At 73.6% G+C, this 47,440-nt stretch carries 32 protein-coding genes; 12 read left to right on the top strand and 20 right to left on the bottom strand.

Features of this window, described 5'->3' with window-relative positions:
* Nucleotides 1-294: 294 nt before the first annotated feature.
* The 5 genes from VF746_02885 to VF746_02905 form a co-directional block, all read right to left on the bottom strand.
* Nucleotides 295-2,925: a tetratricopeptide repeat protein gene (locus VF746_02885; protein HEX8691363.1), complete on the bottom strand. Its 2,631-nt coding sequence runs from the start codon at nucleotides 2,923-2,925 to the stop codon at nucleotides 295-297.
* Between the two features lie 85 nt (nucleotides 2,926-3,010).
* Entirely contained in the window at nucleotides 3,011-3,607 is a 597-nt protein-coding gene (locus VF746_02890; protein ID HEX8691364.1) for a hypothetical protein, read from the bottom strand.
* A gap of 839 nt (nucleotides 3,608-4,446) precedes the next feature.
* On the bottom strand, nucleotides 4,447-4,716 hold the full coding sequence (locus VF746_02895) for a hypothetical protein (GenBank protein ID HEX8691365.1): 270 nt from the start codon (nucleotides 4,714-4,716) through the stop codon (nucleotides 4,447-4,449).
* A gap of 156 nt (nucleotides 4,717-4,872) precedes the next feature.
* On the bottom strand, nucleotides 4,873-5,931 hold the full coding sequence (locus VF746_02900; protein HEX8691366.1) for a hypothetical protein: 1,059 nt from the start codon (nucleotides 5,929-5,931) through the stop codon (nucleotides 4,873-4,875).
* Nucleotides 5,915-7,585: a GAF domain-containing sensor histidine kinase gene (locus VF746_02905; protein ID HEX8691367.1), complete on the bottom strand. Its 1,671-nt coding sequence runs from the start codon at nucleotides 7,583-7,585 to the stop codon at nucleotides 5,915-5,917. The genes VF746_02900 and VF746_02905 overlap by 17 nt, the downstream gene beginning before the upstream one ends.
* A gap of 976 nt (nucleotides 7,586-8,561) precedes the next feature.
* Here VF746_02905 and VF746_02910 point away from each other — a divergent pair.
* Nucleotides 8,562-8,741, top strand: coding sequence for a hypothetical protein (locus tag VF746_02910; protein HEX8691368.1), 180 nt, complete (start codon nucleotides 8,562-8,564; stop codon nucleotides 8,739-8,741).
* Nucleotides 8,742-8,752: 11 nt separating this feature from the next.
* On the opposite strand, the gene VF746_02915 is transcribed toward VF746_02910, so the two are convergent.
* Nucleotides 8,753-10,051 (bottom strand): hypothetical protein, encoded by a 1,299-nt coding sequence (locus VF746_02915; GenBank protein ID HEX8691369.1) that lies wholly within the window; start codon nucleotides 10,049-10,051, stop codon nucleotides 8,753-8,755.
* A 266-nt stretch (nucleotides 10,052-10,317) separates the two neighbouring features.
* Here VF746_02915 and VF746_02920 point away from each other — a divergent pair, with 266 nt between their 5' ends.
* Nucleotides 10,318-10,599, top strand: coding sequence for a DUF3006 domain-containing protein (locus VF746_02920; GenBank protein ID HEX8691370.1), 282 nt, complete (start codon nucleotides 10,318-10,320; stop codon nucleotides 10,597-10,599).
* 98 nt (nucleotides 10,600-10,697) lie between these two features.
* Here VF746_02920 and VF746_02925 read toward each other — a convergent pair whose 3' ends face one another.
* Complete coding sequence (locus VF746_02925; GenBank protein HEX8691371.1) at nucleotides 10,698-13,232, bottom strand: lamin tail domain-containing protein; 2,535 nt, start codon at nucleotides 13,230-13,232, stop codon at nucleotides 10,698-10,700.
* A gap of 417 nt (nucleotides 13,233-13,649) precedes the next feature.
* Between VF746_02925 and VF746_02930 the strand changes: the two genes are divergently transcribed.
* The 4 genes from VF746_02930 to VF746_02945 all read left to right on the top strand — a co-directional run bounded on the left by VF746_02930 (nucleotide 13,650) and on the right by VF746_02945 (nucleotide 20,102).
* Complete coding sequence (locus VF746_02930; protein ID HEX8691372.1) at nucleotides 13,650-14,042, top strand: BlaI/MecI/CopY family transcriptional regulator; 393 nt, start codon at nucleotides 13,650-13,652, stop codon at nucleotides 14,040-14,042.
* A 3-nt stretch (nucleotides 14,043-14,045) separates the two neighbouring features.
* Entirely contained in the window at nucleotides 14,046-15,797 is a 1,752-nt protein-coding gene (locus tag VF746_02935; protein HEX8691373.1) for a M56 family metallopeptidase, read from the top strand.
* 465 nt (nucleotides 15,798-16,262) lie between these two features.
* Nucleotides 16,263-18,890 (top strand): DUF5916 domain-containing protein, encoded by a 2,628-nt coding sequence (locus tag VF746_02940; GenBank protein ID HEX8691374.1) that lies wholly within the window; start codon nucleotides 16,263-16,265, stop codon nucleotides 18,888-18,890.
* Between the two features lie 264 nt (nucleotides 18,891-19,154).
* Nucleotides 19,155-20,102, top strand: coding sequence for a hypothetical protein (locus VF746_02945; protein ID HEX8691375.1), 948 nt, complete (start codon nucleotides 19,155-19,157; stop codon nucleotides 20,100-20,102).
* A gap of 126 nt (nucleotides 20,103-20,228) precedes the next feature.
* Here the strand turns inward: VF746_02945 and VF746_02950 are convergent, their stop codons facing one another.
* From VF746_02950 to VF746_02980, 7 genes are all read right to left on the bottom strand, one after another.
* Nucleotides 20,229-23,381, bottom strand: coding sequence for an efflux RND transporter permease subunit (locus VF746_02950; GenBank protein ID HEX8691376.1), 3,153 nt, complete (start codon nucleotides 23,379-23,381; stop codon nucleotides 20,229-20,231).
* Between the two features lie 312 nt (nucleotides 23,382-23,693).
* Nucleotides 23,694-24,860 (bottom strand): hypothetical protein, encoded by a 1,167-nt coding sequence (locus VF746_02955; GenBank protein HEX8691377.1) that lies wholly within the window; start codon nucleotides 24,858-24,860, stop codon nucleotides 23,694-23,696.
* Between the two features lie 211 nt (nucleotides 24,861-25,071).
* Nucleotides 25,072-25,281, bottom strand: coding sequence for a hypothetical protein (locus VF746_02960; GenBank protein ID HEX8691378.1), 210 nt, complete (start codon nucleotides 25,279-25,281; stop codon nucleotides 25,072-25,074).
* Between the two features lie 47 nt (nucleotides 25,282-25,328).
* A complete protein-coding gene (locus tag VF746_02965; protein HEX8691379.1) occupies nucleotides 25,329-25,838 on the bottom strand; it encodes a hypothetical protein in 510 nt (169 codons plus the stop codon).
* Nucleotides 25,805-26,794, bottom strand: coding sequence for a hypothetical protein (locus tag VF746_02970; protein HEX8691380.1), 990 nt, complete (start codon nucleotides 26,792-26,794; stop codon nucleotides 25,805-25,807). The genes VF746_02965 and VF746_02970 overlap by 34 nt, the downstream gene beginning before the upstream one ends.
* 209 nt (nucleotides 26,795-27,003) lie before the next feature.
* Nucleotides 27,004-30,231: an efflux RND transporter permease subunit gene (locus VF746_02975; GenBank protein HEX8691381.1), complete on the bottom strand. Its 3,228-nt coding sequence runs from the start codon at nucleotides 30,229-30,231 to the stop codon at nucleotides 27,004-27,006.
* 212 nt (nucleotides 30,232-30,443) lie between these two features.
* On the bottom strand, nucleotides 30,444-31,625 hold the full coding sequence (locus tag VF746_02980; protein ID HEX8691382.1) for an efflux RND transporter periplasmic adaptor subunit: 1,182 nt from the start codon (nucleotides 31,623-31,625) through the stop codon (nucleotides 30,444-30,446).
* A gap of 432 nt (nucleotides 31,626-32,057) precedes the next feature.
* Between VF746_02980 and VF746_02985 the strand changes: the two genes are divergently transcribed.
* The 5 genes from VF746_02985 (at nucleotide 32,058) to VF746_03005 (ending at nucleotide 38,737) form a co-directional block, all read left to right on the top strand.
* Nucleotides 32,058-32,792, top strand: coding sequence for a hypothetical protein (locus VF746_02985; GenBank protein ID HEX8691383.1), 735 nt, complete (start codon nucleotides 32,058-32,060; stop codon nucleotides 32,790-32,792).
* Complete coding sequence (locus VF746_02990; GenBank protein HEX8691384.1) at nucleotides 32,789-33,895, top strand: hypothetical protein; 1,107 nt, start codon at nucleotides 32,789-32,791, stop codon at nucleotides 33,893-33,895. The genes VF746_02985 and VF746_02990 overlap by 4 nt, the downstream gene beginning before the upstream one ends.
* A 189-nt stretch (nucleotides 33,896-34,084) precedes the next feature.
* The gene (locus VF746_02995; protein HEX8691385.1) at nucleotides 34,085-36,169 is read left to right on the top strand and encodes a carbon starvation CstA family protein; all 2,085 of its coding nucleotides are present in this window, start codon (nucleotides 34,085-34,087) and stop codon (nucleotides 36,167-36,169) included.
* Between the two features lies 1 nt (nucleotide 36,170).
* Nucleotides 36,171-36,842, top strand: a complete 672-nt coding sequence (locus tag VF746_03000) for a hypothetical protein (GenBank protein ID HEX8691386.1) — start codon at nucleotides 36,171-36,173, stop codon at nucleotides 36,840-36,842.
* Between the two features lie 95 nt (nucleotides 36,843-36,937).
* On the top strand, nucleotides 36,938-38,737 hold the full coding sequence (locus VF746_03005) for a VanW family protein (GenBank protein ID HEX8691387.1): 1,800 nt from the start codon (nucleotides 36,938-36,940) through the stop codon (nucleotides 38,735-38,737).
* Between the two features lie 73 nt (nucleotides 38,738-38,810).
* Here VF746_03005 and VF746_03010 read toward each other — a convergent pair whose 3' ends face one another.
* The gene (locus tag VF746_03010) at nucleotides 38,811-40,274 is read right to left on the bottom strand and encodes a 6-phosphofructokinase (protein HEX8691388.1); all 1,464 of its coding nucleotides are present in this window, start codon (nucleotides 40,272-40,274) and stop codon (nucleotides 38,811-38,813) included.
* Between the two features lie 231 nt (nucleotides 40,275-40,505).
* Here VF746_03010 and VF746_03015 point away from each other — a divergent pair, with 231 nt between their 5' ends.
* Complete coding sequence (locus VF746_03015; GenBank protein HEX8691389.1) at nucleotides 40,506-40,961, top strand: glycosyltransferase; 456 nt, start codon at nucleotides 40,506-40,508, stop codon at nucleotides 40,959-40,961.
* Between the two features lie 114 nt (nucleotides 40,962-41,075).
* Here VF746_03015 and VF746_03020 read toward each other — a convergent pair whose 3' ends face one another.
* From VF746_03020 to VF746_03040, 5 genes are all read right to left on the bottom strand, one after another.
* Complete coding sequence (locus VF746_03020; GenBank protein HEX8691390.1) at nucleotides 41,076-41,807, bottom strand: hypothetical protein; 732 nt, start codon at nucleotides 41,805-41,807, stop codon at nucleotides 41,076-41,078.
* 627 nt (nucleotides 41,808-42,434) lie between these two features.
* The gene (locus tag VF746_03025; protein HEX8691391.1) at nucleotides 42,435-44,186 is read right to left on the bottom strand and encodes a hypothetical protein; all 1,752 of its coding nucleotides are present in this window, start codon (nucleotides 44,184-44,186) and stop codon (nucleotides 42,435-42,437) included.
* A gap of 581 nt (nucleotides 44,187-44,767) precedes the next feature.
* Nucleotides 44,768-45,805: a hypothetical protein gene (locus tag VF746_03030; GenBank protein ID HEX8691392.1), complete on the bottom strand. Its 1,038-nt coding sequence runs from the start codon at nucleotides 45,803-45,805 to the stop codon at nucleotides 44,768-44,770.
* Nucleotides 45,802-46,347: a hypothetical protein gene (locus tag VF746_03035; protein HEX8691393.1), complete on the bottom strand. Its 546-nt coding sequence runs from the start codon at nucleotides 46,345-46,347 to the stop codon at nucleotides 45,802-45,804. Before VF746_03035 ends, VF746_03030 begins: the two co-directional genes overlap by 4 nt.
* Nucleotides 46,344-47,440 (bottom strand): hypothetical protein (locus VF746_03040; GenBank protein HEX8691394.1); only part of this gene is annotated, 1,097 nt, incomplete at its 5' end. The genes VF746_03040 and VF746_03035, both read right to left, overlap by 4 nt.

The following is a 47,440-nucleotide window of genomic DNA, read 5'->3' on the forward strand; positions in this document are numbered from 1 at the left end:
TGAAAAGGTCTCACACGGAGGGCACAGAGAACACAGAGGAACAGCGGAGAGATTGAAGTTCTCTCCGTGTCCTCCGTGTCCTCTGTGTGATGCCAATCTGTTTCTCGCGAACCAGAACAATGCTCGGAAACGTGGTATCACGCGGGTCTCGCCGCGCGAGGCAGGCATCGCCCTCATACGCGACCAAAAACTACAGGCCTCACGCAGAGTCAGCAGAGTCGACGGAGGAGAACCCTCTGCTGACTCTGCTGACTCTGCGTGAGACAGTCTTTTGCCAGGCTCAGGATCCGCCGCTCAGGCTGCGACCACCTCGATCCCTGCCTGGGCGGGCTCCTCCAGCACCTCCTTCACCACCTGCTCCAGCGGCAGCGCGCTGCCGCGGATCACCGCCGCGTGCAGCGCCGCGGGGGGCAGGCCCGCCTCCGCCTCGTCCGCGATCCCGGCGGCGATCACGCGGGTGGAGCTGTCCGTGGCGGGGTGCTCGCGCACCAGGGACACCAGCTCCAGCGCGCGCCCCGCGTCGCCCCCGCGCAGGCGGAGCCGCGCCAGCGTGGTGAGCGACTCCAGCACCACCGGCGTCTCCTCCATGCGCGCGGCCGTGGCCAGCGCCTCGCGCGCCAGGGCGTCGGCCCCGGCGTCGTCGTCCCGGGCCAGCGCCACGTGGGCCAGGCCGTTCAGCGCGAACGCCACCAGCCGGTCGTACCCCATCTCGCGCGAGATCTCCGCGCACTCGCGCAGGTACGGCTCGGCCCGGGCCGGGTCGCCCGCGTCGGTGGCGGCCACGCCCAGGTTCAGCAGCAGGTTGGCCTCGCCGCCCCGGTTGCCGGCCTCGCGCGCCACCGCCAGCCCCTCGGCGTAGAAGCCGTCGGCCACCGCGAAGTCGCCCCGCATCGACGCGATCACCCCCAGGTTGCAGAGCGGCGAGTAGGTGCCGCCGCGGTCGCCCGCCTCGCGCAGCGCGGCCAGCCCCTGGCGGAAGAGCCGCTCCGCCTCGCCGTAGTCGCCCAGCGCCGAGGCCACGTTCCCCAGGTGCGTGAGCACCTCGCCCTCGCCCCGGCGGTCGCCCGCCGCGCGGTACCCCGCCAGCGCCTCGTGGTGGAGGCGGCGCGCCTCGGAGTACTCGCCCTGGCTCTGGGCCACCACCCCCAGCTGGTCCAGCGCGAGCGCCAGCTCCGGTGCCGGCCCCGCCCGGCGGAAGTGGGCGGCCGCCGCCTCGAGCAGCTCGCGCGCCTGGGCGTACGCCCCCAGCCGCGCGCAGAACGCTCCCCGCCGCGCCCGGAGCCGCGCCAGCACGCCGGCGTGGGCGTCCTCGCCCTCCAGCGCCGCCGCGGCCGCCGCGAGCGCCGCCTCTCCCTCGCGCGCCCACCCGCGGGAGTGGTAGAAGAGGAAGAGCCCGTCCAGCGCCCGGTCCAGCTCGCCGGCCGCGCGCGCCTCCACCATCGCCTCCCACGCCCGGCGCACGTTCTCCAGGTCGGCCGCCACCGCCGCCAGCGCCTCGTCCTCGCCCCCGCCCGCCGCCGCGGCCGCCGCGTCCCGCAGCAGGCCGGCGTAGAAGGCCCGGTGCCGGGCCTCCGCGCGCCGGCGCTCCCCGTCGTCCAGCCGCAGCTTCTCCTCGGCGTAGCGGCGCAGCGCCTCGGGCACCTCGAAGCGCCCGGCGCCCGCGCGGCGCAGGAGCGAGCGGTCGTGCAGCGCGCCTAACAGCGGGAGCGCCGCGCCGGCCACGGCCTCCGCCGCCTCGCGGGTGAAGCCGCCCCGGAACACCGACGTCCCGAGCAGCGCCGCCCGCTCCGCCTCGGGAAGGAGCCGCCAGGAGCCCTCGAACACGGCGCGCAGGCTGCGGTGCCGCTCCGGGCGGTCGGCGGCCGGGCCCGCCAGGAAGTCGCGGTCGCCCTCGATCTCCCGCGCGATCTCGGCGCACGAGAGGAGCCGCACCCACGCCGAGGCCAGCTCCAGCGCCAGCGGCGAGCCCTCCACCAGCCGGCAGATGTGCGCCAGGTGGGGCCGGTCGTCCGCCGCCGGCCGCCAGCCGGGGCAGGCGCGCCGGGCCCCGGCCGCGAAGAGGCGCGCCGCGTCCGAGCGCTCCAGCGCGGCCGCCCCGTCGCCCTCCGGGGGCGAGAGCCCCTCCAGGGGGAGCACGGTCTCGGCGGAGAGCCCCAGCCGCTCGCGCGAGGTGGCCAGGAGCCTCACCCCGGGGGCGCCCTCCAGCACCGCCGCCAGCAGCCCGCCCGCGCCGGCCGTCACCTCCTCCAGGTTGTCCAGCACCAGCAGGAGCTCCTTGCCGCGCAGGTAGTCCAGCAGCCGCGCCCGCGGGTCCTCGCGCCCCGACACCCGCACCCCCAGCGCCTCGGCCAGCGCCGGGGCCAGCCGCTCGGGCGAGGCGACCCCCGCCAGCGCGGCGAAGCGCACCCCGTCGCGGAAGCGGCCGGCCGCCCCTCGCGCCGCCTCCAGCGCCAGCCGCGTCTTCCCGATCCCCCCGGGCCCGGTGACGGTGAGCAGGCGGCACCCGGGCGCGGCCAGGAGCCGGCCGGCCTCCTCCAGCTCGGCCGCGCGCCCCACGAACTCGGTGGCGTGGTGGGGGAGGAGCGCGGCGGCGGGGGGGACGGCCTCGTCCTCCCCGGCCGCCGCGGCGCCCACGCCGGCCGCCCCCTCGCGCCGGAGCGCGAAGGCCCACGACAGGACGAGCACCAGCGGCAGCCCGGCCAGCGCGACGTACAGGACCAGGGTGACGGTGTCCTTCGGCAGCTCCAGCGCGCCCGCCACCACGTCGGCGAGCTGGATGGCGCCCGCCGCGGCCACCGCGTACGCGGTGGCGGTGGCGTAGACGCGGCGCCGCTTGAGCTCGGAGTGCAGCGCGCGCAGCCTGCGGGGGAGGGGCCCCCGGGAGAGGGCCGCCGGCCGGACTGCGAGATCGGCGGAATCGGCCATGGTCGTGCGCGCGCGGATCGGGTTGTGTGGGAGGCGGGGCGGTCCCGCCTTCCCGGTTCGGAGTGCTACCGGCGGGTGAGCGGCCTCACCCCTGCGCCAGCGCGTAGCGGCTCAGCTCGGTGAGCGAGGCCCGGAACGTGACTCCGCCGGGGTCGTGGGTGCCGCCCACGTCGGTGCCCGGGCTCCCCATGCGCAGCCGGACCACGCGGCGCGACCTCCCCGGCGCGGGCGCGCTGCACCCGGTGGTGTTGAAGGTGATCGTCACCGGCGGGGCGAACGGCTCGGGAGCGCCGCCGCCGGAAACCTCCAGCACCAGGTGCGCGGAGTCCGCCGCCTGGGCCAGGCCGAAGACGTAGCGCTCTCCCTCCTTGAGCGTGTTGCGCGGAACGTGGAGGGAGTGCCCCGAGGGCAGGGTCACCGTTCCGCCGCCGGGACCGACGATCGTGTCCCGCGCCTCCTCGCGCGCCCTCGCTCCGCAGTGCGCGAGGTGCAGGGTCGCCAGCTCCACCGTCTCCACCGGGTGGTGGTAGCGGGCGCCGAGGGCCGCGAACACCAGGATGCTGTCGCCCCCCGTCAGGGCGGGCGGCGGGGGTGGCGCCGGGGGTGGCGACCCCGCGCAGGCGGGTGCCAGGAGCGTGGCCGCCGCGCAGAGCAGGACGGTGCACATCCGGGAGGTGGTCATCGGGGCCTCATGAACGGGTGAGGGGATCATGAACCGGCCGGGGGCGACCGCGGGGGTGGAGAGTGGCGGCAGGCGAACCTGCCGCCGCGCAAAACGAAAGGAATACCGCCTCAGGAAGCGTGCCGGGCGGCCCCACCCGGGGTAGTCCCCGGGACGGCTGCCCCGCGCTCCATCCAACGTGCTTCGGCACAGCCACTTGCGGCGTCTCCGCCGGCTGGCTCGCCGCATTCGGGTGGGTCGTGGAGCGGTCGGAGCACGAGGGAAGTGGGGCGGACCTGCCGCACTATCGATCCATGGATGTCCCGGTGGATCGGTTTTCGTACTTCATTAACACGGCTACGGTTACGCTACTTCTGCACCCTCTGGACACAAGAGGCTCCTCGCATGGGCCGAAAGTGAGCTGAAGGTCGGCCGCTCCCCGCAACTTTTCGGAAATATCAACAATCGCCCGCCGACCACGATGGGAGGCAGTCCTGCAGCGGACAGGGACTCACACGGAGTCGACGGGGCCGACCGAGAAGATCCCTCGGGCGTGGAAGTCTGGTGCGCCGATCCCGGCTCGGCTGCGGTTGCAGAGGACGACGGCGGGCGGCGTTCGAGGAGGCCGTGCCGAGCGCGATGAAGTTTCTCCGTCGACTCCGTTTACTCCGTGTGAGGCATGCAGTTACGGAGTTCGTTCCCGAACAATCCTCCGCAATTTTCACGATCCGCGGGAGGCCGGCGGAGACCGCCCCGATCTGGTGCGTCCGGTGCGTGCGATTCCACAAAAAGCGGCAGGCCCGGGACATCGGTCCCGGGCCTGCCGCGAAGGCAGCATGATCGGCGATCTGGCGGCGGGCTCAGTTCCCCCCGGTGCCGAGACCGCCCCGCGACGTGGTGTCGCTCTCGATGATGATCGTGCTGTCGCTGCCGAAGCCGGTGGTCGTCGACGTGGTCGTCGGGCCGCCGCCGCTGCCGCCCGTGTAGTTGCCGCCGGTGCCCAGCCCGCCTTCCATCCGCGGGCCGGACGGCCCGAGCGGCGCCACCGGGTTGCCCCCCGAATCCTGCCCGCAAGCCGCCAGAACGAGACCGACCGCCAGCGCCGGGATGAAACGCGTCCACCGGGTCATGCTGCCCTTCCTTCTGCTTGGGTTCCCGCGGGACCCAAGGGCGGGGGCAACAAGCATGCCGCGTCCGGCGCAGTCGGGAACAGACGAGGGGGCGGCGGCGGAGAGTCCCGAACCCGCCACGGCACGCACGGGTCCGGTGAAGAAACCTGCGCGCGCCTACGACCTCTGCGCCTCCAGCCCGTCGAGCCGCTCGCGGGCCCCGCGCGCCTCGGCCTCGGCGCCCCGGCCTTCCAGCACGCGGGCCGCCTCGCGCAGGCACTCGAGCGCCTCGGCGCGGCGGCGCTGGGCCAGGCGCAGCTCCGCCAGCTCGCGCAGGGCCGCCCCCCGCTCGCGGGCCAGCTCGGGGGCCGCCGCGATCTCCAGCGCGCGGGCCAGGTGCGCGTCCGCCGCCGCCAGGTCGCCCTCCAGCCGGGCCATCATCCCCCGGAAGCGCGCCGCGTCGGCCAGCGACACCCGGTCGCCCACCTGGCCGGCGGCCGCCTCGGCCAGGTCCAGCGCGCGCCGGGCCCGCTCGAGCTCGCCCACCTGGATCAGCGGCCCCGCCAGGTTGCCGTAGAGCATCCCCGCCGACGGCGCGTGCCCCAGCCGCTCGGCGATCTCCAGCCCGCGGGTGAAGTACACCTCGGCCTCCATCCACTCGTGCAGGTCGGCCGAGGCCTGCCCCAGGTTGTTGTAGGCCAGCATGGCGTTGGCCGTGCTCCCCGAGCGCACGAACGAGCCGATCCCCTCCAGGTAGCGGGCGCGCGCCTCGCGGTAGTCGCCGCGGACGTGGGCCGCCACGCCCAGGTTCTGGCAGGCGAGGCCCACCAGCTCGTCGTCGCCCAGGTCCAGCGCCAGCTCCAGGGCCCGCCCGTACAGCGCCGCCGCCTGGCCCAGGTCGCCCTCCCAGTGGAAGCGCACCAGCCCCAGCACGTTCAGCCCCCGCGCCACCGCGTACGGCAGGCCGTAGCGCTCGGCCAGCTCCACCGCCAGCTCGGCCAGCTCCTGCGCCTCCTCGAAGCGGCGCTGCGACAGGCGCATGCGGGCCTGCCCCCGGAGCGCGTCCACCGAGCGCTCGGCCAGCCCCTCGCGCAGCGCCGAGCGGAAGGTGGCCGCGTAGAGGTCGGCCGCGGCGTCCCAGTTCCCCGCGCGCTCCTCGGCGGTGGCCCGGCGCGCCACGTCCTCGGCCGCCCCGCCCACCGCGCCGGGGACGCTCGGCTCATTGATGATGGGCATCGCTCTTCGCCGGCAGGCGCAGGGTGAAGGTGGAGCCGAGCCCCGGGGCGCTCTCCACCAGCAGGTCGCCCCCCAGGAGCCGCGCCAGCTTGCGCGAGATCGGCAGCCCCAGCCCGGTGCCCCCGCGCGAGGTGGCCCCCACGATCTGCTCGAACTCGTGGAAGATCCGCTCCTGGTCCTCGGAAGCGATCCCCGGCCCGGTGTCGGCCACCCGGATCTCCACCCACGCCCCGCCGTCGTCCGCCGGGGGGCCCGCCCCGTCGCCCAGCGCCCCCACCGAGACCGTCACCCGCCCCTCGTCGGTGAACTTCACCGCGTTGGAGAGGAGGTTGATCAGGATCTGCCGCACCCGGTCGGCGTCGGTGAACACCGGCGGCAGCGGCGGCAGCGGCTCCACCTGCAGCGCGATCTCCTTCACCGCCGCCAGCGGCTCGATGGTGGCCATCGCCTCCTCGATGATGGAGCGCACCCGCGCCGGGGCCACCACCAGCTCCATCTTCCCCGCCTCCAGCTTGGAGAGGTCGAGCACGTCGTTCACCAGGAGCAGCAGGTTGCGCGTGGCCCGCTGCGCCTTCTCCAGGAACGGGCGGAACGGGGCCGGCAGCTCGCCCACCACCCCCTCCAGCAGCAGGCTCTGGTAGCCCAGGATGGCGTTGAGCGGCGTGCGCAGCTCGTGGCTCATCGAGGCGAAGAAGCGGTCCTTGGCCTCGGTGGTCCAGCGCAGCTCCTCGTTGGCGCGCTCCAGCTCGCGGGTGCGCTGCGCCAGCGCCCCGTGCAGCCGCGCGTTGCTGATGGCCACGGCCGCGTGCCCCGCCAGCGTGAGCGCCAGGCGGGTGTCGCGCGGCTCCAGCTCGTACGGCCGGCGGTAGCCGATCACCAGCGCCCCGAACGTCTCGCCGAAGAGAGAGAGCGGCACCCCGATCCCCGTGCGCATCCCCTCCGCCGCGTGGAACGGCTCCGGCACCGGCCCCCCCGCCGCCTGCAGGGTGAGCGGCTTGGCGGCCGCCGCCACCCGCGCCGCGAACGGGTCGTCCTCGGCCACCTCGCCCCTGAGCCCCACCGCCGCCACCGTGCGGATGCGCCCCTCGGCCAGCGTGTTCACGGTCACGTAGTGCGCGCCCAGCAGCGTGCGGGTGAAGCGCGCCACCAGGGTGAGCACCTCGTCGGGGTCCAGGGTGCGGTTGGCCGCCAGCCCCAGCACGTGCAGCGCCTCGCTCTCCTCCGCGCGCTGGCGCAGCGTGTCGCGCTCCTCCTCCACCTGGCGCAAGGCACGGTGGCGCCCGGCCACGCGCGCGAACGCCGCCGCCGCCGGGGCCCACCCCTCCGCCGCGCCGAGCGCCTCGCCCGGCCCCACCAGCACCAGCGCGCCCGCCTCCTCCGCCAGGGGGAGGAGGAGCGCGTCCGCGCCCGCGGCCCCGACGGCGTCGGCGGGGAAGTCGGGGGCGAGGGGGCGGAGCGTGGGGCCGGCCGCGTTCAGCGCCGCCGCGGCCAGCGCGGGCGAGACGCGCTCGCCCTCGGGCCAGGCGCCCGCGGGGGCGGCGTCGGCCCCCACCCAGACGGCCCGGCGCACGGCGGGGCACGACGCCAGCGCACGGACGGCGGCGGCCGGGTCGCTGCTCTCGTGGATGCGGATGGCGGCGTCCCGAGGATCCATGGCCGGGGCAGGGGAGGAGGGCGGCGCGGGAGGAGCCGCGCGCCTGGGCGTCTGCGAATCGGGTTGGAAAGTGATCCGAGGGAAGGTAGCACGCCGCCGCGCCGGGAACAATTGTCCTGGCGCCTTTGTGCGGCTGTGTGTCACGGCACGAGCTGCAGCGGAGTGGCTCGGGCATGTCCCTCCGCTGCGCTCCGGGCCGGGCTGCGCGCGCCGTAGGGCACGATACCGCCGTGCCCACCGCCGCCGGGCCACCGCCGCGACGATACCCCGTGTCGCGGCGGCGTCCCGGCCCTGCCGGGCGCGCATTCCTCATGCGAACCGCGAGGGACGAGGCCTCACGCGCAGTCAGCCAGTCAGCCGATCGGTTCTCTGCTGACTCTGCTGACTCTGCTGACTCTGCGTGAGAAAAAAAATCTGTTACCGGATCCGTGGGATCATCAGCCGGTACCGCCCGTCGGCGCCCGTGGTGGCGCCGGCGCGGAGCGCCTCGATGCGGACGAGCACGCCGGCTCTTCGGGAGCACCCGACGCGCCGGTCGCGCGCCCGGTGACCACGGCTGGCTCCTGCGCGGGCGCCGCGGCGGCGAGCGCCGGCAGCAGGGCCGGGAGCGTGCCGGACGAGGGTTCGTCTCATGGCTTCCTCCGGCTACCGGGTTGCCGGAATCTTTTCGGACAGATCAGGAGCCGGGAGGCATCCTCCTTTCCGGAATGGCGTGAGAGGGCGCGACCGGCGCGCTACGCACCGGCCTCGGGATTCGCGTGCGCGGACGCCGTTATCCCTCCCCCGGATAACGATTTACGACTGAGTTTGTGGACAGGGGGCCAGAGAGGTACTAGAATGGTGCAGAGGAGCCAACCAGGCGGGAAACGTGTGATTTATGGTGGATTGGATAGGACGCGGGCCCCCACAATCGGGGTACTTTCCGCCCGGAACGTGGACACCCCGCGTTCACATCCTGAATTTTACCGAGGCATCCATGAAGATCCGCTACGTCTTCGTCGCGATCGTGCTCGCGACTGCCGTCGCCGCCTGCAGCTCGTCCCCGACGTCTCCCGAACCCGCCCGCTCCAGCGAAAACCTCCCGGTCCTGCGCGACAACATCCCTGCCGACAGCACCGCCAACCGCGGCGGAGGTTGGGCCGGCAGCGGCGGCTGACGTCCCCCGGGTCAGCCGACCGCCGCGGGCTGTCGCGCGGCCAGCGCCTCGACGAACTGGTCGGCCAGTTCCGCCGCGGCGTCGAGCTCCGGGGCGGGCCGGGAGCCGATCGGCTGCGCAGGCGCCAGCCGGCCGACGCGCCGCTTCGCGGAGTCGAGCGCCGCCTCGGCCTCGAGCGCGACGCGGCCTTCCCGGTGCTCCGTAGCCAGCCATAGCGCCCGCTCCGCCCACTCGCAGGCACGCTCCCACTCGCCCAGGCTCATCGCCCCGTAGGTCAGACCGAGGAGCGTGGGCGCGGTCATCTCCTGCGCGACGCCCTGCTCGATCAACACCTGCGCGTCGGCGGCCGCCGTCTCGAACGCCCGCGGGTCGCCCGCGCCGCCGGCCGCGCGGGCCACGAGCGCCTGGAGCAGGGCGCGCATGGCCAGGTCTTCCACGTGCGGCACGAGCGAGGTGGCCACGCCAAGTGCGCCGGAGAAGTAGCCCTGGAGCGTCCAGTGGTACGCCACGTCGTACGCGAGGCGCAGCACCCCGGGGTGGCCGGCGCCATAGGCCCGGAACGCCTTCGCCGCGAAGTGATCCGCTTCGAAGCCGCCGCCCATCGCGGCCGTGACCACGAAGAGGTCGTGGTACGCCATCCCCAGCAGCTCCGGGTGGCCGTGGCGGCCGGCGGCGCGCAGGGCGCGCACGTGCGAGCGGCGGGCGGCGGGGTAGTTGCCGCGCTGCATGTGCAGGTTGCCCATGCCGGTGAAGCCCTGCGCGTACGCCCGCCAGTCCTTGGTCTGCCGCCCCTGGATGATGGCGCGGGTGTACCAGCTCTCGGCGCGGTCGAACTCGGAGTGGCGGCGGGCCAGGCGGCCCACGGCGTAGGCGAGCGCGGCCGAGTCGGGGACCACCAGGGCGGCGGCCTGGGCGAACTCGAGCGCGGTGGCCAGCGCGCCGCGCTGCTCGGCCCAGAGCGCCACCCGGCGGCAGGCGTTCACCACGCGCAGCACGTCGGCGGTGGCGGGCCGCTCCAGGAGGGAGACGATCACCGAGAGGGGAGCCAGCAGCTCGGGGTCGGGCCCGGCGCCCGCCAGCTCGTCGCGGCGCACCTGGGCGGCGCCGCCGGAGAAGAGGCCGCCGCGGCGCTCGGCCGGCGTCTCGGCCCACAGGCGCACGTTGCGGGCGGAGCGCCAGAGCACCAGCCCCAGCTCGCCGCCGACCTCGTCCAGGATGCCGAGGCCGTCCAGGCGGTCGGGGCCGCGCGTGAGCGCCGGCGGAACTCGCTGGCGACGGGACTTCCGCTTGCCGGTACGGGGAGGGCGCATCTCGGATATGGGCGGGAGCGGCATGCGGTGCGGGTTCCTCTGCGGAAAAAGGTCGGCGCATGTAAACGGCGTCGCCGTAAAAGTTCCTATGAGACGCGCGTTTGCGCCAGGGGTATGTTCCGTGGCGTGCCCGGGCAGGAGAAAGTCCGGTTCGGACCGGGCCCGCTGCGCGTGCACAAAGTCTGCCTCAGCATGGGCCGTCCGCGGCGCCACGGCGCCGGGGCCGCCCTCCACGCCGGTTCCACCCCGCACCCCGGGTGACGCGCATGCCTGGCCAGAATCGCACATGGGTGGTCGACTCGATCGAGGAGGGGGTCGCCGCGCTGGAGGAGGACGGCGCGCGGCTGGTGCGCCTTCCCGCCTGGCTCCTTCCCGACGGCGCGCGCGAGGGCGACGTGCTGGCGGTGTCGCGCGCCGCCGAAGGTGACGGCGCCGCCACGCTGCGGGTCACCATCGACCGCGCCGCCACCGAGGCCGCGCTCCGCCGCTCGCGCGAGCAGCTCGGGCGGATGGCGGGGCGCGACCCCGGCGGGGACGTCGTGCTGTAGGCGCCCGGCCGGGAATGCCGGGCAGACCCGGCCGGATCGCCTCACGCGGAGTCGACGGGATCTTCTCCATGATCTCCGCCGACTCCGTGCGAGACTCGTCACGGCAGCGGGTTGCAGGCGGCCTGGGTGGAGGCGCGGTCCGCCGGGCCCGACAGGCTGGACCCGCCCCGTCCGGGGGTGATGGTGTAGCCGCCGCCCGGCGTGCCCGGCGTGCGGATGGTGACGGTGCCGTTCTGGTCGGTGCGGAACCAGGGCCTGCCGTACTGGTTGAACAGGTCCTTCGTCTGCTGGTGCACGTGGCCGTAGTCGTTCGCCGCCTCCAGCGAGAAGGTCACCCAGTCGGGCGAGGTGAGCTGCACGAAGCGGCTGCGGACCCCGTTGCAGCTGCCGTGGTGGTTGCCCTTCAGCACGTTCACGCGCATCCCCGGGAACACGTTGTAGTCGGCGCCGGTGTCGAACCAGTCCTGCGCCTCGTGCTCGGCGTCGCCCGAGAACCACATGGTGAACGAGGCCGAGTCGGGGCCCACCAGCTTCACCGGCGTGGAGCGGTCGTTGGGCGAGCTCCCGCTCGGGTTCGGCCGCATGACGTGCAGCTTCGCCCCGCCGTTCAGGGTGATAGTGCAGAGGGCCGAGCCGTTGCCGCAGGGGTCGTCGGTGTCGCGGTAGACGAGCTGGCCGCGGGCCGCGCGGGCGTTGACGGAGTCGCGCAGCTGCGCCAGCGCGCCGTTGCTGTAGACGTCCTTGTTCTCGAAGAAGTACCGCACGGTGATGCCGCGCGAGGCGCGGAACAGCTCGCGCAGCCCGGCGTGGTGGTCGAAGTGCTGGTGCGAGAGGATCACCACGTCGATGGTGGCGCCGTTCAGCCCCAGCGAGTCGAGCAGCACGCCCATCCGCAGCGAGTCGGGCCCGCCGTCGATCATCACCCGGCTGGTGCCGTTGGTGATCAGGTTCGCGTCGCCCTGCCCGATGTCGAGCACGCGCACGACGAGCTCCGAGGCCGTCCCGCCGCCCCCGCTCGTCACCGTCAGCGCGGCCTCGCCGAAGACGCCGCCCTCCGCCGTGGCCCGGATCGTCGCCGTCCCCGCGGCCACGCCGGTGGCCAGCCCGCTCGCGCCCACGGTGGCGACCGACGGGTTCGAGCTGCTCCAGGTGAAGGCCGTGGCGACCACGCTGCCGCCCGCGTCGCGCGCGGTGGCGGCGAACTGCCGGGTGCCGCCGACGGCGACGCTCTCGGAGACGGGCGAGACGGTGACGCTCGCCACCTCGCCGGTGCCGCCGCCGGAGGGCGGGACGTAGCCGTCGTTCCGGGCGCCGGGCGTCCCCCTGTCTCCCGCGCCGAAGACGGTGGTCTGCGTGAGCCAGTTGGTCCCCGCCTGGTCCGCGTTGTCGGCGGACGGGTTCTTCACCCCCTTCGACGCGCCGGTGGGGACCGTCGACCAGGCGACCGAGTCCACCGTGGCGCCCGAGGGGTCGCGCAGCGCCACCCAGTCGGCGCTGTTGGCCAGGTTGAGCGAGGTGCCGTAGGCGTAGGCCGCGCTCACGCCGCCGTTCTGGGCGCTGCCGCCGTTGCGCGCCAGCACCGCGTAGCCGCCCGCGGGGACCACGACCGAGGAGGCGACGACGTGCCCGGCGTCGTTGTTGGAGGCGAGGGTCCAGCCCTGGAGGTCGGCGTCCGCCGTCCCCCAGTTGTGCACCTCGATCCACTCGCCGACGTCGTCCAGCACCGCGCTGGGGTTCTGCATCACCTCGTTGATCACCAGGCGGGCCACGGGCGGCTCCGCGGCGACGGTGAGCGCCGCCTCGCCGAAGGCGCCGCTGGCGGCGGTGGCGCGGACCTGCACCGTCCCCGCGGCCACCCCGGTCGCCAGCCCGCCCGCGCTCACGGTGGCGACCGCCGCGCTGGAGCTGCTCCAGGTAAACGTCGTCGATACGGGATCGCCCCAGGCGTCCACCGCGCTGGCGGTGAACTGCACGGTGCCGCCCACGCCCGTCGCGGCCGCCGCGGGCGAGACGGTGACGCCGGCGGCAGGGGCGACCGGGGCGACCCAGCCGTTGTTCTGCGCGCCGGGCGTCCCCCGGTCTCCCGAGCCGAAGACGGTGGTGGACGTCTGCCAGTTGGCGCCGCCCAGGTCGGCGTTGTCGGCCGCGGCGTCGCGCACGCCGCGGGTGGCGCCGGCGGGGACGGACGACCAGGCGACGGAGTCGACCGTGACGCCGGACGCGTTGCGCAGCGCCAGCCAGTCGGCGGTGTTGGCCAGGTTCATCCCCGTGCCGTACTGGTACTGGGCCGTCACGCCGCCGTTGGTCTTGCGCGTGCCGTTGCGGGCCAGCACCGCGTAGCCGCCCGCGGCCACGGGGACGCTGGTGGAGATGGTGAGCGGGGCGTCGTTGTTGGAGGCGATGGTCCACCCCTGGAGGTTCACCGCGGTGCTTCCCCAGTTGTAGACCTCGAACCACTCGCCGCGGTCGTCGGTGACCGCGGAGGGGTCGGCCATGACCTCGTTGATGACCAGCTTGGGGGTGGAGAGCGGCTGGAAGACGGCGAGGGGGTGGTCGCCGGGCGCCAGCGGGGCGCGCTCGGCGCACCCGGCCAGCAGCACCGCGCCCAGCAGGGCCAGTCCGCGGATCCGCATCTCAGCTCCTCGGTCACTCGGAAACGGCAAAAGCCCGCGGGCGGCGGGCGGGGCGATCGGGCGCGCGTGCGGCAACCGCCACGCCAGGCGGGAAGCGTGCAACGGCGCGGAAGGGGTTGAAAACAAAGGAGGTTACGCACTGTTCTGGTGCGGCGCCCCGCACCACCCTGGCGCGTCCCGAATGGGAGGGAACGTTGGGGAAAGTGCGAAAGTGCGAAAGTGAGGTGTGGAGCAGGAAATCCGAGATGTTCGTCACTGCGGCCTTCGTGGGCCCATACTCTCGCACTCTCGCACTTTCGCACTCTCGCACTCGCGGTTTGGAACAAGATGCTTGACACCACCCCTCCCCCGGCCCCACATTCGACTCTGCTAAACAATTAGCAGCCGGATTGCCGGCTGCCCACCCGGAGCCCGGTCATGCCCAAGTCCCCCAATCTGGCGAACCTCAGCCGCCGCGAGCGGCAGATCATGGACGTGGTGTACCGCCTGGGGCAGGCGTCGGTGGGCGACGTGCTGGAGCGCCTCCCCGACCCGCCCAGCTACTCGGCGGTGCGCGCGCTGATGCGCATCCTGGAAGAGAAGGGGCACCTGAAACACGAGCAGGACGGGCCCCGTTACGTGTACCTCCCGACGGTGCCGGCCGACGCCGCACAGCAGTCGGCGCTCTCGCACCTGGTGCGCACCTTCTTCGGCGGGAGCACCGAGGCCGCGGTGGCGGCGCTGCTGGAGCTGCCGGAGCACGGCATGTCGGGCGACGAGCTGGAGCGCCTGTCGCGCCTGATCGAGGACGCCCGCAAACAGGGACGGTAAGCCATGTCGACGGCCCTGGCCGCCGGCGCCGCGGACCCCATGCTCGGCGCCGCCGCCCTCCTCGTCCTGAAGTCCACGCTCCTCCTGGGCGCCGCGGCGCTGGGCGCACGGGCGCTCCGCCGCGCCTCCGCGGCCGGCCGGCACCTGCTCTGGACGCTGGCCCTGGGCGCGCTCCTGGCGCTCCCCGCCCTCGCCCTCGCGGGCCCCCGCTGGCGCCCCGGCTTCCTCGCCTTCCGCGCGCCGGCCGTCTCCGCCCCCGCCGCTCCTGCCACCTACGTCTTCGACCGGCCCGTCCGCTTCGCCTCGAACGGGCCCGTGACGATGCCGGCCGCGTCGCCCGCGCCCGCCGCGGAGCCGGAAGACGGGCGCGGCTTCCCGCTCGCCGCGCTGCTCCTGGCCGCCTGGGCCGCGGGGGCGCTGGCCGTGCTGGGGCGCCTGGGCGTGGGGATCCTGCGCGTGCGGCGGCTGGCGCGCGGCGCGGAGCCGGTGGCCGACTACGCGTGGACCTGGCTCGCGGCGCGGCTGGGGCCCATGGTCGGCGTCCGCCGCCCCGTCCGCCTGCTGCGCAGCCCCTCGGCCGCCATGCCGATGACCTGGGGGACGCTCCGCCCCGCCGTGCTCCTCCCCGCCGACGCGGACGGGTGGACGCCCGAGCGGCGGCGCGTGGTCCTGCTGCACGAGCTGGCGCACGTGGCGCGCGGCGACTGCCTGACGCAGGTGCTGGCCGAGGTGTGCTGCGCGCTCTGGTGGTTCCACCCCGGCGCGTGGTGGGCCGCGCGGCGGATGCGGCTGGAGCGCGAGCAGGCGTGCGACGACCGCGTGCTGCAGGCCGGCGCCCGCGCCTCGGACTACGCCGCGCACCTGCTGGAGGTGGCCCGCGCCTACGCGCCCACCCCCGCGGTGGCGCTGGCGATGGCGCGCCCGTCGCACCTGGAGGGCCGCGTGCGCGCCGTGCTCGACGCCGAGCGCGACCGCGCGGCGGTGACGGCCAGAACGGGGGCGATCTGCGCCGGGGCCGTGCTCCTGGCCGCGCTCCCGCTCGCCGCCGTCTCCCCCTCCACGCGCGCCGCGGACGACGAGGAGCGCACCCCGAAGCGCGTCTCGCTCACCGTCCCCGTGCGCGGCCAGGTGGACGCGTCGGGGCGGGTGACCGGGCGCGGCTCGGCGAACGCGCGGGTCGACGGCGTGGACATGCAGTTCGACGTCAACGTGCAGATGACGCTCGACCCGCAGGCGCGTCCCGAGGTGGACGACGCCGGGCGGCTGCCCCCCTTCGCCGACCCGCGCCCCGAGCCGGACCCGCACCCCGCCTTCGCCTCGGCGGACGAGGGAGACGGCGCGGCGCCGGACGAGAGGGCGGTGCTGGAGGTGGAGGGGTTCCGGATGGTGCTCAGGCCGAACGCGGTGCTGGAGATCTCCGACGAGTCGGCCGGCGCGTCCCCGCTGCGGGTGGACCTCCGCCGCTACCTGGACCCGGACTCCCGCGCCGGCGTGGTGGACCAGATCGCCCGCTTCGCCGCCGCGTGGCAGGTCCGTCCCGCCGGCAAGGACGCCGCCGACGCGGACGAATGTCCCGAGGCCCGCAAGGCGCGGCAGGCCAGGGAGCTGGTGGGGAAGATGGCCACCGCCAAGCGCGGCGAGGCGGGGCGGATCGTGGCGCAGCTCGTCTCGGAGCTCGGCGGCGGCCTGGTGGACGACCTGGCCGACGCGGTGAGCGAGATCGAGTCGTCGTACGACCCCGACGGCGGCGCGTAAGCCCTCCGTCCGGGTCGGCGGAAGACCGCCGGCGTCGCCGATGCCGGCGGTTTTCCCGGGCGATGGGTGCTAAAAATTTAACTGCAAGGACCACGCAGAGTCAGCAGAGTCAGCAGAGGGAAAACACGTCAGGCGGTGAGTTCTCTGCTAACTCTGCTGACTCTGCGTGAGACAGGCAGTTGCAGTTCAGCGACGGCGGACGGCGGGTCTGGAGCGGGGAGGCGGGGGGTTGCAACGTTTCCCCGGACGGTGCCGTCCAAACGCGCGTTCCGGGCCGGGCGCGGGGGCTCTCCCCGTCCGCGGCCCGCAGGAGGTCCCGACAGGCCGCAGCGGATACGGAACGTTTCGTCCCCCGCACGTCCCGGCTCGTCCCCGGGCAGGGGCGCGGTGCGCGGGCAGGTTGCTAACTTTCCAGCAGGCGCGCGGAATGGGCGCGCCTCCACCCTCCCTCCGGAGAATCCACCGATGTACAGACGCCTCCTGCCGCTCGCGCTCCTCATCGCGGGTGCGGCCGCGGCCTCCCCGGCGGCGGCGCAGGTGCAGAACCAGTCGCAGACGGCCGCCGCGCCGGCGCAGGCCTCGCGCACCTCGTCGGGCGAGCCGGCGCGCGTGCTGCGCGCGGCCCCCGGCGCCGAGATCAAGGTCGACGGCCGGCTCGACGAGGCGGCGTGGGCCACGGCCCCCGCGGCCACCGACTTCGTGCAGCAGAGCCCCAACGCCGGGCAGCCGGCCACCGAGCGCACCGAGGCGCGGGTGCTCTTCACCGCCGACGCCATCTACGTGGGGATGCGGATGTACGACAGCCGCCCCGACTCGATCCTGGGGCAGCTCACCCGCCGCGACCAGGGCTCCACCTCGGACGGGGCGCGCGTCTTCATCGACAGCTACAACGACAAGCGCACCGCCTTCGTCTTCGGGCTCAACCCCAAGGGGGTGAAGGACGACTTCCTGCGCTTCGACGACGGCAGCGGGATCGACTTCGGGTGGGACGCGGTGTGGGACGGCGCGGCGCAGACGGACTCGGCGGGGTGGGTGGCCGAGTTCCGCATCCCGCTCTCGCAGCTGCGCTTCAACGCCTCCACGGTGAACGGGGGCGGGCGCTGGGGCGTCAACTTCCGCCGCTACATCGCCCGCCGCGCCGAGACGGCGTTCTGGAGCCCGGTCCCGCCCAACGCCAGCGGCTTCGTCTCGCTCTTCGGCGAGCTGGAGGGGCTCACGGGGCTGCGCCAGAGCGGGCGGCTGGAGATCCTCCCCTACACCAGCGCCCGGGTCTCGCACCCGCTCCCGGCGCCGGGGAACCCGTTCGTGGAGAGCAACGATTTCGTGGGCTCGGCGGGCGCCGACCTCAAGGCGGGGCTCCCGGGCGGGCTCACGCTCTCTGCCACCATCAACCCCGACTTCGGCCAGGTGGAGGCGGACCCGGCGGTGGTGAACCTGTCGGCGTTCGAGAGCTTCTTCGAGGAGCGGCGGCCGTTCTTCGTGGAGGGGTCCGACATCTTCCAGTTCGGGCAGCTCAACTCCTTCAACACCTACGGCTTCACGCAGTTCTTCTACTCGCGCCGCGTGGGGCGGCAGCCGCAGGGCGGGGTGGGGGTCGACGGGGTGCTCTTCGCCGACGCCCCCGACGCCACCACCATCCTGGGCGCCGCCAAGGTGAGCGGGAAGGCGGGCCCCTGGTCGATCGGGGTGATGGACGCGCTCACCCAGCGCGAGGAGGCGCGCTACCTCGCCGAGGGCGACCTGCGCGGCGAGTTCCCGGTGGAGCCGCTCACCAACTACGTGGTGGGGCGGGTGCGGCGCGACTTCGGCCGCGGCGCCACGGTGGTGGGCGCGCTCTTCACCGGCGTCAACCGCGACATGGCCGGCGGCGAGTTCGACCCCTTCCTCCGCTCCAGCGCCTACGCGCTGGGGGTGGACGGGCAGCACGCGTGGCACAACCGCGAGTGGGCGCTCTCCGGCTACTACGCGCGCAGCCTGGTGAACGGCTCGGCCGCGGCGATCACCCGCGCGCAGAACTCCAGCGCGCGCTACTTCGCCCGCCCCGACGCCGACCACGTGGAGCTCGACCCCGCGCGCACGTCGCTCGGCGGGCACGTGGCGGGGGCGGCCCTCAGCCACACGGGGTCGTGGGACGGCTCGGTGGCGTGGCAGGAGGTGGGCCCCGGCTTCGAGACCAACGACATCGGCTTCATGACGCGGGCCGACTACCGGGCGCTCAGCACCTTCGCGGGGCGGCGGATGAACAGGCCCGGCAGGCTCTTCCGCAGCTACTCGTTCTACGGGTACACCAACCACACCTGGAACTTCGACGGCGACCCGATCTACGCCAGCTACAATGCGGGCGCCAACGCCACGCTCAAGAGCCTGTGGGGCTTCGGCCTGGGCGGCGGCTACAGCCCCGAGTACGTCAACGACCGGCTGACGCGCGGCGGTCCGCTGGGGATGGTGCCCTCGCAGTGGCGGATCAACGCGAACGCCTTCACCGACTCGCGCAAGCCGGTGTCGCTCTCGCTGAACCTGGGCTACCGCGAGGACACCTCGGGCGAGTTCGACCGGTCGGTGTTCCTGGGCGTGAGCTACCGCCCCAGCAGCTCGGTGCAGGTGAGCCTGGAGCCGAGCTTCGTGCGGCAGCGCGACACCGACCAGTGGATCGCCACCACCGACGACCCGGCGGCCACCGCCACCTTCGGGCGGCGCTACACCTTCGCCAGCGTCGACAACACCGAGTTCGCGGTGGGCACGCGGGTGGACTGGACCTTCTCGCCCACGCTGTCGCTGCAGATGTTCGCGCAGCCGTTCGTCTCCGACAACGACTTCTTCGGGTACAAGACGCTCCGCCGCGCGCGCAGCTTCGAGTTCGACCCGGCCGCGGTGGCGCAGGAAGACGACTTCAAGTTCCTCTCCCTGCGCGGCAGCGCGGTGCTGCGCTGGGAGTACCGCCCGGGCTCCACGCTCTTCTTCGTGTGGCAGCAGGACCGGAGCGGCGTGGACGACGAGGTGGGCTTCAGCTTCCGCGACGACCTGGACGGCGTCTTCGGCCAGCGCGCCAGCAACGTATTCCTGATCAAGGCCACCTACTGGCTGAACCGCTAGCGCCTCGCCCGCCCCTCTCCGCACCTCGGCGAGACCGCCGCCCCCGCGATCCCTGCGTCGCGGGGGCGGCGTCGTTTTGAAGACGCGTCCATTCAACAGCAATGCCTCACGCAGAGCAGCAGAGTCAGCAGAGGAACCCCCGCGGTTCTCTGCTGACTCTGCTCCTCTGCGTGAGAAAAAGCAGTTGTCGTTCGATCTTCCAAACGATCGGAGCCCGGCCGGTGTAGACAGCCGGTGCACCTTTCCCACGGAGGATCACGTCCGATGCCGACGTTTCGAATTCTGGCCGCGCTGACCGTCCTGGCTGTCCCCGCCCCCGCGCTCGCGCAGCACTCGCACGACCACGCGCATCCGGGCCCGGCGGCGGGCGGCGACTCGCCGGAGCTGCGGGCGCAGATCGAGGCGGTGCGGCGCGCGACGGAGCGCTACCGCGACCACGCCAACGCCGTGCGCGACGGCTATCGGCTCTTCGGGATGGAGGGGCCGCTGATGGGCGAGCACTGGTACCGCGCCGACCTGGTAAAGCAGCCGCTGGATCTCTCCCGTCCCTCGACGCTCCAGTACGCCACCATCGGCGGGCGGAAGGTGCTGGTGGGCGTGGCGTACACGCTCTACCGCCGCCCCGACGAGCCGTTGCCGGAGGGGTTCGCGGGAGACTCGGACCACTGGCACACGCACGACGTGGCGCGGCTGGCTAGGGCCGTCGTGGCCGACCGGCCGCTCCTGCGCGGGATCGTGAACCGCCGCATCGAGAGGGGGAAGGTGGGCGCGGGCGAGGGGCGCACCCTGCTCACCATGGTCCACGCCTGGATCTGGTCCGACAACCCGGACGGCACCTTCGCCCAGGAGCACCGCGCGCTCCCCTACCTGCGCGCCGGCCTCCCCGCCGAATGGGCCGCGGGCGCGGGGAAGGACGCCCCGCAGGGCGTCGCGCTGCTGGCGCCGGGCGCCTGCGCCGACGAGGTGAAGCGCACCGACCGCCTGGCGGGGCTCGGCGGCGCCCAGGAGCGCGACCTCGCCGTGGCGTGCGAGCGCGGCTCGGCGGCCGTGCGCGCGGCGCTGAACCGCGAACGGAGCGAGGCGAACGTCAACGCAGCCGCGGAAGCCGCGTGGCGGGCGTTCGAGGCCGCCCGCGCGCGCACCCTCACCCGCGAGCAGCTCGCGCGCATCGAGCGCGTGATGGGCGCCGCCTTGGAGCCGCACGTGATGTAGGCGAAGCGCCGGACCCACGTCGGCGCACAGACAAAGCCCTCCGCCGGGACACCGTGCGGAGGGCTTTGTCTGTGCGGTTGAAGCCTCGCGGGGTTTGCGAGGCTTTCTGCCGTTGTTGCTGCGATTTCAATCGCCCGCAGCCCCCAGCGCCGGCACCGGCACCGTCTTCCGCTCCGCCTCCGCGGCGGCGGCGAGCTTCGCCAGGCGGCGCTTCTCGGGGCCGCGCTCGAAGAGGAGGTAGAGGGCGGGGGTGACGGTGAGCACCAGCACGGTGGAGCTGGCCAGGCCGCCCAGCAGCGAGTAGCCCAGCGCGTTCCAGATGTTGGCGTCGGCCGCCTCGCTGAAGAGCACCAGCGGGAGCAGGCCGATGATGGTGACCGCGCTGGTCATCAGGATCGGGCGCACGCGCTCCAGCGTCCCCCGCAGGATCGCCCCCTGGAGCGGCTCGCCCTCGCGGCGGCGCAGCTGGTTCACGTGGTCCACCAGGAGCGTGGCGTTGTTCACCACCACGCCGCCCATCATGATCACCCCGATGAACGCCTCGCGGCTGAACGAGGCCCCGGTGAAGAAGAAGGTGAGGAAGACGCCGATCATGGCCATCGGCACCGTGAGCAGCACGCACAGCGGCTGGCGCAGGCTCTCGAAGAGCGCCGCCGTCACCATGAACACCAGCACCAGCGAGAAGGCCAGCACGCCGTAGATCTGCGTGCGCTCCTCGTCGCTCCACTTCCACTCCTCCTTGCCGATCACCTGGTAGCCGGCCGGCAGCTGGGTGTTCCTGACCACCGCCTCGTGCACCCGGTCGCCCAGCTTGGCGGGGCCGCGGAACTCGTAGGTCACCAGGCGCTGGTACTGCTGGTCTTCGCGCAGGATGCGCGAGAGCACCTCGCGCTCGGCCACCTCGGCCACGTCGGCGAGGCGCACCGCCTGGCCGCCGGGGGCGGGGATCAGGAGCTCCTGCAGCTGGTGCAGGTCCAGCCGCTCGGAGCCGGAGAGGCGCACCGCCACCGCCATCTCCTCGTCGCCCACGCGCAGCCAGCTGCGCCGGCGGTCGCGCCCCACCGCCGCGCTCACCCGCGCCACCACGTCGCGCGCCGCCAGGCCGTGCATCGCCAGGCGGCGGCGGTCGATCCGGAGCACCACCTCGGTGGCCTTGTCGCGCTCGAACCACTGCCCGCTGGCGTTGGTGTCCACGTCCTGGATGCGCGAGTAGCGCAGCAGCCGCCCGCCCAGGTCCTCGGCGATGGCGCGCACCGTCTCGTAGTTGTAGCCCAGCACGCGGATGCTGTAGTTGGGCGGGCTGGACCCCCCGCCGTAGAACGAGGGCCCGTATCCGTAGACGCGCACCTCCGACCCGCCGAAGAGGTGGCTGTACGCCTCGATCTGCTCCTTGACGGCCACCGGGACCGAGGTGTCCTGCAGCGAGTCGGGGAACTCCACCCGCACCTGCGCCGCCTGCGGGTACACGTTGGTGGTGAAGCGCGCCACCTCGGGCATCTCCTTCAGCTTCGCCTCGAAGTAGCGCACCAGCTCGTCGGTGTGGGCGAGCTCCTCGCCGCGCGGCTGGTCCACCTGGATGTTGATGTACGACTCCTGGTCGAACCAGGGCCGCCAGAGGGTGCCGCGGGTGACGTACTTCTGGAACAGGTACCCCGAGCCCCCCAGCATGACGAGCGCGGCGGCCACCACCACCCAGGGGTGGCGGAGCGTGAACCCCACCAGGCCGGCGTAGAGGCGGACGTAGGCGGGCGCTCGCTCCTCGGCCGCGCGGGCCGCGCGCAGGGGGCGCGCCCTGAGGAGCCGGGCGGCCAGCGCCGGGGTGAACGAGAAGGTGACGAAGAGCGAGGCCAGGTTGGTGAAGCCCACCACGATGGCCAGCGGCACGTAGAAGAGCCGCACCTCGCCCTGCAGGTAGACGAAGGGGACGAAGACGATGATGGTGGTGAGCGTGGCCGCCAGCACCGCCAGCACCATCTCGCCCGCGCCCCGCTCGGCGGCGGCGGCCGGGTCTTCTCCCGGCCTCGCCCTGCGGTAGATGTTCTCCAGCACCACCACGGCGTTGTCGATCACCAGCCCGAAGCCCATCGCCAGCCCCATCAGCGTGAGCAGGTTGAGCGTGAGCCCGCCGAAGTACACCAGGTTGAGCGTGAGCAGCACCGAGAAGCCGATGCTGGCGAAGACCACGGCCGCCGAGCGCAGCGAGCGCAGGAAGACGAAGAGGACGGCGAAGACCACCAGCGCCGACGAGAGCGCCCGCCAGCGCAGGTCGGTGAGCTGGGTGCGCACCGCCTCGCTCTCGTCGTCGTCCAGCAGGATGCGGGTGCCGCGGGGGCCGCGCGCCGCCTGCTCGCCCACGCGCGCCTTCACCCGGTCGGCCACCTCCACCACGTTGGTGCCGATCTCCTTGAACACCTGGAAGCTGACGGCGCTCTGGCCGTCGATGCGGTAGAAGGAGGCGGCCTCCTCGTAGGTGTCGCGCACCACCGCCACGTCTTCCAGCCGCACCAGCCGGCCGCGGTCGGTGAGCAGCGGCAGGCGGCGCACCTCGGCCGCGCTCCCGGCGCGCTCGCGGATGGCCACCGTGTAGCGCAGCCCGCCCTGCCACACGGCGCCCGCCTCGCGCACGAACTCCAGCTCGGTGACCAGGCGCCGGACCGTCTCGGGGTCGAGCCCCAGCCCCAGCACCTTCTGCTCGTCGAGCTCGATCTCCAGCAGGCGCTCGCGCCCGCCCCAGGCGCGCACCTCGGCCACGCCGTCGAGCTGGCGGAGGTCGGGGGCCACCACCTCTTCCACGTGCTGGCGCAGCGCCTCCGGGGTGTAGGGGCCGGTGATGGTGTAGCGGAGGAAGGGGCGGTTCTGCTGCGCGAACTCGGCGGGGACGTACTGCTCCACGCGGGGGTAGCCGGCGCCGTCGGGGAGCTGCTCCTCGAGCGCGGCCAGGCGCTCCGACAGCTCCAGGCGGGCGAAGTCCATGTCCACCCCGCGCCCGAACTCCACGTCGATGGCGGCCTGGCCCGCGCCGCCGCGCTCCTCGGAAGTCGAGGAGACCTTCTCGACCCCGCGCACCTGCTGCACCGCCGCCTCGATCGGCGAGGTGAGGAACGCCTCGGTGGTCTCGGGGCCCGCGCCGCGCCAGCTGGCCGTCACCCGGAGCCGCGGCAGCTCGGTGTCGGGGAGGAGCTCCACGGGGAGCTTGACCCACGAGGCCACGCCCAGGAGCGCCAGGGCCAGGTAGCCCATGGCGACGGCGACGGGGCGGCGGATGGAGAAGCGGATCACGAGTCTCGGGTCGTCTACGATCAGGGTGTCGCGCCGGCAGGGGAACGGGCGCCGGAGACACGGTCCAGGGGTCTACGATGCCCGAATGCGCCCGGGCGGCTGAAGCCGCGGCTACAACTACAGAAAGCCTCGCAAACCCCGCGAGGCTTCGACTGCATCCCCCACTCGGTTTGTCGCCCGATGCGCCGAGGTGGTTGCCCTCATCCCTCAAGTTCGAGAGGGGAGCGCGCCCTTGATCGGCGAGGAACGAGCGGACCAGGGGCGCGCGGGGGAGAGGTCTCCAGCGGCAGGGCCGCCGGGGACCCCCTCAGCTCATCCGCCCGACGACCCCGCCCCGCGCGCCCGGGCCGCGTCGCGGGCGGCGGACAGCGCGTTGGAGGGCAGGTGCAGGCGGTAGGCGACCAGCGTCACCGCACCGTTCTCGCCCTCCTCCAGCGCGAAGAGCGTCGAGCGCGCGAAGCCCACGTCGGCCCAGGGGCGCCCGAAGCGCACCGTGGCCAGGTAGACGCCCTCCTCCGAGAAGAGGTCCACCCACGCGCCGCCCGCGGGGAGCTGCCCCCAGAGCGCGAACAGCTTCGACGCCGGGTCGTGGCGGGCGCCGCGCGTCACCCTGGCGGGTCCGCCCGCCGCCAGCAGCCGCGCCAGCACGCTGTCGTCCGGCTCGCCTGCCATGAGCTGCTGCTGCAGCTCGCCCAGCGCCGAGTCCGAGAGGGCCGGCGCGGCGGGGGCGGCGGCCGCGGGGCGGTCGACCCCCACCTGGCGCACCAGCTTCCCGGCCTCGTCGAACACGCGGAACGAGGGCGACGCGCAGTCCGCCTGCAGGATCCAGCGGCCGCCCGACACGCTGGCGCAGTACGCCGACTCGCCCCAGCGCGGCAGCTCCAGCATGGTGGTGTCGCGGCGGGGGCCCCAGGCGCGCCACTGGTGGGTGAGCCCGGCGTACGGGTTGGCGAAGAAGCCGCCCGACGCCAGCCCGTGCACCGCCGGGCGGTCCAGCCCGCGCACCGGCTCGCGGGTGAGCCCGTCGTCGCGCATCATCAGGATGCCGAGCCGCCCCTGGTCGCCCACCGCGATCGTGCCGTCCGACCAGGCGATGCTCACCGGCTCGCTGAACCCGGCGGCGTCGCCGATGTCGTCCTGCTCCTCGCCCTGCTGCGTCACCACGTGCACGAGCCCGGCGGGCGGGTCCAGCAGGAACACGTTCTCGCCGCCGAGCGCCAGCGCCGTGGGGCGCTGCCAGGCGCCGGCCTGCGACACGCGCCAGGCGGTGTCCACGCGCACGCTCCCGTCGGGCAGCAGCGGGCGGTCGGGGTTGCGGACGTTCTGCGCCCCCTCCGACGTGGCGACCGAGCCCTGCCACGCCTGGATGGCGGCGGCGGGGAGGTCGGCGCCCGGCGCGTCGCCGCCGCCGCAGGCGCCGAGCGGGGAAAGCAGGAAAAGGAGCGGGAGCGCGCGGGAGATGCACTGCGGACGCGGCATGGCAACCTCACGGAGGCGGGTTTCCAGCACCGGCACGGGAGAGCTTTTCAGGAGGGGGGAGCCCACCCCGTAAGATGCTCTCCTTGCAGCCGCATAGCAATCTTTTCGTGCGCCAAATGGCGGGGGCGGTGAACGAGCCAGGCTCGCCGCTCCCGCGCCCCCGCCCTGAGACCGAAGGAGGGAACGGAAGGCCTCTCCTTACGGATTCGGCTCAGCCCTGCGGAGCCGGCTTCAGGATGATCTGGCAGCAGTAGGGTCCCTGGATGCAGTCGCCGGTGCAGATGTCGTTCAGGATGAGCCTGTAGTACTGCAGGTACTTCTCTTCCGCGTGCAGCGCGCCCGGGTTCCCGGGCAGCCGGTCCGCCGTGGGCGCGAGGAGCGTGAGGGTCAGCGCGGCGAGCACGATTCTGGATCGCTTCATGATGGTCTCCAGCGTTGAATGGAATGGAATCAGGCCTCCGTCCCCGCTCACGTTCGCAGCAGCCTGTCCAGCACGTCCCCGACCGTCTCGCCGGGAGCCTCTCCGGCCAGCCGCGCGTTCGCCGAGTAGCTCCACACCTTCGCGACCCGCCCGCGCCTCACCAGCACGAGCGCCGGGACCGGGGTGCGGCGGAACTGCTCGCGGTAGGTGTCCCGGTCCATCTGCAGCAGCGAGGCATCGAGGCGCTCCCGGCGGATCACCCCTTCGATCAGCCCGTCGCTGTCTCCGACCACCACGACCGTCAGCTGCATCCGCGCTCCCAGGCGGGACTTGAGCGCACGCAGCTCTCTCGCCGGGGCGGCGCACGCCAGGCCGTCCTCCACTCCGATCAGCCACACCAGCTGGGTCTCAGCGCGGGGAAGCGCGCCCGGCGCGGGCTCGCCCGCCCTCAACGCGCCGGCCTCGCCGCCGCGGTGGCACCCGCACGCGGGGAGCAGCGCCGCCGCGGCGACGGCGAAGCGGATCAGGACCCGGCGCGGAAGCGCGCGATTCTCCATCGGCTGGGCACCTCGGAGCGGGGATCGACGAAGAACAGGGAGTCTCCCCGCACGGCGACCAGGCGGGGAGTCCGGTCCATCTCGAACAGGCGGCGCCCGTCGGCGGACATGCGCAGGAGCCCCCACTCGTTCTCGGCGCCGCGGACGCGCGCGTACTGGAGCAGCCACGAGCCGTCCGGGAGCCGGAACACGTCGGAGACCCGGATGATCTTCTCCATCCACCGGATCTGGCGCCTCCGGTCCGTCCGGGCCGCGGCGGGCGGCGTGGTGACCACGGGGAAGCCGGCGAACGGGATGCGCACGCGCGACCGGGGGCTCCCCCCCGTGCCGAAGACGTACAGGGTGTCGACCAGCCCGAACACGGCCGCGACGGTGTCGCCCGCCAGGGCGAACGCCGCCCACCCGAGGGTCGGGGCGAGCTCGCGGACGACGCTCCCGCCGGGCGTGGGGAAGAAGCTCCGCTCCGCCCGCCCGGAGCGCAGGTTCCACACGTGCAGGAGCGGAGACGCCGGAGCGCTCGGCGCGTGCGCGGCAAGCAGCACGGTGGAGTCGGAGAGCTGGGCCGCCCCGTAGACCGGGAAGAGGGGGGTCTGGGACGTGCCGAGGACCGCGGCGCCGTCGCCGTCGAAGATGGTGAGCCGCCCCTCCGCCGCGTCCGCCACCAGCACGGCTCCGGAGGCCATCCGCAGCACGGCCACGGGCGACTGGAACTCGCCCGGTCCCCTTCCGCTGTGCCCGAAGGTGCGGAGGAGCCTTCCCCGGGGGTCGTAGCTGCGCGCCTGCCCCTCCTTCGCGTCCGCGACGAGGAAGCCTCCCGCGGGATCGACCGCCACGATCGGCGCGACGTTGATCACGCCGGCGCTCTCTTCGAGCGCGACCGAGCCCATGGAGTCGAACGCCGCGGCGAACGCGGGATTGACCGCTCCGGAGCCGTCACGCTCGCTTGCGGGCTCCATATCGCGGCCGCGGCAACCGGCGCCGAGCAGCAGGAGTACGAGGGCGGCCGCGGTGCGAGGAAGGCGATGTGGCAACAGGCACTCCAGATCGAATGACGCTGCACCACCAAAGGTCGGCGGGGGTGTCAATAAATTGCGTGTTCGGTGCGCAATAAGTCAAGCTAAATCTGTCCGCTTGCGGTGAGGGGCAGCCATGAGGGTACTCCCGATCAGTCCCCCGCCACCAGCCCCGGCGCGGCGGCTCCCTCGGGCTTCGCCGCGGCCGCGCGATCACGGGCGGGGCGGCCGAGGACGGCGCGGATCCGCTCCTCCAGCTCCTCCAGCAGGTCGTAGGCGACCGGGATCACCACCAGGGTGAGCGCCGTGGCCGAGAGCAGCCCGCCGAAGACGGCGATGGCGAGCGGCGCCTGCAGCTCGGCGCCGGGGCCGATCCCCAGCGCCATCGGGAGCAGGCCCAGCATCGCGGTGATCGTGTTCATCACGATCGGGCGCAGCCGCGCGTGGCCGGCGGCGCGGATCGCCTCGTGGCGGCTCATCCCCTGGCGGCGCATCTGGTTGATGAAGTCGACCTTCACCACCGCGTCGTTGTCCACGATCCCCACCAGGATCACCATCCCGATCAGGCTCATGGTGTTGATCCCCGCCCCCGCCACCCAGAGCGCCACCGTGGCGCCCACCGCCGCCAGCGGCACCGCCAGCAGGATGATGAAGGGGTGCAGCAGCGACTCGAACTCGGCGGCCAGGAGCATGTAGACCAGGAGCAGCGCCAGGCCGAAGGCGAGCGCCAGGTCGCGGAAGCCTTTGCGCATCTCCTCGTTCTCGCCGCCGATCTCGGCGCGCAGGCCGTGCGGCGCGGGGACGGGGGCGAGCGCCGCCCGCACGTCCGCCACCGCGTCGTCCACGCCCCCGCGCGCCACGTCGGCGTGCACGACGACCACCCGCCCCTGGTCCACCCGGCGGATCTCGGCGGGGCCCGAGGCCTCGCGCACCCGCACCAGCTCGCGCAGCGGCACCCCGTCCACCAGCAGCGTCTCCAGCGTGGCCGCCGAGCGCCGGTCGGCCTCGGGGAGGCGCACCACCACGGGCACCCGGCGGTCGAAGTCCACCAGCCGGGTGGCCTCCTTCCCGCGCATGTACGCCTCCACCGTCTCGGCCACCCGGCGCGGGTCGATCCCGTAGGCGGCGGCGCGCTCGCGGTCGATCTCCACCCGGATCTCGGGCTGCCCCAGCTCGGTCCCCACCCGCACGTTGGCGACCGACGGCACCGCCGCGAGCCGCCGCTCTACCCGGGCGGCGTAGGCGAGCGCCGCGTCCAGGTCCTCGCCCCGGATGCGCACCGCCAGGTCGCTCTCGCCGCCGCCCAGCAGCTTCCCCAGTGCCGTGGCCTGCCCGGTCTCCACCGCCACCGTCCCGGCCGGGTAGCCGGCCAGCGCCGGGCGCAGCCGCTCCAGCGCCCCGGCCGTGGAGCGGCCCTCCTTCAGCCGCACCTCCAGCAGCGCCGTGTGCAGCCCGCTCTCGCGGTCGTCCATCCCCGCCACCGCCACCTGCTGGCCGATGCGCGAGAAGACCGCCTCCACGGCCGGGTCGGCGCGCACGGCCCGCTCCAGCCGGGCGGCCTCCCCGGTGGTGCGCTCCAGCGGGGTGCCGCGCGGCAGCTCCAGGCGCAGGCGGAAGGCGCCCTGGTCCACCTCGGGCAGTACGCTCCGCTCCAGCGAGAGGCCGACGGCCACCCCGACGCCCAGCAGGACGAAAGCGGCCGCGATCACCCGCCCGCGGCGGCGCATCCCCGCCTCCAGCAGCCGCTCGTACCAGCCGGTGAAGCGCGCGAAGCCGCGGTCGAAGGCGTCCAGCGGCCGGGAGACGGCCCGTCCCAGCGATCCCCGTGCCTTCGGCGCATCAGTCGCGGCCGACGGGGCCCGGTCCCACCGCGCCGCCATCGTCGGCAGCAGGGTGATGGCGACGGCGATGGAGGCCAGGAGACTGAACGCCACGCTCATGGCCAGCGCGCCCAGCAGCTCGCCGGCCACGCCCTCGACGTAGACGATGGGGCCGAAGACGGCGATGGTGGTCAGCGTCGAGGCGGTGATGGCGCGCTGCACCTCCTCGGCGCCGAGCGCGGCGGCCAGGGCGGCGCGCGCGCCCAGCTCGCGGTGCCGGAAGATGTTCTCCAGCACCACGATGGAGTTGTCCATCAGGAGCCCCACCCCCAGCGCCATCCCGCCCAGGCTCATGATGTTGAGCGTGACGCCCGCGGCCTGCAGCAGCGCGAAGGTGGCGACCAGGGAGATCGGGATCGCCAGCGCCACGGCGACGGGGTAGCGCACCTCGCGCAGGAAGAGGAAGAGCACCAGGAAGGCCAGGATGCCGCCCAGGACCACCTCCTGGACCACGTTGGCCAGCGCGTCGGCGATGAAGCCGGCCTGGCTCATGGCCACCTCGAGCTGCACCCCCGGGTACTCGCGGCGCAGCTGGGCCAGCACCCGCTCCACCTCGCGGGCCACGCGCACGGTGTTGGCGTCGGCGTTCTTGAACACCAGGAGCCCCACCGACTCGCGCCCGTTGTAGCGCGCCACCGACTCGCGCTCGCGGAAGCCGTCGTCGATGGCGGCCACGTCGCGCAGCAGGACCTCGGCGGGGAGCGCCGGGGCCGCGCCGGATCCCGGTGCGGACCCTGGGTTCGCCGCCGACGCGGCGGCGCCCGCGCGCACCGGCACCTCGCCCACGTCGGCCACCCCCTGCAGCTCGCCGAGGGTACGCAGGGAGTAGCGGTAGCGGCCGCGGCGGATGGTGCCGCCCGGGGCGCTGGCGTTGGCGCGGTCGAGCGCGGCCGCCACGTCGTCGATGGTGAGCCCGAGCGCCTCCAGCCGGCGCGGGTCCACGTCCACGTGCACCTCGCGCTCCACCCCGCCCGTCACCGCCGCCTGCGCCACCCCGTCGATCTGCTCCAGCCGCCGCTTGAAGACCGCCTCGGAGAGCTCCTTGAGCTGCGGCAGGTCGCGCGGGCCCGCCACCGCCAGCGCCATGATCGGCTCGCTGCGGGGGTCGGTGCGCAGCACCACGGGGCGGGTGGCGAGCTCGGGGAGCTGGTCGCGGATGTTGTCGAGCTTCTCGCGCGTGTTGAGCGCGGCGAAGTCCATGTCGGTGCCCCACGCGAAGCGGGCCGTCACCAGCGAGTACCCCTCGCGGGTGACGCTCTCCACCCGCTGCACGCCGGGGACGGTGGAGACCGCCTGCTCCACCGGCTCGGTGACGAAGCGCTCCACCTCGGGCGGGGCGGCGCTGGGGTTCTCGGTGTAGACGACCAGCCGCGGGTAGGCGACGTCGGGGAGGAGGTCGATGGGGAGGCGCAGGAAGGAGAGCACCCCCAGGAAGACCACGCCCAGGAAGAACATGGCGACCGCGACGGGCCGCGCGATGGCGATGCGGGGAAGGGACATCTAACCGCGAGGGGACAGGGAACAGGAGACAGGGGACAGCCAGCCCGGAGACGGGTGGCGTCCGCCTTCGCCGCGCGTCCGGGGCTGCGGGAGGAAGCACGGGGCTCCGCGAGGCGCGCCGCGGAGCCCCGCCGCCCGCGCGGGCGCCCGCCCCGGCGCCGTACCCGCGGGCCGTCCCCTGTTCCCTGTCCCCCGTTCCCTGGGGTTCATCGTCACTGCGGCCGTCCCCCCGCGTCCTTCACGTCGTCCACCAGGCGGACGCGCGCGTCGTGGATGAGCGTGAGGTGGCCGGCGGTGAGCACCCGCTCGCCGGGGCGCACGCTGTCGGTGTCCTCGCTGGGGAGGATCTCCACCAGGGAGTCGTTCTGCCGCCCCGGGGTCACGTAGCGCCACTTGGCGAGCCCCCGGTCGCCCTCGCCCTCGAAGACGAAGAGCATGGGGCGGCCGTCGCGCTCCAGCAGCGCCGAGCGGGGGACCAGCACGCGGTCGGCGAAGCGCTGCGCCTCGAGCGAGACGCGGGCGTACATCCCGGGGAGGATGCGCCCGCCGGGGTTGGGGATGGTGACGGTGACGCGCGCCGTGCGGGTGCCGCTCTCCACCACCGGGTTGATGGTCTGCACGGTGCCGGTGAAGGCCTCGGGGAAGGCGGCGAAGCGCACCTGGGCGCGCCGGCCGGGCGCCAGGAGCCCCACCTCGCTCTCCAGCACCTGCACCTCAACCTTGATCGGGTCGAGCGCCACGACGGTCATCAGCTCGTCGCCGGCGCGCACCCACTGGCCGGGGACCACCTTGAGCGAGGCCACCCGCCCGGAGAACGGCGCGCCCACACGGGTGCGGGAGAGGTCGAGGCGCGCCTTGCGCAGCCGCACCTCGGCCGCGTCCAGCCCGCTCTTGGAGCGCGCGAACGCCTCGCGGTCGCGCCGCACCCGCTCGTCGGGGATCTCCTCGTTGAGCAGCGTCCCCTCGCGGTAGAGGGCCTGCGCCTGCCGCACCGCGGCCTCGGCCTCCTCCACCGCCAGCCCGTACTCGGCGGCGTCGAGCGCCATCACGAGCTGCCCGCTCCCCACCGCCTGGTTCTCGCGCACGGGGAGGCTGGCGATGCGGCCGGTGACCTGCGCCACCACCACCGCCTTCTTCCACCCCTCGGCCTGCCCCGCGGCGGAGACGGCCAGCACCAGGGTGTCGCGCACGGCGGCCGCGCCTTCGACGGGGATCGCCACGTCGGTGGAGAAGCCCTCGGAGGCCGAGGTGGCCGGGCGCGGGCCCTTCGACTCGCCGCCGGCGCCGTCCGCGTCCGACCCGGTGCGGATACGCGCGTAGATGCCGGCGGCCGCGGCGAGGACCAGCGCCAGCGCGGCGGCGGCGATGACGAGGGTGCGGCGGGAGGGCTGCATGGGTCCGAGACGCGCTCCTGGGAGACCTGCGGGAAACAGCCGAGCCGGACGGGCGAGGGAGAACGAAACTTAGTCCAACGCAACGGCTTCGACAAGTTGGGCGCCAAATGTCCGGCCCGCCCGTCCCGCCGAAAGCCGCGGGGTGCACCGTCGCGGTCTGGTGTGACGCCGGGCCGCGGCGGAGCGTTGCCCGCAGGGCGGCCGGGCGGGGCTTCGCTGCCGCATTCTGTCCCTTGCGCGCCGCAGAGCCGCAGCGGCGGAAGGCGAGGCCCCCTCGCGCGCCGGGACACGTAACAGATTGCGAGACAGGCCGATCCGTGTTCCCGCGCGGGCCGGCCGCCCCCGAAAGAGCCGGCGGAACGGCGCCTGCTCCAGCCATGGCCGCGGGCAGGCTGCACTCCTTTTCATTTCATTTCATTTCTGGAGGTGTTCATGTCCCTTCCCCTTTCCTCCCGGCGCGCCCTGCTCCGCGGCGCGCTGGCCGCGCTCGGGCTCCTGGCCGCCTGCGCGGGGCGAGTCGCCGGCCCCGGAGAGCCGTCCCGCCCGCCGCCGGACGGCACGGCCCCTCCCGGACAGGTGCGCCCCCTCGACCCGCTGACCGCGGCCGAGCGCACGGCCGCCGTGCGCCTGGTCACCGAAGACCAGCGCTTCCGGCAGATCGTGGCCGGCCGCGCGTTCGACGTGCCCTACGTGGAGCTGCTCGCGGTCAAGCCGATCAGGACGGGTGCCGAGGACCCGCTGCGGCCCGCCGCCGTGGGTCGCGTGGCCGAGGTACTGGCGAGCGTCTACGAGCGCCGCTTCGTGGGCGTGCGCGCGCTGGTGGACCTGGAGCGGGGCCGGGTGATGGAGGTCACCTCGTTCACCCCGGAGGAGGAGCGGGAGCCGCGCGAGGCCGGTGCGCCGCGCTTCTCGGTGCCGTTCTCGGACGCCGAGCAGGCGCTCGCCCGCGACCTGGCGCTGCGCGACACCCAGGTGCGCGGGCTGCTGCGGGGCGACCCCGCGGACTGGGTGGTCGAGGGGCTGCCGATCAGCACGCGCATCCCCGGGGTCTGCCCCTCGGGGCGCTGCCTGGACCTGATCTTCCGCCGCGGCGACACCTACCTCACCAGCCGTGTGGTGGTGGACATCCCCAACCGTACCGTCCTCGTCCGGAGGGCCCGCCCATGAGAGCGCCGACCATCTGCCGCGCCGCGGGCGCGGCCGTCCTGCTGGCCCTGGGCTCGGCCCGCGCCGCCGCGGCCCAGCCCTGCTCCACCCCGTACCTGGTGCAGCACACCTTCACCGGCGGGGGGAAGCAAACCGAGTGGATGCTCTGCTGGCAGACCCCCACCTCGTGGGGACTGGTCATCACGGCCGCGTTCTTCCGCCCCGCCCCCACCCGGCCGTGGATCCGGGTGTTCTGGGATGCGCGCGTCTCCGAGATCTTCGTCCCGTACCACAACGGGGTTCGCTTCTACGACCTCACCGACTACATCAAGGGCCCCGAGACCCTGGGCGCCGGCGACTGCCCCGCGGCGGCCGGAGGCACCCTCCTGGCGGGGGTGGTCTGCAAGGAGGTGCACGACCGGGGGATCGCCTGGAAGAGCCACACCGCCGTCCGCCGCGGCCAGGAGCTGGTGCTCTGGGGCTCGTTCAAGGCCGTCAACTACCGCTACCTCATCCGCTGGACCTTCCGCGACGACGGGGTGGTGCTGGGGGAGATGGCCGCCACGGGGTCCAATCTCCCCTGGAACTGGCCGGTGTCGCACACGCACGACGCCATGTGGCGGCTGGACATCGACCTGAACGGGTGGGCGGGCGACAACGTGCACCGCACCGTGCACGCCGAGGTGGGGACGGGCGCCAGCGACACGGCGGTGCCGGTGGCCTCCGAGCAGCCGCTGGACTGGAGCGCCACCGAGTTCACGCACCTGCACGTCTTCGACGGCGGCCTGAAGAACGGGCGGGGGAGTGTCACAGGCTACATGCTGATGCCCGTGCGCACGGGGAGCTCGCGGCACGACGAGGCGTGGACCGGGCACGATGCCTGGGTGACGCGGTACGACCCGTCGGAGATGCGGCCCCGGTTCCTCCCCCACTACGTCGCCCCCGCGCAGTCGACGGCGTCCACCGACGTGGTGGTGTGGTACTGGGGCCCCCTGCACCACATGTACCGCGACGAGGACGGCAACGCGGACGGCGGGGAGTTCGAGGGGGTGGCGCAGACGATGTGGACCGGCTTCATCCTGAAGCCGCAGAACCTGTTCGACGGCCCGCCGTTCTACCCGTGAGGGCGCGCGCCGCGCCGCGGCCGCGCTAAGGCCCGCCTCCCGTACGCCGGGGGCGGGCCCTTTCGTTCGGCCTCGCCGGATGCTCCCCGGCTTCCCGAACCCGACCGGAGTCCGTAACTTCCCTGGCATCCCGCCAGGCCGCCGTTCCAGCGTCACGATCCCGATCCGGCTACCACCCGAAGCCCGCCCATGCCCAAGCCGTTGCCGAAGCCGCTCCAGCACGTGGTCTGGGCCGCCGTCGCCGTCCTCGGGGCGGTGGCGCTCGGCCTGATCGCCCTGCACCGCGGCGAGACGATCAACGCCGCCTGGCTGGTGATCGCCGCCGTGTGCACCTACGCGGTCGCCTACCGCTTCTATGCGAAGTTCCTCGCCCGGCGCGTGCTGGAGCTCGACGACCGCCGCGCCACCCCGGCCGAGCGGCTCGACAACCACGTCGACTTCGTGCCGACCCACCGGTACGTGCTCTTCGGCCACCACTTCGCGGCCATCGCCGGGGCCGGCCCGCTCGTCGGACCGGTCCTCGCCGCGCAGTTCGGCTACCTGCCGGGGACGCTCTGGCTGATCATCGGCGTGGTGCTGGCGGGGGCGGTGCAGGACTTCGTGATTCTCTTCGCCTCGATGCGGCGCGACGGCAAGAGCCTGGGGCAGATGGCGCGCGAGGAGATCAACCACGTGGCCGGCTTCACCGCCATGGTGGCCGTGCTCGCCATCATGGGGATCCTGCTGGCGGTGCTCGCGCTCATCGTGGTGAACGCGCTCCGCCACTCGCCCTGGGGCCTCTTCACCATCGCCTGCACCATCCCGATCGCGCTGCTGATGGGCGCGTGGATGCACCGGATCCGGCCCGGGAAGGTGGGCGAGGCGTCGGCGATCGGCGTGGTGCTCGTGCTGATCGCGACGGTGGCGGGGCGCTGGGTGGCCGAGTCGCCGGCGCTGGCGGGCCTGTTCACGGTGGAGGGGACCACGCTGGTGTGGCTGATGATGGCCTACGGCTTCGTGGCCTCGGTGCTCCCGGTGTGGGTGCTCCTCTGCCCGCGCGACTACCTGTCGACGTTCCTGAAGATCGGCACCATCGTGCTGCTGGCCGCGGCGATCCTGGTGGCGCTGCCGGAGATCCGCATGCCGGCGCTCACGCGCTTCGTGGACGGCACCGGGCCGGTGTTCGCGGGCAAGCTCTTCCCCTTCGCCTTCATCACGGTGGCGTGCGGCGCCATCAGCGGCTTCCACGCGCTGGTGGCCTCGGGGACCACGCCCAAGATGCTCACCCGCGAGAGCGACGCGCGGATGGTGGGCTACGGCGGGATGCTGATGGAGAGCTTCGTGGGGGTGATGGCGATGGTGGCGGCCGGCATCCTGGACCCCGGCGTCTACTTCGCCATCAACGCGCCGGCCGGGGTGGTGGGCCCCACGCTCGACCAGGCGGTCCGCACCATCGCCACCTGGGGCTTCGTGGTCTCGCCCGAGCAGATGCAGGCGCTGGCCGCCTCGGTGGGCGAGCAGACGCTCCTGGCGCGCACGGGCGGGGCGCCGTCGCTGGCGGTGGGGATGTCGCAGATCTTCTCGGGGGTCTTCGGCGGGAGCGCGCTGGCGGCGGTGTGGTACCACTTCGCCATCATGTTCGAGGCGCTCTTCATCCTGACCACGATCGACACGGGCACGCGCGTCGGCCGCTTCATGCTGCAGGAGATCCTGGGGCACGTCTGGAAGCCGCTGGGGCGCACCAGCTGGTACCCGTCGATCGTGGCCTCCAGCGCGCTGATCGTGGCGTTCTGGGGGTACTTCCTCTACCAGGGCGTGGTGGACCCGCTGGGCGGGATCAACTCGCTCTGGCCGCTCTTCGGCATCTCCAACCAGCTGCTGGCGGCCGTCGCCCTCTGCGTGGGGACGACGGTGATCATCAAGATGGGGAAGGCGCGCTTCGCCTGGGTGACGCTGCTGCCGCTCGTCTGGCTGGGCGCGGTGACCTTCACGGCCGGGTGGCAGAAGGTGTTCTCGCCCGAGCCCAGGCTGGGCTTCCTGGCCCACGCGCGGATGATCGAGGAGCGCCTCGCCGCGGGCGCGCTCCCCGCGGGGGCGAAGACGATCGCCGACGCGCAGCGGATGCTCTTCAACGACCGGCTGGACGCGGGCGTGGCGCTCGTCTTCATGGCGGTGGTGGTGCTGGTGCTGGCCGTCTCGGTCCGCGAGTGGGTGATGATCCTCTCGCGCCGCAAGCCGGCGGTGATGCGCGAGGCGCCCTTCGTCCCCAGCGCGCTGGGGATCGCGGGGGACTGACGTGCACCCCGCCGCTCCTCCGGGAAGGGAGGCGCCGGCCGCGGGCGTCGTCCGGGTGTGGCGCTGGGGGCGCTTCCGCTATCAGGTGGCGACCCCCGGGATGGGGAGGGCCGTGGTGCCCGCCGGGCGCTGCTGCGCGTGCGGCCGCCCGCCCGGCCCCGGCGTGTACTGGACGGGGGGGAAGCTGCACCTCCCCTTCATGCAGCCCCGGGGGACGCGGCTGCCGGAGTACGACTTCCCGCTCTGCGACGACTGCGCCCGCGCCAAGTCGCTGCGCGACGTCTTCCTCTGGGGCGGCGCGGCGCTCGCGTTCCTGGCCGTGCTGGCGCTCGGCGCCGCGGCGTGGCGGAGCGGCCCGCCGTCCGGGTGGCTGCGGCCGCTGCTCCAGCTCGTCGTGCTCGCGACGGGCGTGGGCTTCGTCGTGGGATGGCTGGCGGCGCGGCTGGTGGGGCTCGTGTACCCGCGCGTGCGCCGGGGGAACCGCGTCGCGGGCGCGGTGGACTACGCGTTCGAATCGTACCGGGCCGGGTACCGCCCCCAGGACTACCGCTGCTTCTTCCGCTTCACCAGCGAGGCGTACGCGCGCGACTTCGCCGCGGCGAACGGCGCCCGCGGCCGCGCGGGTGAAGCGGCGGTGCCGGCACCGGATCCCGGCGTCGTGAGCCGCTCCTGAAAATCCCACGGTCCCGAATCTTCTCGCGGCGCCGGGCCGTATCCTCCGGCCGTCCGATCGCAGCCCGTCCCCTCCGACCGCCGCAGAACCTTTCGATGGAAGCCCCGGCCCTCCCGCTTTCTCCCGCTTCCCGCGGCCCCGCCCTCCCCCGCGCGTCCGCGGCCCCGCACTCGCGCGCGGGCGCGCTCGCCTTCCGCGCGAAGGCGGCGCTCTTCCAGCTCCGCCGGGCGGCGGGCGACCTGCGGGCGGGGCCCAGGCGCCATCCGCGCTCCGCCGCCCTGGAGGACGCGCCCGTGCTGGCCGAGTCGGTGGCCCCGCTCTGGACGGAGGACGACGCGGCGGAGCTGCCGCTGGTGGCGGGGAAGGTGCACAACCTCCGCCTGGCGCTGCGCCGGCTCGACGGCGTGGAGGTGCCGGCGGGCGCGGTGTTCGGCTTCTGGGCGCAGGTGGGCCGGGCCACGCGGCTGCGGGGCTTCGTGGCGGGGCGCGAGCTGCGCGAGGGGTGCCTGGTCCCCTCGGTGGGCGGCGGGCTCTGCCAGCTCTCGGGCGCGCTGTACGACGCCGCGCTCCAGGCCGGGTGCGAGATCGTGGAGCGGCACGCGCACAGCCGCGCGGTCCCCGGCTCGTGGGCGGAGCTCGGGCGCGACGCCACCGTCTTCTGGAACTACGTGGACCTGCGCTTCCGCGCGCCGCACCCCTTCCGCGTGGAGGCGCGCATGGACGCGGGCACGCTCACGGTGCGCCTGCGCGGCCCGCGCCCCGCCGGGCGGGCGGCCCCGGCCGGGGCGCCCGGGCGGGCGCGCGCGCTGCGGGTGCTGGGCGCGGGGCCGCGCAGCTGCGCCAGTTGCGGCGAGGACGGGTGCTTCCGCCACCTGGAGGCGCCGCCGGAGCCGGTGGGGCGCGCGGCGCACCTGGTGGACGAGTGGTGGCCGGAGCTCGACGGCTGGCTGGCGGACGTGCGCCGCCCGGGCGACGTGCTGGGGGTCCCGCTCGACGGGCGGCGGCTGGGGAAGCCGGCGTACGCCTGGACGACGGACGGCGCCGCGCGCGTGCGGCAGGGCTGGCGGGTGGCGCTCGCGCGCGCATGGCGGTCGCGGCGGCTGGCGGCGCAGGGGGCGGCGCGGCAGCGCGCGCTCCTGGCCGCGGCGGCGGCGCTGGCGGAGAGCTACGCGCCGCTCCTGCGCCACGACGTGACGCACGTGGTGGCGGCGCAGGGTCTCCTCCCCTTCCTGTGGCGCGCCGGGCACCTGGGCGGGCGCACCTTCGACGTGCTGATGACGGCGCCGCCGCTGGGCGAGCTGCACGCCCGGCTGGACGCGGCGGCCCGGCTGCACCCCGGGAGCCCCACCCTGGCCGACTTCCGCGCCGACGCTGCCCTGGTGCGCGACGAGGCCGAGGCGCTGGCCCACGCGCGGCGGATCGTCACGCCGCACCGCGACGTCGCCGCGCTCTTCCCCGGCCGGGCCGAGGTGCTGGAGTGGGCGCGCCCGGCCGCCTTCGCGCCCCGGCCGAACCCGGGCCCGCGCCCGCGGATCGTCTTCCCCGGCCCCACGGCGGGGCGCAAAGGGGCATACGAGCTGCGCTCGGCGCTGGCCGGTGTGGACGCGGAGCTGGTGGCGATGGGGTCGCGGCTGGAGGGGCCCGGCTTCTGGGACGGCGTGCGCCTGGCCGCGCCGGAGGGGCACTGGCTCGACGGGGCGGACCTGGTGGTGCTCCCCGCGTTCGTGGAGAACCGGCCGCGCCGGCTGCTCGAGGCGCTCGCGGGCGGCGTCCCCGTGGTCGCCACGCCTGCCTGCGGCCTGGGCCCGGCGGAGGGGCTCACCCTCGTCCCCGCCGGCAACGCCGACGCCCTCCGCGACGCGATCGCGGCCGTGCTCGCCGCGCGCGGCGTGTGAGGCTAGGGTGTATTCGGAAGAAAGATCTGCGAGTTTCTATCGCAGACCAGCATTTTCAACTCCCACGCTGTCCTCACCGCTTGGCTTGGCGCCTGTTTTTCCCATCGTCTTCTACGTCAAGAGGCCTGGTACGCTCGGCAGGTGAGAGCGGCTGTCCTGTGCTGCTCACCACCTGCTTCCAGAACATCCCTGGGATTGGGATTTTCTTCTTTCCCTCTCCCACCAGGCTCAGCGGGACGAGGACGAACTCGGCCAGCCACTGCGAGATCATGAAGTCGGTGTAGCCGCCCAAGGCGTTGTCGACGGCCAGCGCACCCAGCCGCTCGCAATAGATCTGGTCGTGTGCATTGGCTGGCACGGCCCGGATGTGGTGGCGCGGCTGGTTCGTGAACACCTCGATCTCCTTGTCCCGCGCGTCGTGCACGCGCTTCTTCAGCTCATCCCTGAGGTAATCGCAGAAGTCCGCCTTCTTCACCTCCCTGTCCTTGAGCTTGGCCTTCTTGCCTTCGAGCACGGCTCCCGCCCCTTCCGCCATGACCACCACCGCATGAGGCGTGTGGTCCCTCTCCTGCACCCTTTCTTCTACGTGGCGGATCACGTCGTCCAGGTACTGCCTCGCTTGGTCGACGCTGAGGGCGTCGAACACCTCGGGAATCAGCACTAGGTCGACGTGCCCGCTCGCTAGCGCCGCGTTCGCCGCCACGAATCCGGCCTCGGCGCCGAACAACTCAATCACGCAGATCCGCCGGGTCGACTCGGCCTCGCTACGCAGGATGTTGATGACGCGGGTTGCCCGTTCTACCGCTGTGTTGAAGCCGAACGACTGCCAAACCCACAGCAGGTCGTTATCCATCGTCTTGGGGATGCCGACGATGCTGCGGGTGGGGTTTGCCAGCGCGAGTTCGTGGGCGACCTTCAGCGAGCCGTCACCGCCTATGACGTACAGGATGTTGATCTTGTGCCGGGTGAGATTCCCGGTGATGTCGCGTACCAGCAGTTCGAGTTCGTTGTCGTCCTTCTGTCCCCCTCGGACGTTACCCAGCTTCGAACCTCCGTCGTAAAGCCATTCCTCGGTCATCTTGGGTGTGAGCGGGACCTTGTTGTCGGTCAGGTTGCGGAGCCCTTCGAAGCTGTTGTAGACGCCGAGTACCTTTCCTTTGTTGTCGTAGAGGTCGTGGCGCTTGACGATGCTGTGCACTACCCGGTGCAGCCCCGGCGCCAGCCCTCCGGTGGTCACGATGGCCACGTTCACCTTGTGGGGGTCGTGGTGCAGGTCCTCACGTGGGCCAGCCTCCAAGAAAGAAGGCACCTCAAGCCCGGCCGCCTGGAATTGCTTCAGTAGCCAGTTGTCCGCGATTACCGCCTTCCTATGTTCATGCGTGCGAAATAGTCCCAAAATGTCCTGGCCTAGGTGGTTCTTGTGCGGTTGAGGATCCAATTGCTTGACCGCTGTGTCAAAATTGCGACCCTCGGCTACATGTTGCAGCAGGATCTCACGTTCGCTGGTCATCCGTCTAAGGTCGGGAATTCTGGCCATGGCAGTTCTCCACTTATGTAGTGCGAAGGGGCGGTCCGTGCCGCCTCCAACTCGTCATTTCTCCGGTAATTTGCCGCCGGGAGCGGGGAAACGTCAGGAATCATTGTTGCGCCGACGACAGCTGAAAATTGATCTGAAGGCCGTCGTCGCCGCCAGTATACGTGGCGCTCTCTCCGCCAGCAATGACGATGTGTGCCCGACGATGCGACCTGCTCGCGTGCTCCAGCAGAGATGCTGTTGGGCCTTTCTACAACGGCGGCGCTCCCACGGCGAACGGTTGGGCGTACCGCGCCCAAGTGTTTTTGCGTCTGCCTAAACGGGGCATATCTTCTCCCTTCCATCGCTCACCCGCACCCCGCTGACGTACGAGCTGCGCTCGGCGCTGGCCGGTGTGGACGCGGAGCTGGTGGCGATGGGGTCGCGGCTGGAGGGGCCCGGCTTCTGGGACGGCGTGCGCCTGGCCGCGCCGGAGGGGCACTGGCTCGACGGGGCGACCTGGTGGTGCTCCCCGCGTTCGTGGAGAACCGGCCGCGCCAGCTGCTCGAGGCGCTCGCGGGCGGCGTCCCCGTGGTCGCCACGCCTGCCTGCGGCCTGGGCCCGGCGGAGGGGCTCACCCTCGTTCCCGCCGGCGACGCCGCCGCCCTCCGCGAGGCGGTCGAGGGCGTGCTGGCCGCGCGCGCCGGATGACCGTGTTGCCGACGCAGGCGCCTGCTCCTGCCGTTCAACGATTGATGGAAGCGACCGGGACCGCTCACGGCGTGGGGGCCGAAGAGCGATTCTGGTCTGGGTGGCCGATTCGCGTCAGGCCGGCCGTCGCGCCTCGATCGGCTTCGCGGTCATCATTCCGCGCAGATTCTGTTTCAGACGGACTCGCCACATCCAGAAAAGCAGCACCACGAGCGGGCTGACGGCCAGGACGACGAGCAGCGGGACGATGCGGATCGGCTCGGGAATGAACTTCATCTGGCCAAGGAGGAACGAGCCGGACGCGATGAACAGCCCGAAGGACATCCGCCAGAGATGGCGCGCCAGCCGTCGCGTTCCCTGAATGCCGCCGGCCCGGATCATCCTGAGATCGCCGATGGCGGCGAGCAGGATGACCGTGGCCATGAAGAACATCATCCCGGCAGGCACACCATCGATCTGGTTTCCCGGCCTGCCGAGCGCGGTGAATGCGCGAGTGTATTCCCCCGCGGCGAGTGTGAATGCCAGCACCATGAGGGCCATGCCCACCCGCCGGCCTGCTCCAGGCAGCGGCTTGACGGCGGTGTAGGCGGTGAACACGAGGTAGACGATGAGCACTCCGCCACCGATGGACTTGCCCTCGTATGCGGAGATGATCGCTACCGCAATCGCAGTGGCGATCATCGCGTACACGAAGACCAGGCCGCTGCGGCGATGCCACGTCCCTCCTTTGCGAACCGCGATGGCCATGAATCCCGCCGCGAGGGCCACCAGCCCCGTCGCGAGGTGAAACGCGAGGACCAGAAAGAGCAGCCCGGTCGACGTCGCGAGTGTCACACGCTCGCTCACAGCTCCTCCTCCGCGAAGGCTCGTGTTCAGAACCGGCCACGTATGGGTTTCCCATACGAAACGCTGGAGCATTGGTTTCAGACTCATCGCCGCACGCCGCGAGCTCCCCGGATGAGCCGCCCGCGGCGGGCACCGAGCGCCGTGAGTTCGGCCAGCTCGTTGCGGTGCACGAGGCGGGAGAAGCTGCTGCACGTAGTCAGGAAGGGCGCAGTTCAGGAGGCTCGGGGGTCGGCACTGGCAGGAAAACGCCCGTGCTGGCACGGAGTCAACGGAGTCAACCGGGACAGCGGGATCCGGTGTTCCCCGTCGACTCCGTGTGATCCCGTTTCTTGAGATCAACTGCGCATTGTCGTTCCGAGGGAGCCATGCCCCAGAGCCGCGGAGTGACGGAAGGACAGGCGGCCGAGGAATCTGCCCAGCGCGGCTGGGTGTCTGAATCCCGGTCGGGGTCTTCCCGCCGGATGCCAAATCCTGATCCTACAGACCTCGAGCGGGGTCAAGTAGATTCCTCGTCGTTCCTCCTCGGAATGACACCAATCGTGGAAATCGGTATGAGGCCTTTCCCTCCTCTCGAAGCCCGGAAAACCACCCGGGCGCCATACCGGCTATCGTTCCAGGCACCGGCGATCACCGCCCCTGCCGGATCAGCTCGAGCACGGTGTCCAGCACCGGGTCGCGGTTGGCGCGGTAGTCGTCGGCGGTGAGCGCCACGGGGACGTCCGGGGCGATCCAGCGCCGCGCGTCGCGCGGGGAGGTGAGGCTCCACTCCACCGTGGAGAGGTAGAGGGGAAGGCCGCTGTAGGGGAGCACCAGGACCGCCGGGTCGCCGTGCTGGCGGGGCTGGGCGCCGGTGGGCTCGCCCACGAACACCGCGTTGGTCAGGCGGTCCAGCTCCACCACGAAGTTCATGGCCGCCGAGCCGGTGTTCCTCCCCACCAGCACGAAGAGCCGCGCTCCCTCGCGCGCGTCGTGGGCGATCAGGGTGCGCAGCAGCTCGGGATAAAGGTAGGTGTTGCCGCCGGTGTTGCGCCGCACGTCCACCACCACGCCGCGCGTGCCGGGGTGCTCGGCCAGCCACCGCCGCAGCCGCAGCCCGAACTCGGCGAGGTTCTCCCTCCCCTCCTGCGGGAAGGTGCGGCTGAAGTTCACGTACACGGCCGAGTCCGCCGCCAGCGGCTCGAACCAGTACCACTCGCCCGGGCGGCTCATGGACAGCGGCGGCGGAGTGGGGGCGCCCGGCGGGGGAAGGAGGGTGCGCGCGACGGGGGCCTCCGACGACGCCACCTCCACCTCGCGCGCCCGGCCGGCGGCGTCCTCCACCCCGAGCCGCACGCGGCCGGGCTCGCGCGCGATCCCCAGCGCGTGCAGCACGTGCGGCGTGCGCAGCACCTCCGGGGCGTTCAGGCGAAAGGACTCGCCCTCGTCGGACTGCACCAGGGGCTCGATCGCGCGCAGCACCCGCTCCACCGGGACGCCGTCCACCGCCACCACGCGCGCGCCCACCAGCGCCCGGTGCGCGCTGTCGGCGTTCACCACCAGCACGCCCTCGGGGAAGAGGTGGAAGACCAGGGGCAGGCCGCCCGTGCGCCCCAGCCGCGCGGGGAGGTCGCCCCGGAAGCCGACGCCGGTGTGGCCGCGGCCCAGCAGGGAGACGAGCTTCTGCAGCTCCACCGCCACCTGCGCGTCGGTGAGCGCGCCGACGCGCTCCTTCACCCGCGCGGCGGCGCGCAGGATCGAGTCCGGGAGCGGCCGGCCGCCGGCGTACTCGGGGCGGAAGCGGCGGATGGAGGCCAGGAGGTAGTCCACGTCCGCCCTCCACCCGCTCTCGCGCGGGGCGGTGGAGTCGGCGGGGGGCGGCATGAGCGCCTGGAAGCGCGGGTGCCCCCGGAGCGCGTGGAAGGCGCTGTCCTGCAGCAGCTCGCCCACCCACTCCAGGCGGTGGACCAGCACCGCGCGCTCCAGCCAGGCGAGCGCGCTGTCGGGCTGGCCCGAGCGCGCGTACGACTCGGCGGCGAGCGCGGCGTTGGTGGTGGGATACGGCGACACCCCCAGCGCGTCCGCCCGGGCGAAGGCGGGGGCGGCGCCGCGGAAGTCGCCCGCGCGGTAGCGGGCCGTGCCAAGGCGCCGCCAGGTCTCGCCGTCCCAGGGATACGCCGCGGTGAGCCGCGCGTACGCCTCGGCCGCCAGCTCCCACTCCTCGCGCTCCAGGCGCTCCCCCGCCTCGCGCGCGAGCGCCGCGTACTGCAGCGGCGTGATCCCGCGCGGCCCCGGCACCAGCGCCGTTCCCAGCGACTGGGCGCCGAGCGCGCCCCCCGCGGGCCCGGTAGATAGGAGGACGGCGAGCGTGGAGAGCACGAGCAGGGGGAGGCGGCGTCGCATCGGGGTTCGTCCGGTCGCGGGGGAAACAGGTGTCTCGGCACCGCGATGTGACGTGGGACGGAGCGCCAGGGTTGGTCGCGTCCGGTCGCACTTTGGGATCGGCGGCGCCCGCCCTCCTCCACGTCGGCACCGTGGCGGCGCCGGGAGCCGGCGGCGGAAGGACGCCCCGGCTGCTCTTTCGACCTGCCCTGCAGTGAGCGCGAGGGACTGAACCGGGCATCGCGCGGGTTCGACCCGGAGGACGCCGCTCGCGGGCAACTCCCTCCCGAACCTTCCCGCGGAGATTTTTATGGGCGGTGGACTGCGCGCTCGAGCCGTACCGGGCGGGACGCCGCCCCCGGGACGACCGCTGCTTCTTCCGCTTCTCCAGCGAGGCGTACGCGCGCGACTTCGCCGCGGCCCGACGGCGGCGGCGGGAGGGCCGGAGACGCGGAGGAGGACCGGTGACTGCCGGTCCTCCTCCGTTCATATGGATTCCGGTGAAGCCCTTTCTCACCCGGACAGCAGAGAAACACCCTCTGCCGACTCTGCGTGAGGCCTGCCGTTTTCCCGGTTCGGTATCAGCCGGGGAACGGCCTCGTTCAGGTGGGTGGCAGGCGGACCGAGAGCAGGGCGGCGCTGGAGGGCACGCTGAGGTAGAGCCGGCCGCGCGCCTCGTCCACGGCCAGGTCGCGCGCGCCGAAAACGCCGGGGAGGATGTACCGCCGCGCCAGCTTCCCGCCCCCTTCCAGCACCAGCACCACGGACGGCTCCTCCTCGGGCGTGTTCACCAGGAGCCACAGTTCCTCCCCCACCGCCGCCGCGTCGGCGAAGTAGGCCAGGGGGTAGAACGAGTACGGGCTCTTCTCCGCCCGGTTGAGGGAGAAGAAGCGCTCGCGGATCGCGCGCACCTCCGGCGTGCGCACCGGCCGCGACCACACCTCGCGTCCCCCGGCGTCGTAGCGCCGCACCGCCCCCTCGGCCGCCAGCACCAGCCACGCCCCACCCCCCTCGCCGAACACCGGGATCGCCGCGTTGCGCAGGACGGCGGGGATCCGGCCTCGGCGGACGTCGGCCTTCATGGCGGTGAAGTTCAGGATCCGCACTGGCGGGGCCAACAGCGCCCCCAGCGTCCCGCGCGGCTCTCCTGCGGCGTCCAGGCGCACGGCCAGCCCGGCCGCCGAGAGGCCGGAGGTGGCCACGGCCGCCTCGCCGCGCGCCCCGAACGCCAGCGCCCCCGGCGAGCGCGGCGGGAGGGGGAAGCTGCGCACGGGGGCGCCGTCCGCGGCCAGTACCAGCGCGCGCCCGTTCCCCCGGTCGTCCACGCGGATCGAGTCGCCGTCCACGCGCAGCGCGAGCGGCCCCTCCATTTCGCCCGGGCCCCCGCCCCGCCGCCCCAGCACGGTCGGGCGGGCTCCGTCCTCCAGCCGCACGATTCGCCCCAGGGCGTTGTCGAGCACGTACACGCGCCCGCTCCCGTCCACCGCCAGGTCCACGGGCACTCCCAGGAGCTCGCTCTCGGGCGCGACCACGGTGTCGGCCTCCGCGAGCACGGCGGGCGCCGCGGCGGGCTCGCCGCGGCAGGCGGCCGCCAGCGCGGCGGCGAGCGCCGCCCGCGCGGCGCGGCGGGCGCGCCTCACGGCACCAGCCGGGCGCGCACCCGGCCCAGGTCCAGGCGCTGCCCGCGCACCTCGGTCCGCGAGGGCCAGGTCTCGATCACCCTCCCCTGGCGGTCCACCAGCACCTTCATGGGCCGGTTGAAGCGCTCGGGGCGTGGATTCCGCACGTGCCTCTCCAGCCGCGCGGGGTCCAGGTACAGCGGGTAGGTGATCTGCGACGCCACGGCGAAGGCGCGCGCCTCGGCGGCGTCCATCCCGTAGGCCACCCCCACCAGGTTCAGGCGCCCGCGCGGCACGGCGCGGTAGAGCTCCTCCAGCACGGCCATGTCGTACAGCGACCCGGCGCAGTCGGTGGCCGAGAAGAAGACGAACAGGGTGTGCGGCGCCTCGGGCCACACGCACGCCCCCTCGCCCAGGCAGACCGAGCGGGCGGGGTCGGCCGCCACCAGGCGGAGCGCCCCGTCCAGCTCCTCGCGCGCGGGAGTGCGGGCCAGCGCGAAGCTCGCCGAGAACACCACCAGCGCCAGGGCCGCTCCCGCGGCGAGCTCCCGTTTCCGGATCATACGCCCTCGCCGGGTTGAGGGGAGCGGCGCCGGGCCGCCGCCGCGCGGCCCGGCGCCGGCTCCCTGTAGCGCCAGCGCGTGACCTCCACCTCTTCGGGGTTCCCCATCGACACCAGCACCAGCTCCTCGCCGCGGCCGCAGAGCGGGCGGCTGTCGTGGCGCAGGCCGGTGTCCACCCGCGACCCGTCGGGGCCGTAGACCTCCAGGCGGTACACCATCCGCCCCCCGCGCCACGTCCCGAAGCCGGCGAAGACGAAGCGCCCGCCCCGGTGCAGGAACCGCAAGGGATCCATGCTGCGCCTCCATGTCTCCGTGCGCTCGAAGTCGAAGGTCGCGTCGGTGAGCGCCGCGGGGCGCCGGTACCCGTCGTAGGTGGCCTCGAAGCGCTGCAGCACCTCGCCGCGGGTGCTCATCCGCAGGATGGTGGGGGCGCCGGGCTGGGCCGCCAGGAACGTCTCTCCCCCGGCGGGCGCCAGGAGCACCGGGGGCGCCAGGCGCACCTTGCTGCGGGCCATCGCCGGCTCCATGTCCAGGAACGCCGCCCGGTGCCGCCCCTGGGAGTCGTGCACGGAAACCAGCGTCGTCCGCTCCGCGTCTTCGGCCCGCACTCCCCCGGCGACCACCGTCCCGCCGTCGGTGAGGGCGATGGCGAAGGTCGCCTGCCCCGCGTTCAGCGTCGCGAAGCCGAGCAGGCGTCCGTCGGGAGCGTACCGGCGCACCTGGTGCCGGGCGCCGTCCAGCACGTGGAGCACGCCCTCGCGCTCGTCCCAGAACAGCGCCGTGGCGAAGCGGGGGGCTTCCGCCGGCGCGGCCGGCAGCGCCCGCAGGCGCGCGCCGCCGGCCGGCCAGACGTAGACCCGGTCGGACTCGTCGCCCAGGTAGAGGTCGCCCGACGAGGTGAGGGCGCAGGCGGTGGGCCGGCGGGCCAGGCCGCCGGCCGGGCGCGCGGCGCCCCTGGCGACGGGCACGCGCAGCGAGGCCATCCGGACGAAGCGGGCGGCGAACTCCGGCGAGGCACGGTCGGCGTACCGGGGAGCGGACGCGGCGCGCTTCTCCTGCTCGGCGTTGAAGCGCATCGCGGTGGAAACGGCTT

Source organism: Longimicrobium sp. (assembly GCA_036389795.1).
Classification (GTDB): domain Bacteria; phylum Gemmatimonadota; class Gemmatimonadetes; order Longimicrobiales; family Longimicrobiaceae; genus Longimicrobium.

Bases quoted from the DNA above. Each gene is read 5' to 3' on its own strand.
- VF746_02885 (HEX8691363.1), bottom strand. From the start codon at position 2,925: ATGGCCGATTCCGCCGATCTCGCAGTCCGGCCGGCGGCCCTCTCCCGG.
- VF746_02890 (HEX8691364.1), bottom strand. From the start codon at position 3,607: ATGACCACCTCCCGGATGTGCACCGTCCTGCTCTGCGCGGCGGCCACG.
- VF746_02895 (HEX8691365.1), bottom strand. From the start codon at position 4,716: ATGACCCGGTGGACGCGTTTCATCCCGGCGCTGGCGGTCGGTCTCGTT.
- VF746_02900 (HEX8691366.1), bottom strand. From the start codon at position 5,931: ATGCCCATCATCAATGAGCCGAGCGTCCCCGGCGCGGTGGGCGGGGCG.
- VF746_02905 (HEX8691367.1), bottom strand. From the start codon at position 7,585: ATGGATCCTCGGGACGCCGCCATCCGCATCCACGAGAGCAGCGACCCG.
- VF746_02910 (HEX8691368.1), top strand. From the start codon at position 8,562: ATGAAGATCCGCTACGTCTTCGTCGCGATCGTGCTCGCGACTGCCGTC.
- VF746_02915 (HEX8691369.1), bottom strand. From the start codon at position 10,051: ATGCGCCCTCCCCGTACCGGCAAGCGGAAGTCCCGTCGCCAGCGAGTT.
- VF746_02920 (HEX8691370.1), top strand. From the start codon at position 10,318: ATGCCTGGCCAGAATCGCACATGGGTGGTCGACTCGATCGAGGAGGGG.
- VF746_02925 (HEX8691371.1), bottom strand. From the start codon at position 13,232: ATGCGGATCCGCGGACTGGCCCTGCTGGGCGCGGTGCTGCTGGCCGGG.
- VF746_02930 (HEX8691372.1), top strand. From the start codon at position 13,650: ATGCCCAAGTCCCCCAATCTGGCGAACCTCAGCCGCCGCGAGCGGCAG.
- VF746_02935 (HEX8691373.1), top strand. From the start codon at position 14,046: ATGTCGACGGCCCTGGCCGCCGGCGCCGCGGACCCCATGCTCGGCGCC.
- VF746_02940 (HEX8691374.1), top strand. From the start codon at position 16,263: ATGTACAGACGCCTCCTGCCGCTCGCGCTCCTCATCGCGGGTGCGGCC.
- VF746_02945 (HEX8691375.1), top strand. From the start codon at position 19,155: ATGCCGACGTTTCGAATTCTGGCCGCGCTGACCGTCCTGGCTGTCCCC.
- VF746_02955 (HEX8691377.1), bottom strand. From the start codon at position 24,860: ATGCCGCGTCCGCAGTGCATCTCCCGCGCGCTCCCGCTCCTTTTCCTG.
- VF746_02960 (HEX8691378.1), bottom strand. From the start codon at position 25,281: ATGAAGCGATCCAGAATCGTGCTCGCCGCGCTGACCCTCACGCTCCTC.
- VF746_02965 (HEX8691379.1), bottom strand. From the start codon at position 25,838: ATGGAGAATCGCGCGCTTCCGCGCCGGGTCCTGATCCGCTTCGCCGTC.
- VF746_02970 (HEX8691380.1), bottom strand. From the start codon at position 26,794: ATGGAGCCCGCAAGCGAGCGTGACGGCTCCGGAGCGGTCAATCCCGCG.
- VF746_02975 (HEX8691381.1), bottom strand. From the start codon at position 30,231: ATGTCCCTTCCCCGCATCGCCATCGCGCGGCCCGTCGCGGTCGCCATG.
- VF746_02980 (HEX8691382.1), bottom strand. From the start codon at position 31,625: ATGCAGCCCTCCCGCCGCACCCTCGTCATCGCCGCCGCCGCGCTGGCG.
- VF746_02985 (HEX8691383.1), top strand. From the start codon at position 32,058: ATGTCCCTTCCCCTTTCCTCCCGGCGCGCCCTGCTCCGCGGCGCGCTG.
- VF746_02990 (HEX8691384.1), top strand. From the start codon at position 32,789: ATGAGAGCGCCGACCATCTGCCGCGCCGCGGGCGCGGCCGTCCTGCTG.
- VF746_02995 (HEX8691385.1), top strand. From the start codon at position 34,085: ATGCCCAAGCCGTTGCCGAAGCCGCTCCAGCACGTGGTCTGGGCCGCC.
- VF746_03005 (HEX8691387.1), top strand. From the start codon at position 36,938: ATGGAAGCCCCGGCCCTCCCGCTTTCTCCCGCTTCCCGCGGCCCCGCC.
- VF746_03010 (HEX8691388.1), bottom strand. From the start codon at position 40,274: ATGGCCAGAATTCCCGACCTTAGACGGATGACCAGCGAACGTGAGATC.
- VF746_03015 (HEX8691389.1), top strand. From the start codon at position 40,506: ATGCTGTTGGGCCTTTCTACAACGGCGGCGCTCCCACGGCGAACGGTT.
- VF746_03025 (HEX8691391.1), bottom strand. From the start codon at position 44,186: ATGCGACGCCGCCTCCCCCTGCTCGTGCTCTCCACGCTCGCCGTCCTC.
- VF746_03035 (HEX8691393.1), bottom strand. From the start codon at position 46,347: ATGATCCGGAAACGGGAGCTCGCCGCGGGAGCGGCCCTGGCGCTGGTG.